Origin of the sequence: Klebsiella variicola, assembly GCF_000828055.2 — a bacterium.
GTDB classification, from domain to species: domain Bacteria; phylum Pseudomonadota; class Gammaproteobacteria; order Enterobacterales; family Enterobacteriaceae; genus Klebsiella; species Klebsiella variicola.
Window position 1 is genome coordinate 1 of the sequence record NZ_CP010523.2, and the last position, 56,308, is coordinate 56,308.

Sequence of the window (56,308 nt, forward strand, 5' to 3'; positions counted from 1 at the left end):
GTGTCACTTTCGCTTTGGCAGCAGTGTCTTGCCCGATTGCAGGATGAGTTACCAGCCACAGAATTCAGCATGTGGATCCGCCCATTGCAGGCGGAACTGAGCGATAACACGCTGGCACTGTATGCGCCAAACCGTTTTGTGCTCGACTGGGTAAGGGACAAATACCTCAATAATATCAATGGACTCCTCAATGACTTTTGCGGTGCTGATGCCCCGCAGCTGCGTTTTGAGGTGGGTGCTAAGCCAGCCAGCTCGCTGCAGAAAGGAGCGGTAAGCCCGGCTGCGGCGGCCATTCCGGCGGCGCAGGTGCAGACCGCGCGTGTGGCGCCGACGATCGTGCGCCCAGGCTGGGATAATGTCCCGGCGCCAGCGGAGCCGACCTACCGCTCTAACGTTAACGTGAAACACACGTTTGATAACTTCGTCGAAGGTAAATCTAACCAGCTGGCCCGCGCGGCGGCGCGTCAGGTGGCGGATAACCCGGGCGGGGCCTACAACCCACTGTTCCTTTATGGCGGCACCGGTCTGGGGAAAACCCACCTGTTGCACGCGGTGGGTAACGGCATTGTGGCGCGTAAGCCGAACGCCAAAGTGGTCTATATGCACTCCGAGCGTTTCGTCCAGGACATGGTCAAAGCGCTGCAAAACAACGCCATCGAAGAGTTTAAACGCTACTACCGATCCGTTGACGCCCTGCTGATCGATGACATTCAGTTCTTTGCTAATAAAGAGCGATCCCAGGAAGAGTTTTTCCACACCTTCAATGCCCTGCTGGAAGGTAATCAGCAGATCATCCTGACGTCGGATCGTTATCCAAAAGAGATCAACGGCGTAGAAGATCGTCTGAAATCCCGCTTCGGCTGGGGTCTGACGGTGGCGATCGAGCCGCCGGAGCTGGAAACCCGCGTCGCGATCCTGATGAAAAAAGCCGATGAAAACGACATTCGCCTGCCGGGCGAAGTGGCGTTCTTTATTGCCAAGCGACTGCGCTCAAACGTGCGTGAGCTGGAGGGGGCGCTGAACCGCGTTATCGCCAACGCCAACTTCACCGGCCGGGCGATCACCATCGATTTCGTGCGCGAAGCGCTGCGCGATCTGTTGGCGCTGCAGGAAAAACTGGTCACCATCGACAATATTCAAAAGACGGTGGCGGAGTACTACAAGATTAAGGTAGCGGATCTGCTGTCCAAGCGCCGCTCCCGTTCGGTGGCGCGTCCTCGCCAGATGGCGATGGCGCTGGCCAAAGAGCTGACCAACCACAGCCTGCCGGAAATCGGCGATGCGTTTGGCGGCCGCGACCATACCACCGTGCTGCACGCCTGCCGTAAGATTGAGCAGTTGCGTGAAGAAAGCCACGACATTAAAGAAGATTTTTCCAATTTAATCAGAACATTATCCTCGTGACGCTATGAAATTTACCGTAGAACGTGAACATTTATTAAAACCGCTGCAACAGGTGAGCGGTCCGTTAGGTGGTCGTCCGACGCTGCCCATTCTCGGTAACCTGCTGCTTCAGGTCGCGGACGGCGCACTGTCGCTGACCGGTACCGATCTTGAAATGGAGATGGTGGCGCGCGTGGCGCTGGTTCAGCCGCACGAAGCGGGCGCAACGACCGTTCCGGCGCGTAAATTCTTTGATATCTGCCGCGGCCTGCCGGAAGGCGCGGAGATCGCGGTTCAGCTGGAAGGCGATCGGATGCTGGTGCGTTCCGGCCGCAGCCGCTTCTCGCTGTCGACGCTGCCTGCTGCCGATTTCCCGAATCTGGATGACTGGCAGAGCGAAGTGGAATTTACCCTGCCGCAGGCGACCATGAAGCGTCTGATCGAAGCCACTCAGTTCTCGATGGCGCACCAGGATGTTCGTTACTACTTAAACGGCATGCTGTTTGAAACCGAAGGCAGCGAACTGCGCACGGTGGCCACCGATGGTCACCGCCTGGCGGTCTGTTCGATGCCGCTGGAAGCGTCGCTGCCGAACCATTCGGTGATCGTGCCGCGTAAAGGGGTGATTGAGTTGATGCGGATGCTCGACGGCGGCGATACCCCGCTGCGCGTGCAGATTGGCAGCAACAATATCCGCGCTCATGTGGGCGATTTTATCTTTACGTCGAAGCTGGTTGATGGCCGTTTCCCGGATTATCGCCGCGTATTGCCGAAAAATCCGGATAAACATCTCGATGCTGGCTGTGACATTCTCAAGCAGGCCTTCGCCCGCGCGGCAATCCTCTCGAACGAGAAATTCCGCGGCGTGCGGCTGTACGTCAGCGAAAATCAGCTGAAAATCACCGCTAACAACCCGGAGCAGGAAGAGGCGGAAGAGATCCTTGACGTGACCTACGCCGGAACGGAGATGGAGATTGGCTTCAACGTTAGCTACGTGCTGGATGTGCTCAATGCGCTGAAATGCGAGAATGTGCGCATTCTGCTGACGGATTCGGTGTCGAGCGTGCAGATTGAGGATGCGGCTTCACAATCCGCCGCCTATGTCGTCATGCCTATGAGATTGTAGTGGAAAATATCAGGCTATCTTACTTGCCATTTTCAACCTGGGCTGTGCTCGCCCCTGTCACGTACTTCGTGTACGCTCCAGGGTCTGCGCGCAGTCCGCGTTGAAACTGGCTGCGCCGATAACGCCCTGGCCCAAAGAACGCTGATATGTCACTGACGCGCTTGCTCATCAAAGACTTCCGCAATATTGAAAATGCGGATCTCGCTTTATCTCCCGGCTTTAACTTCCTGGTTGGCGCGAACGGCAGCGGCAAAACCAGCGTGCTGGAAGCTATCTATACGCTCGGTCATGGCCGGGCGTTTCGTAGTTTGCAAATTGGCCGGGTGATCCGCCACGAGCAGGAGGCTTTTGTCCTGCACGGCCGCCTGCAGGGCGAAGAGCGGGAAACCGCCATCGGCCTGACCAAAGACAAACAGGGTGACAGCAAGGTGCGCATCGACGGCACTGACGGCCACAAAGTGGCGGAGCTGGCGCACCTGATGCCGATGCAGCTGATCACGCCGGAGGGGTTTACTTTACTCAATGGCGGCCCCAAATACAGAAGAGCATTCCTCGATTGGGGATGTTTTCATAACGAAGCCGGATTCTTCACCGCCTGGAGCAACCTGAAGCGCCTGGTCAAGCAGCGCAACGCCGCGCTGCGTCAGGTCAGCCGCTATGCCCAGCTGCGACCGTGGGATCTGGAACTCATTCCGCTGGCGGAACAAATCAGCCGCTGGCGTGCCGAATACAGCGCCGCTATCGTCGAAGACATGGCGGATACTTGTCAGCAATTTTTACCGGAATTCACGCTCACCTTCTCTTTCCAGCGCGGTTGGGAAAAAGAGACCGACTACGCGGAGGTGCTGGAGCGGAATTTCGAGCGCGACAGAATGTTAACCTACACCGCCCACGGCCCGCATAAAGCGGATTTCCGTATTCGCGCCGACGGGGCGCCGGTGGAAGATACCTTGTCGCGCGGGCAGCTTAAGCTGCTGATGTGCGCCCTGCGTCTGGCGCAAGGAGAGTTCCTCACCCGCGTCAGCGGGCGGCGCTGCCTGTACCTGATAGATGATTTTGCCTCGGAACTTGATGATGCCCGCCGCGGTCTGTTATCCAGCCGCCTGAAAGCGACGCAGTCGCAGGTTTTCGTCAGCGCGATCAGCGCTGAACACGTTATGGACATGTCGGACAAAAATTCGAAGATGTTCCGCGTGGAAAAAGGTAAAATAACGGATTAACCCAAGATTAAATGAGCGAGAAACGTTGATGTCGAATTCTTATGACTCCTCCAGTATCAAAGTCCTGAAAGGGCTGGATGCGGTGCGTAAGCGCCCGGGTATGTATATCGGCGACACGGATGACGGCACCGGTCTGCACCACATGGTATTCGAGGTTGTGGATAACGCTATCGACGAAGCGCTCGCGGGTTACTGCAAAGATATCGTTGTCACCATCCACAGCGATAACTCCGTCTCCGTACAGGATGACGGTCGCGGCATCCCAACCGGCATTCACCCGGAAGAGGGCGTCTCCGCAGCGGAAGTTATCATGACCGTCCTGCACGCCGGCGGTAAATTTGATGATAACTCCTATAAAGTGTCCGGCGGTCTGCACGGCGTAGGCGTCTCGGTGGTTAACGCCCTGTCGCAGAAGCTGGAGCTGGTTATCCAGCGCGATAACAAAGTCCACAAACAGATTTATGTGCACGGTGTACCGCAGGCGCCGCTGGCGGTGACCGGCGAGACCGATAAAACCGGCACCATGGTGCGTTTCTGGCCGAGCCATGAAACCTTCACCAACGTTACTGAATTCGAATATGACATCCTGGCAAAACGTCTGCGCGAGCTGTCGTTCCTGAACTCAGGGGTCTCTATCCGCCTGCGCGATAAGCGCGACGGCAAAGAAGATCATTTCCACTACGAAGGCGGCATCAAGGCGTTCGTTGAGTATCTCAACAAGAACAAAACGCCGATCCATCCGAATATCTTCTATTTCTCCACCGAAAAAGACGGTATCGGCGTGGAAGTGGCGCTGCAGTGGAACGACGGTTTCCAGGAAAACATCTACTGCTTTACCAACAACATTCCGCAGCGTGATGGCGGTACTCACCTGGCGGGCTTCCGCGCGGCGATGACCCGTACCCTCAACGCCTACATGGATAAAGAAGGCTACAGCAAAAAAGCGAAAGTCAGCGCCACCGGCGACGACGCGCGTGAAGGTCTGATCGCCGTGGTATCGGTGAAAGTGCCGGATCCGAAATTCTCCTCACAGACCAAAGACAAGCTGGTCTCCTCTGAGGTGAAGTCTGCGGTAGAACAGCAGATGAACGAACTGCTGAGCGAATACCTGCTGGAAAACCCATCCGATGCGAAAATCGTAGTCGGCAAAATTATTGACGCCGCGCGCGCCCGTGAGGCCGCACGTCGCGCCCGTGAAATGACCCGCCGTAAAGGCGCGCTGGATCTGGCAGGCCTGCCGGGCAAACTGGCGGATTGCCAGGAACGCGACCCGGCGCTGTCTGAACTGTACCTCGTGGAAGGGGACTCCGCGGGCGGCTCTGCTAAACAGGGTCGTAACCGTAAGAACCAGGCGATCCTGCCGCTGAAGGGTAAAATCCTCAATGTTGAGAAAGCCCGCTTCGATAAAATGCTCTCTTCCCAGGAAGTGGCGACGCTGATCACCGCCCTTGGCTGCGGCATCGGCCGCGATGAGTACAACCCGGATAAACTGCGCTATCACAGCATCATCATCATGACCGATGCGGACGTCGACGGCTCGCACATTCGTACCCTGCTGTTGACCTTCTTCTACCGTCAGATGCCGGAAATCGTCGAACGCGGCCATGTCTACATTGCCCAGCCGCCGCTGTACAAAGTGAAGAAAGGCAAGCAGGAACAGTACATTAAAGACGACGAAGCGATGGATCAGTATCAGATCGCTATCGCTCTTGACGGTGCGACCCTGCATACCAACGCCAATGCGCCGGCGCTGGCGGGCGAACCGCTGGAAAAACTGGTTGCCGAGTTCAACGCCACCCAGAAAATGATTGGCCGCATGGAGCGCCGCTTCCCGAAAGCGATGCTGAAAGAGCTTATCTATCAGCCGACCCTGACCGAGGCCGATCTGGCTGACGAGCAGAAGGTAACCCGCTGGGTGAACACCCTGGTTTCCGAGCTGAATGAGAAAGAGCAGCACGGCAGCCAGTGGAAATTTGATGTCCGCGAGAACAGTGAATTGCAGCAGTTTGAGCCGATTATCCGCGTCCGTACCCACGGGGTGGATACCGACTATCCGCTGGATAACGAGTTCATCATGGGGCCGGAATATCGCCGTATCTGCACCCTGGGCGAGAAACTGCGCGGCCTGATGGAAGAAGATGCCTACATCGAGCGCGGCGAACGCCGTCAGCCGGTAGCCAGCTTCGAGCAGGCTCTCGACTGGCTGGTGAAGGAGTCCCGTCGCGGTCTCTCCATCCAGCGCTATAAAGGTCTGGGCGAGATGAACCCGGATCAGCTGTGGGAAACCACCATGGATCCGGACAGCCGCCGCATGCTGCGCGTAACCGTTAAGGATGCGATCGCTGCCGACCAGCTGTTCACCACCCTGATGGGCGATGCCGTTGAGCCGCGTCGCGCCTTTATCGAAGAGAACGCCCTGAAAGCGGCGAATATCGATATTTAAGCTGCGTATTTCCCGGTAACGCGTTTTACCGGGGCAACAGGATGTGTAAGCCCGGTCGCATTGCGTGACCGGGCTTTTTTTTGCTGCTAAAAGGGGATTCTTCGCTCCCGCTTCCATCCCCCTTTCCGGCCGACACTTTTACTGTTTTTTGAGCGGAATCGCGTTAGCATGAGGGAAGACTCATCTTACCCGGGGATCCTATGGCTATTAAACTGATTGCAATCGATATGGACGGCACGCTGCTGCTGCCAGACCATACCATCTCTCCTGCGGTGAAAGCCGCCATTGCCGCGGCGCGCGAGCGGGGTGTCAACGTGGTGCTGACCACCGGTCGCCCTTACGCTGGCGTCCACAGCTATCTGAAAGAGCTGCATATGGAGCAGCCGGGTGATTACTGCATTACCTACAATGGCGCGCTGGTGCAGAAGGCCGGTGACGGCAGTACCGTTGCGCAAACCGCGCTAAGCTATGACGACTATCGTTTCCTCGAGCAGCTCTCCCGCGAGGTTGGCTCTCACTTCCACGCGCTCGATCGCAACACGCTCTACACCGCGAACCGCGATATCAGCTACTACACCGTCCACGAATCCTACGTGGCGACCATCCCGCTGGTGTTCTGTGAAGCGGAAAAAATGGACCCTGAGATCCAGCTGCTGAAGGTGATGATGATCGATGAGCCGGCGATCCTGGATAAGGCCATCGCCCGTATCCCGGCGGAAGTGAAAGAGAAGTACACCGTGCTGAAAAGTGCGCCGTACTTCCTCGAAATTCTGGATAAACGCGTCAATAAAGGCACTGGCGTGAAGTCCCTGGCCGATGCGCTGGGTATCAAACCGGAAGAGATTATGGCGATTGGCGATCAGGAAAATGATATCGCGATGATTGAGTTTGCCGGCGTCGGCGTGGCGATGGATAACGCCATTCCCGCGGTCAAAGAAGCGGCGAACTTCATCACCAAATCTAACCTCGAAGATGGCGTCGCCTTCGCCATTGAAAAATACGTTTTAGCGTAAGCGTTCTTCAGGCCCGGCGTTGTCCGGGCCGATCTTCTCTTTTTTCATGAACAGATGTTAATCCGCATTTAAATCCCTTATTCCGTACAGGGGATTCTATAAGCTACCCGCCCTCTTTTTCGCCATGCTTCACTAACATCATAATTTTCATGAATATATACCACCGTTTGATGTTGGTTGCGCTGCCATTCGCCTCTGTACAGATTTGCGTGGCCGCGGAATCAACGGCGCCGCTTGAGCCGGTATACGCCTATCACGGCGCAGAACCGGCGGATCTGCCTGCGCCGGTCAAAACCGAGACCGCAGTAGCGGAACCAACCGCGATATTGCCTTTTTTAGGCGATGAGGCCAGAAAGCGCGGCTACGTCCTGCCGCTGCCGTTTGGCGTCAGCATGAACTATATGGATATGCGGCAGAATATTAATGTCGACAGCATTAACTTCACCGGGCTGTCGCTGGATGGCCGTAACATCGATTGCGGTAAGGATCCTGTCTGCAAACACGCCGTGAATAACATTTTCGCTAATGGGCCGGTCTCGCTGGATAACGCCTTCCAGATTGGCGTCGGTAATACGCGGGAAAGCAGCAAAACCGAGACGCTTAAGCTGGATGCCTGGCTGCTGCCATTTATGAACGTTTATGGCCTCGTCGGACACACCGAAGGGCATTCGATTTCGCAGATTGCCGTTGGTCTGAAGGGGCCAAACGGTAAAGTAGTGCCCCTGCCGGGGATGCAGGATCTCGACTTTCGTCTCGATTTTAAAGGCACCACCTACGGGATGGGCACCACCCTGGTGGGCGGCATCGGCAACTGGTTTACCGTGCTGGACGCCAACTACACGCAAACGCGCTTTGATATCCTCGACGGCAGTATCGACGCGTTTACCTTTTCGCCGCGCGTAGGCTATCGTTTTAATACGCCATCGGTCGATACGCTGCATCTCCCCGCCGGAAAGCTGAACCTGTGGGTCGGCAGCATGTATCAGGACGTACAGCAGGAGTTTAAGGGCAGTCTCAACGATCTCTCAATGCCGTCGCCGATGCTGCAAAATATGGTCAATCTGGCCAATCAGGACAATAACGGCCGCTTCGATGTGAAACAGCATTTACAGTCGCCGTGGAACGTACTGGTGGGCGCGCAGTACGAGCTGACGCAGCATTTCAATATTACTACCGAGTTTGGCTTTGCCGAACGTAACAGTTTTTTTATCGCCGGTGAGTATCGCTTTTGAGCCGACCGTTTATCCTTTTTCTGCTGCTGATGGCCTACCCGACAGGCAGCCAGGCCGAGACGCTCAGCCGCGAGAAAATCGACGGCTGGCTGCAGCATCTCGGCGCCAGCGATAAGTTCGACGCCAGCAAAGGCATCGACTGGGGCGTGATGCCCGGTCCGTTCTATACGCCGGAGCTGGGGCTGGGCATCGGCACCGCGGTCGTCGGCATGTATCGCCCCGATCCGCAGGATACCACCAGCCAGAATTCCACCCTGACGCTCAGCGGCTACGCCAGCTCCACCGGCGCGTTTGGCCTCAGCGTGAAAAACTACGCCTTTTTCGATAACGATCTGTGGCGCGTATTTGTTGAAGGGTCGATGGCCAATACCCCGACTTACTACTGGGGGCAGGGTTTTCACGCCGGAGATAAAGACAACGAGAAGGAAAAATATACCGCCCAGGTGCTGACCCTGCGCCCGACAATCTACCGGCAACTGATCGACAATGTTTATCTGGGCACGGGGTGGTCGCTGGCGGCGCAGAATGCCGATGAGATGGACCACGACGATTTACCGAAAATAGAAAGTACCCCACAGGGACCGTCGGTATTCAGCTCTGGCGCCAGCATCGATATCAACTGGGACGATCGCGACTTTGTCCCCAACCCGCGCCGGGGCCAGTATGCCAACTTCCGCTACACCCATTACGCGCCCGGGTTAGGCAGCGATACCCGTTTTGATGAATTTCAGCTGCACTATAGCCATTATCATGCCCTGAGCGAGAAAAGCGTGCTCGCCTGGGAGGCCGATGGCGCCTTCACCCAAGGGGATGTACCGTGGAGCATGATGCCTCTGCTGGGCGGCGATGAGCGGATGCGCGGCTACTATCAGGGGCGCTACCGGGATAAAAACGTCGTTAGCAGCCAACTGGAATACCGTCGGCAGCTCACCTGGCGGCACGGGATTGTGGCCTGGGTCGGGGCGGGAACCATGGGGCCGTCGCTGTCATCGCTGAACAATGGCCGCTGGCTGCCTACCGGCGGCGTTGGCTATCGTTTCGAGTTCAAGCCGCGGGTCAATATCCGTCTTGATTACGGCATCGGCAAAGGCAGCAGCGGGTTCTATTTCCAGGTTGGAGAAGCGTTTTAAGCACATTGTCGGGCATTCAACCCCGCGCGGATTGCGGTATGCTAAAGCCACTCTTATATCGGCCCGGTCAGCACGCCATGAAACAAGTTACCTTTGCCCCTCGCAACCACCAGCTCACTAACACCCGCACCTGGACCCCCGACAGCCAGTGGCTGGTGTTCGACGTCCGCCCGTCCGGCGCGTCGTTTACCGGCGAAACCATTGAGCGAGTGAACGTAAACAGCGGTACTGTGGAGACCGTCTATCATGCCACGCAAGGCGCGCGCGTTGGCGTGGTGACCGTGCATCCAACCCAGGAGCGCTATGTGTTTATTCATGGCCCCGAGCAGCCGGATGCGCAGTGGCAGTATGATTTTCATCATCGCCGCGGGGTGGTGGCCTTTCAGGGGGCCGTCGAGAATCTGGACGCCATGGACATTACCGCCCCTTACACGCCCGGCGCGCTGCGCGGCGGCAGCCACGTCCATGTCTATAGCCCCAACGGTCAGTTCGTCAGCTTTACCTATAACGACCACGTGCTGCACGAGCGCGACCCGGCGCTGGACTTGCGCAACGTCGGTGTGGCGGCGCCATATGGGCCGGTGACGCCGCAGGGAAAGCATCCGCGCGAATATAGCGGCAGCCACTGGTGCGTGCTGGTAAGCCGCACGACACCGACTCCCGTGCCGGGCAGCGATGAGATTAATCGGGCCTATGAAGAGGGGTGGGTCGGGAACCATGCGCTGGCGTTTATTGGCGATACCCTGGCGGAAAATGGCGATAAAGTGCCTGAGCTGTTTATTGTCGATCTGCCGCAGGATGAAGCCGGCTGGAAGCAGCCTGGCGGGGCGCCGCTGGCCGGTACCGCAACCACAATGCCGGCGCCGCCGGCGGGCGTCAGTCAGCGTCGTTTGACCTTCACCCACCATCGCCGCTACCCGGGACTGGTGAACGTCCCGCGCCACTGGGTGCGCGCCAATCCCCAGGCGACGGCGATAGCCTTTCTGATGCGCGATGACGCCGGCGTGGTGCAGCTGTGGCTTATTTCACCGCAGGGGGGCGAGCCGCGTCAGTTGACGTATCATGCGTCGGGTATCCAGTCGGCGTTTAACTGGCATCCATCAGGAGAGTGGCTGGGCTTTGTGCTGGAGGATCGGATTGCCTGCTGTCATGCCGGCACAGGCGATATCACCTTTTTAACCAAGGTGCATGCGCATGCGCCCTCGGCTGATGCGATCGTCTTTTCGCCAGACGGTAAACAGATTGCCTGGATGGAGGAGGTGGACGGTTATCGCCAGCTGTGGGTCACACAGACCGGACGATAACTTACTGGGCAGGCATCGGCGCTGGCGGTATCACCGAGTTGGTCGCCAGCGTGGCCTTCTCGCTTTTTTCGACCCGTGATTTGATTGAGCTGTCGGTGCGGAACATATCCCACGGCAGCAGCAGGGTATCCATGACGGCGGTGAACGGCATGTCCAGCGCCACCAGTGATTTCACACCCCAGTTGGTATCGCTGTCTCCCAGCGTTTGCGCACTGGATCGCGTGCCCGGATAGGTTCCCTCTTTGCCACCGGTATGTGACATTACGCTGGAGCAACCGCTCAGGCTTATTATCCCGCTGAACAGGACCAGCTTTAACAGTCGTCTGCTTTTCATTGTTCTTCCATCGTCGTTTCGGGCGTTGAGATAACCTTCAGCGGTTATATCGGGCCAACCCGTGAATGCATAGCGTTATTGCGCCGCACTGTGGCGGGCATCGCACTTTGCTTTTTGTGCTCCTCCCCCCAGTCTAAGCAATCATCGGCAAACTGCAAAAAAATTCGCCCTCAATCCCTTGAAAAGCACGGGGAGAAACCCATTTTATAGGTGTAACCCACTGAGAATACGCCTGAGGGGTATTCCGGATTACCGAGGCCTGTCCACGATGGAAGGTCATTTGATTCTCGCTGATTTTCAGGAGCTATTTACTATGCGTAACTTCGATCTCTCCCCGCTATATCGTTCAGCCATTGGTTTCGACCGCCTGTTCAACCTGCTGGAAAACAATCAAAGCCAGAGCAACGGCGGCTACCCTCCGTATAACGTCGAGCTGGTAGACGAAAACCACTATCGCATCGCTATCGCGGTGGCTGGCTTTGCTGAAAGCGAGCTGGAGATCACGGCCCAGGACAATCTGCTGATCGTCAAAGGCGCCCACGCCGCCGAGCAGAAAGAGCGGACCTACCTGTATCAGGGGATCGCCGAGCGTAACTTCGAGCGCAAATTCCAGCTGGCGGAAAATATTCACGTCCGCGGCGCCAACCTGGTGAACGGCCTGCTGTATATCGATCTGGAACGCGTGATCCCGGAAGCGAACAAGCCGCGCCGCATCGAAATCAACTAATTGTCCGTTTCAGGCCGCGTGGCGGCCTGATGTCACAACCTGCTCGCCGTCAGGGAGCAGATGCGAATTTACAGAATTCGCAGGTATTCACTCGCTTCTTAGAAGGAGAAAACACTATGCGTAACTACGATTTATCCCCCCTGCTGCGTCAATGGATCGGTTTTGACAAACTGGCCAACGCCCTGCAAACCGCCGGTGAAAGCCAGAGCTTCCCGCCCTATAACATCGAAAAAAGCGACGATAACCACTATCGCATTACCCTTGCGCTGGCCGGTTTCCGTCAGGAAGATTTGGATATTCAACTGGAAGGCACCCGTCTGGTGGTGAAAGGCACGCCGCAGCAGCCGGAAAAAGAGACCACATGGCTGCACCAGGGGCTGGTGAGCCAGGCCTTCAGCCTGAGCTTCACCCTCGCCGACAACATGGAGGTCTCTGGCGCGACCTTCACCAATGGCCTGCTGCATATCGATCTGACCCGCAATGAGCCTGAGCAGATTGCCCCGCAGCGTATCGCCATCAGCGAACGACCGGCGCTAAATAGCTAATAAAGTAACCTACTGATAAGGCCCCGTTTTTCGGGGCTTTTTTGTGCCGGTCTGTTTGCTGGTATTGTGCGCCAGGCGGCATACAACCCGTCTGGCAGCGGTCATAATCCCTGTAGTTAATGGTGTTATTCACAGGGACGATACCATGAGTGAGATAGCATTGACGGTCAGCGTGCTGGCGCTGGTGGCGGTAGTGGGGTTGTGGATCGGCAATGTCAAAATCCGCGGCGTCGGCTTTGGCATTGGCGGTGTCCTGTTTGGCGGGATTATTGTCGGCCACTTTGTCGATCAGGCGGGTGTCGCCCTCAGCAGCCCAATGCTGCATTTTATTCAGGAATTCGGCTTGATCCTGTTCGTCTACACCATCGGTATTCAGGTGGGGCCGGGCTTTTTCGCCTCACTGCGGGTCTCAGGCCTGCGGCTCAATCTGTTCGCTATCCTTATTGTTATCCTCGGCGGCCTGGTGACCGCGGTGCTGCATAAACTGTTCGATATTCCTCTCCCGGTGGTGCTCGGTATCTTCTCCGGTGCGGTGACCAACACGCCAGCGCTGGGGGCCGGGCAGCAAATTCTCCGCGATCTCGGCGTACCGTTCGAGGTGGTCGATCAGATGGGGATGAGTTACGCGATGGCGTATCCGTTCGGCATCTGCGGCATTCTGCTGACCATGTGGCTGGTGCGCCTGTTCTTCCGAATCAATGTGGAGAAAGAGGCCCAGCGGTTTGAGGAGAGCAGCGGCAACGGCCACGCTCATTTGCACACCATTAACGTGCGGGTGGAGAACCCCAACCTCAACCAGATGGCGATTCAGGATGTGCCGATGCTCAATAGCGACAACATCGTCTGTTCGCGGCTGAAGCGCGGTGAGCTGTTGATGGTACCTGCTCCGGGCACCCTTATTCAGGCGGGCGACCTGTTGCACCTGGTGGGGCGACCTGAGGATCTGCACAATGCGCAGCTGGTGATTGGCCAGGAGGTGGCCACCTCGCTGTCGACGCGCGGCACCGATCTGAAAGTCGAGCGGGTGGTGGTCACTAACGAAAAAGTGCTGGGGAAGAAAATACGCGATCTGCACGTCAAACAGCGCTATGACGTGGTGATCTCCCGGCTGAATCGCGCTGGCGTCGAGCTGGTGGCCAGCAGCAGCGCCAGCCTGCAGTTTGGTGACATCCTCAACCTGGTCGGTCGTCAGGAGGCGATTGACGCCGTGGCCGCCGAACTGGGTAACGCTCAGCAGAAGCTGCAGCAGGTCCAGATGCTGCCGGTGTTTATCGGCATCGGACTCGGGGTACTGCTGGGGTCTATCCCGTTGTTTATTCCAGGCTTTCCTGCCGCACTGAAGCTGGGGCTGGCCGGTGGGCCGCTGATTATGGCGCTGATCCTCGGGCGTATCGGCAGCATCGGCAAGCTGTACTGGTTTATGCCGCCGAGCGCCAACCTGGCGCTGCGCGAGCTGGGGATCGTGCTGTTTCTGGCGGTGGTCGGGCTAAAATCGGGGGGCGACTTTGTCGCCACTCTGACCCAGGGCGAGGGCCTGAGCTGGATCGCCTACGGCATTTTCATCACCGCCATTCCGCTGCTAACGGTAGGCATTCTCGCGCGCATGCTGGCGAAAATGAACTATCTGACGCTGTGCGGCATGCTGGCCGGCTCCATGACTGACCCACCGGCGCTGGCCTTCGCCAACAATCTGCACGCCACCAGCGGCGCGGCGGCGCTCTCTTACGCCACCGTCTATCCGCTGGTGATGTTCCTGCGGATTATCACCCCGCAGCTACTCGCCGTGCTGTTCTGGGGGCTGAGCTAGCGGGCTTTGCGCCTGGACGCGGCGCAGGTGGTAATCCACCTGATACTCGCTGGCGTTGCGGAACATGACGGAATAGTTAAGAAACTCGCCGCTGTCGCTGTAGGAAAGGGAGGTAATACGCAGCAGCGGCGTCTGCTCAGGGACATTCATTGAGCGCGCCAGCTGCTTGTCCGCCAGCACTGGCGTCAGCGTTTCATAATTCCCGCTGATGATGATCCCGCACTCCTTCTCAATATAATCAAATTTCGAACCCTCCAGATGGCTCAGCGACAGGTTGCGGAACAGCTTCACTGGCATATAGCTATCCTCCAGCATCAGCGGCTTACCATCGACGTAGCGCACCCGCCGTGAGAAGTAGATCCGTTCATCAATTTTAATCCGCAGCAGGCTGGCGATGGCCGGCGGGGCAGGCATCACCTCGAAGGCCAGCACCTGACTCACCACCTCTTTGCCCTGCTTGCGCAGCACTTCCGCCAGGCCGGTGAGATTGCTGGTTTCATGATGGACGTCCTTACGCGCCACGAACGTCCCCGAGCCGTGGCGACGCACAACCAATCCCCAGTCCACCAGCAGGTCGATGGCTTTGCGGATAGTCATGCGCGCCACCCCGAACTCCTCGGCCAGTTTTTTCTCTCCCGGTAGCGGGCTACCGATGGCGAAGTCGGCGGAATTCAGCCGCAGCCGCAGGCGGTCAGCAATGGATTTGTAGATCACCAGTAGTCCTCTTGTGCAGGAAAGTGGAATGTCGCTGTCTTCTCTTTTCGTTAAAAAAATAGATTTATTACAAGTAATTAATACTCATTCATTTCGTTAATTCCACTGTTTGACTTATCGATGTCTAATTTTGGTTATTGAAGTAGACAACTTTGGCCAAATTAAAACCATGAATGGGATCACGAATCGCAACGGCGCGACATGTTGTCGGACGGGCAAATTTCTATTCTCGAGTCAGGCCGGTAATCAAGAAAAAGAAGGCCACTCACCCTACGAGTTGTTACATGAGGATTTTCAAATGCTCAGTCAAATACAACGCTTTGGCGGCGCCATGTTTACTCCGGTTTTGTTGTTTCCTTTTGCCGGAATCGTGGTCGGTATCGCCATCATGCTGCGCAACCCGATGTTCGTCGGCGAAGCGCTGACCGCACCCGACAGCCTGTTTGCCCAGATCGTTCACATCATTGAAGAGGGCGGCTGGACCGTCTTTCGTAATATGCCGCTGATTTTCGCCGTCGGTCTGCCGATCGGCCTGGCGAAACAGGCCCAGGGCCGGGCCTGTCTGGCGGTGCTGGTGAGTTTTCTCACCTGGAACTACTTTATTAACGCCATGGGGATGACCTGGGGCCACTTCTTCGGCGTCGACTTTTCCGTTGAACCCACGGCAGGCAGCGGCCTGACGATGATTGCCGGGATCAAAACCCTCGACACCAGCATTATCGGCGCCATCGTCATCTCCGGTCTGGTGACGGCCCTGCACAATCGCTATTTCGATAAACCCCTGCCGGTGTTCCTCGGCATCTTTCAGGGATCATCGTTTGTGGTCATTGTCGCTTTCCTCGCGATGATCCCCTGTGCCTGGTTGACCCTGCTCGGCTGGCCAAAGGTTCAGCTGGGCATTGAATCGCTGCAGGCCTTCCTGCGCTCAGCCGGGGCGCTTGGGGTGTGGGTCTACATCTTCCTTGAGCGCATTCTGATCCCCACCGGCCTGCACCACTTCGTCTATGGCCCGTTCATCTTTGGCCCGGCGGTGGTGGAGGGCGGTCTGCAGGTCTACTGGGCGGAGCATCTGCAGGCGTTCAGTCAGAGTACGGAACCGCTGAAGACGTTGTTCCCGGAGGGCGGCTTTGCTCTGCACGGTAACTCGAAAGTGTTTGGTTCGGTGGGGATTGCGCTGGCGCTCTACTTCACTGCCGCGCCGGAAAATCGCGTCAAGGTCGCCGGCCTGCTGATCCCCGCCACCCTGACCGCGATGCTGGTCGGGATCACCGAACCGCTGGAGTTCACCTTCCTGTTCATCTCGCCGCTGCTGTTCGCCGTTCACGCGGTGCTGGCGGCGACCATGGCGACGGTGATGTACATCTGCGGCGTGGTGGGCAATTTCGGCGGCGGCCTGCTCGATCAATTCTTGCCGCAAAACTGGATCCCGATGTTCCATCACCACGCCTCGATGATGTTCATTCAGATAGGCATCGGCCTCTGTTTCACCGCCCTCTACTTCGTGGTCTTCCGCACCCTGATCCTGCGTCTGAACCTGAAGACGCCTGGCCGGGAAGAGAGCGAAATCAAGCTCTACAGCAAGGCCGATTACCAGGCGGCACGAGGTAAAACCACGGCTGCCGCCGCGCCAGAGACCCGGCTGGGTCAGGCCGCTGGCTTCCTGCAGGCCCTCGGCGGCGCCGACAACATTGAAAGCATCAACAACTGCGCCACCCGACTGCGCATCGCGCTGGTCGATATGGCGAAAACGCAAAGTGACGACGTCTTTAAAGCGCTGGGCGCCCACGGGGTAGTACGCCGCGGCAACGGGATTCAGGTCATCGTCGGCCTGCACGTTCCCCAGGTGCGCGACCAGCTGGAAAACCTGATGAAAGATTCTCTTTCGACCGAACATACCACCATGACGGAGGCAGTATCATGAAAAAATTCTCAGTTGTTATCGCAGGCGGCGGCAGCACCTTCACCCCGGGCATTGTTCTGATGCTGCTGGCAAACCAGGATCGTTTTCCGCTGCGGTCGCTGAAATTTTACGACAACGACGGCGCGCGTCAGGAGACCATCGCCGAGGCGTGCAAAGTGATCCTCAAAGAGCAGGCGCCGGAGATTGAATTCAGCTATACCACCGATCCGCAGGCGGCGTTTACCGATGTTGATTTCGTCATGGCACATATCCGCGTCGGTAAATATCCGATGCGTGAACAGGATGAGAAAATCCCGCTGCGCCACGGCGTGCTGGGCCAGGAGACCTGCGGTCCGGGGGGGATCGCCTACGGTATGCGCTCTATCGGCGGCGTGCTGGAGCTGGTGGATTATATGGAAAAATATTCGCCGAACGCCTGGATGCTTAACTACTCCAACCCGGCGGCGATTGTGGCGGAAGCCACCCGACGTCTGCGGCCGAACGCCAAAATCCTCAATATCTGCGATATGCCGATCGGCATTGAAGGGCGGATGGCACAGATTGTCGGCCTCAAAGATCGCAAACAGATGCGCGTGCGCTACTACGGCCTCAATCACTTCGGCTGGTGGACATCGATTGAGGACCTCGACGGCAACGATTTGATGCCGAAACTGCGTGAATATGTGGCGAAATATGGCTATGTGCCGCCCTCTAACGATCCGCACACCGAGGCCAGCTGGAACGATACCTTTGCTAAAGCGAAAGACGTGCAGGCGCTGGATCCGCAGACCATGCCGAACACCTACCTGAAATATTACCTGTTCCCGGACTACGTGGTGGCTCACTCCAACCCGGAGCGTACTCGCGCCAATGAGGTGATGGATCATCGGGAGAAAAACGTCTTCAGCGCCTGCCGGGCGATTATTGCCGCCGGGAAATCCACCGCTGGCGATCTGGAGATTGACGAGCATGCGTCGTATATCGTCGATCTGGCGACGGCCATCGCCTTTAACACGCAGGAAAGGATGCTGCTGATTGTGCCAAACAACGGCGCGATCCATAACTTTGACGCTGACGCGATGGTGGAGATCCCTTGTCTGGTGGGTCACAACGGACCGGAACCGCTGACGGTTGGCGACATCCCGCACTTCCAGAAAGGGATGATGAGCCAGCAGGTAGCAGTGGAAAAACTGGTGGTCGATGCCTGGGAGCAGCGCTCTTACCACAAGCTGTGGCAGGCGATTACCCTGTCGAAAACCGTACCGAGCGCCTCGGTGGCGAAAGCGATCCTCGACGACCTGATTGCGGCCAACAAAGATTACTGGCCTGAGCTGCATTAATCCCCGCTGTTTGACCGGCGCCCGCGGGGCGCCGGTTCTTCTCCCCGGTTCCTGATTTACGCTATGCTGAAGCCTGCAGCGCGATGAACAAGGAACTGTAATGAAAATCTCCCGCCTCGGCGAAGCGCCGGATTACCGCTTTTCGCTGGCTAACGAACGCACCTTTCTGGCGTGGATCCGCACGGCGCTCGGTTTTCTCGCCGCCGGCGTCGGCCTTGACCAGTTAGCGCCGGACTTTGCCACGCCGCTGATCCGTGAAATTCTTGCCCTGCTGCTGTGTCTCTTTGCCGGCGGCATGGCCATCTATGGCTATCTGCGCTGGCTGAATAACGAGAAAGCGATGCGTCTGAAACAGGACCTTCCCTATACCCGCACGCTGCTGGTGATTAGCATCCTGCTGTTGGCGGTGGTGGCCGCGGTGATGCTGCTGGTGGTGTATGGCGGATAAACGCCGGGCGCGGCGGGAAGGCGATCCGGGACTACAGCCAGAGCGCACCTCGCTGGCCTGGTTTCGCACTCTGTTGGGCTATGGCGCGCTGATGGCGCTGGCGATTAAACACAGCTGGCACCGCGCCGGCCTGCCGTTCTGGCTGTCGATCGGCGTGTTGGCGATAGTGGCGGTGATCCTCTGGGGCTATACCCGCCGTCGTCATCTGATGGACGTCGACGATAGCGATTTTTTACAGCCGCGGGCGGTTCGTGACAAATTTTTGATCGCACTCGCAGTACTTTCTCTGGCATTCCTGTTTGCTGTTACTCACCTTCAACCGATCGTTTTATTCATTAGGGATATGTCATGACAGGATGTCCGGCGAATTTGCCTCTTACTCATGCCCCCGGCCAGCAACATGACACACCCTTTCAGGCTGTCGTGGTGGAGGCGCATCATTGCCATCAGCCGCAGGCGTTCTATGCACAACTGCGTCAACAGGGGCTCACCGCTATCCATTTTATTCCGCAGCTGGCGGCCGGCGACGCCGCGCTCTGGGGGGAGTTTCTCTGTGCTGTCTTTCACCGCTGGGTGCGGGAAGATATTGGGCGCATCCATATTTTGCTGTTTAGTGAGACGCTGAGCGCCTGGTGCGGCGAGACGCTGACCCAGCCAGGCGCGCCAGCGGCCAACAGTACCTGCTACGGCTGCCCGTGGTTGCGCCTGTGCCGCTGCGGCGAACAGGAAGACCCGCTGTGCGCGGGTTACCGGCAGTTCTACGATCTTAGCGGGCCCTATATGCGAGTGATGCGGGACCTGCGCCGACAGCAGCGGCCGCCAGAGGCGCTGATGCCGCTGCTGCGCTGAAGATTAGCGCCCCTTCGCCAGATATTGCGCCATCTCCTCTTCCGGCACCATGCCGCCGCCGGTGGCCCACACCAGGTGGGTGGCCTGCTGCAGCTGTTGTTCACTCAGACCTTGTAGCTGATGGTACGCCTGGCTGGCGCAGACCCGCTGCGGCCCGGCCATTCCGGCCAGCGCGGACGGTTCAAGGCGAATGTTTTCCGCTGTCGCCAGCCAGCCCAGCATGTCGTACATCGTCTGATCATCAAGGGTATAGAACCCGTCGAGCAGGCGCTCCATTGCCCGGCCAACGAACCCGGACGCCCGGCCGACCGCCAGACCGTCGGCGGCGGTCAGGTTATCAATGCCTAAATCCTGCACCGCTATCTGGTCGTGGAGCCCGGTATAGACGCCGAGCAGCATGCAGGGCGAGTGGGTCGGTTCGGCGAACAGGCAGTGAACGTGGTCGCCGAAGGCCAGCTTCAGGCCGAATGCCACGCCGCCGGGGCCGCCGCCAACGCCGCACGGCAGGTAGACGAACAGCGGGTGATCGGCATCGACCACGCGCCCTGCTTTGGCAAACTGCGCCTTCAGGCGCTCGCCGGCTACGGCATAGCCGAGGAACAGCGTGCGCGAGTTTTCATCATCAATGAAAAAGCAGTTCGGGTCGGATTCCGCTGCCTTGCGCCCCTGTTCGACGGCGACGCCGTAGTCCTCTTCGTACTCAACGACCGTCACGCCGTGGCTGCGCAGTTTGGCTTTTTTCCACGCCCGGGCATCCGCCGACATATGTACCGTAACCTTAAAGCCGATGCGCGCGCTCATGATGCCGATCGACATCCCGAGGTTGCCGGTGGAGCCGACAGCGATGCTGTACTGGCTGAAGAACTGTTTAAATTCCGGTGTCAGCAATTTGCGATAATCATCTGCGGTGGTGAGCAGTCCGGCCTCCAGCGCCAGCTTTTCCGCATGGGTCAGCACTTCATAAATCCCGCCACGCGCCTTAATGGAACCCGAAATCGGCAGGTGGCTGTCTTTTTTCAGCAGCAGATCGCCGCTAATCGGCTGGCCGAACTTTTGCTCAAGGCTGCGTTTCATTGCCGGAATGGCAACCACTTCCGATTCGATAATCCCGCCGCTGGCGGCCGTTTCCGGGAAAGCTTCCGCCAGATAGGGCGCGAAGCGCTGAAGGCGGGCATGGGCGTCTTGCACATCGTCGGCGGTCAGACCGACGTAAGGTAACCCTTGCGCCAGGGTGGTGGTGGCCGGGTTAAACCAGGTGGTTTCTTTCAGGGCGATCAGATCCTGCACAAGCGGGAAGGTCGCGGTTAAGGTGGTCAGGTCAGCGTGTTTCATCATACGTCTCTTTGCGCTCAGATAATGAAAGAAAGCAGGAAGGTGGCGGCCAGTGCAAGTAGTGACGCGATAAATGTCGCTGTCGTGTAGTACTTGAACGTTTCGCTGAGGCTGGCGCCGCAGTACTGTTTTACCAGCCAGAACAGGGAATCGGTGACGATCGTGCAGCCAATGGCGCCGGAACCGATGGCAATGGCGATGATCTCCGGGCTTACGCCAGGATAAAGCGGCAGCATCGGCGCAACGATGGCGGTAGCGCCCATCATCGCCACGGTAGCGGAGCCGACGGCGGCGTGCAGGATAAGCGCCACCAGCCAGGCCAGCAGAATCGGATGCATATGCAGATTCGAGAGGATCACCGCCAGGCTATCGGCCAGGCCGCTGGATTTCAAAATCGCGTTGAACGCGCCGCCAGCGCCAATAATCAGCAGGATGTTGGCGATCGATCCGAAGCCGTTTTCAGTATGAGTCAGCAGGACGCCCATCCCCATCTGCCGACGAATGCCGAGAATGTAATAGGCGACAAAAACGGCAATAAACATCGCGGTGATGGGGTTGCCGATAAATTCCAGCACTGTATACAGCGTGCCGCCTTGCGCCATATTCAGTTCAGCGACGGTTTTCACCAGCATCAGCCCAATCGGTAACAACACGGTAAATAGCGTAGCGCCGAGCGAGGGCAGCGTCGATTCTTCGCGAACGTCGAGGTTGGAAAACTCGGCTGGCACCGATTTAAACGGCAGGCGGTTGCCGAGCAGCCTGAGGAACAGCGGGCCGCCGACCAGCGAGGCGATCAGACCGACCAGCAGGCCATAGACGATAACCGTCCCGATATCGGCGCCCAGTTTATTCGCCACGAACAGCGCGGCCGGATGCGGCGGTACCACGCAGTGCACCGCCATCAGCGCGGTACACAGCGGAATAGCCAGCTTCAGCAGCGAAGTATTGGTTTTTTTGGCGATGGAGAATGCCAGCGGGATCAGCAGCACCACCCCGACTTCGACAAACAGGGTAATGCCGCAGATCAGGCCGACCAGCACCATAATCACGTCCGCCGACAGCCAGCGGCAGCGCTGGAGCGTCAGGCCGATGCGCTCCGCCGCGCCGGAGACCTCCATCATCTTGCCGAGAATGGTGCCGAGACCGATCACCGCCGCCAGGAAGCCCAGCGTACCGCCGATCCCGCTCTCAATGGCGTTGACCATCTCCAGCGGGCCCATTCCCATCATCGCCCCGACGAAAAAGCTCGCCAGCAGCAGCGCCAGAAACGGATGAAACTTCAGTTTGACGATGGTTAATACAATTAACACGATGCTAATCAGCAATGTGCTCACAACCCAAATTTGCGATTCCATACCCCACCTCGCCGTAAGTAACGTGTGGTTATTGAACAGAAACTCGGCATGGGCTGACAAACGATATAAATGACCTTTCAGATGAGCCAAATTGAATCAAAAAGGTGATTTAGCTCTAAAAGTGACCTCTAAATATGCTATGGGTCAAATTAACTCATCCTTTAGCGGAAGTTCCGGCGTTATTTTTTTATCATCCAGACTCCCTTTTATCGCCAGGAGCGCAGAATGGATGTGCTAAAAACCTTAGGTACCCGGTTGCTGAACGGCTGGCAGCTCTCCAGGCTGTCGACGTTTGAGGTGGCGGCGCGGCACGAGTCGTTCGCCCTTGCCGCCGACGAGCTGGCGCTCACCCCAAGCGCCGTCAGTCACCGGATTAATCAGCTGGAAGAGGAGCTGGGGATCCAGCTCTTTGTCCGCTCGCACCGCAAAGTGGAGCTGACGCGTGAAGGGAAGCGCGTTTACTGGGCGCTGAAGGCGTCGCTGGATGGTCTCAATCAGGAGATTCTGGACATCAAAAACCAGGAGCTCTCCGGCAGTCTGACGGTCTACTCGCGGCCCTCTATCGCCCAGTGCTGGCTGGTGCCGGCGCTGGGGGATTTCAGTCGCCGCTACCCGGCCATCTCGCTGACCGTGCTGACCGGCAACGATAACGTCAACCTGCAGCGGGCGGGTATCGATCTGGCAATCTATTTTGATGACGCGCCGTCGTCGCAGCTAAGCCACCATTTTCTGATGGATGAGGCGATCGTGCCGGTATGTACGCCGTATTACGCCCGCCAGCTGCAGTTAACGTCAAATCCTGCCAGTCTGCGCCACTGTACGCTGCTTCACGATCGCCAGGCATGGAGCAATGATTCCGGCACCGATGAATGGTTCAGTTGGGCACAACAATTTGGGATTGAACTGCCGCAATCGTCGGGCATTGGCTTCGATCGTTCTGATTTAGCGGTGATTGCGGCGATGAATCATGTCGGGGTAGCGATGGGGCGTAAACGGCTGGTGCAGAAGCGGCTGGAGAGTGGGGAGTTGATCGCCCCGTTCGGCGATATGACGCTGAAATGCCATCAGCATTATTACGTGACGACCCTGCCGGGCCGTCAGTGGCCGAAAATCGACGCCTTTATCGAGTGGCTGCATAGCCTGACCTGAAAAGAGGTGAGCAACGGCTCGGTGCCTGATAATCGCCCGGCGGCGCTGCGCTTGCGCGGGCCTACAGTCCGGTAGCCCGGATAAGGCGTCAGCCGCCATCCGGGGAACGACCGCCGTGCTTATACCGGCTGCTGATGGTGGGTGAAGCGCGAGGCCAGTCCGGTAGCCCGGATAAGGCGTCAGCCGCCATCCGGGGAACGGCCGCCGCGCTTATACCGGCTGCTGATGGTGGGTAAAGCGCGAGGCCAGCGGCAGCCAGCACAGCAGAATCAACAGGCCCATCAGCATCATCAGCAGGCCGAGGCTGCCCTGACCGGTTTGCGGCATCATCGCCGACAGCCAGGCCAGCACGCCGGAGCCGATATTCTGCAAGCCGCCCACCAGCGCCCCGGCGGTTCCGGCGAGGAACGGGAACGGCTCCATCGCGCCGCTGGTGGCCAGCGGGAACAACATCCCGGCGCCGAAGAAGAACAGCGCCGCAGGCACCAGCAGGGTCCAGACGGTCATGATGCCCAGCAGCCCTGGGATCCACATCATCAGACCCGCCAGCAGGCAGCAGATCACCGACTGCCACATCAGGGTCGGGAAACGCTTGTTGGGGCGGCCGGCAAACCACGCCCCGAAGAACGCCGCCGGGATCGGCAGAATAAACAGAATACTCACCGCCATGCTGCTCAGGCCGAGCACCGCGCCCATCAGCACCCCGGAGCAGGCTTCGAATACCGCAATCCCCGCCAGGCCGCCGATCAGCATCAGCAGATAGCAGTTAAAGGCGCCGGTGCCGAACAGCGTTTTGTAGCTGGCCAGAAGTTTGGTGCGCGGCGCCCCTTCCGGGCGCGTTTCCGGCATCCACTTCGCCATGCTGAAGGTCACCCCGGCGCACAGGACCAGCAGGAAAGCGTAGCAGGCGCGCCAGCTCCACAGGGTGTCGAGGATGCCGCCGAGCAGCGGGGCAATCAGCGGGCTGACCAGAATACCCATATTTAGCAGGCTATTGGCATGACGCAGCTGAGCGCCTTCGTACAGGTCGCGGGGCAGGGTACGCGCCATCACGCCGCCGACCCCGGTGCCCATCCCCTGCATGGCGCTGGCGGCGATCAGCACCGGCAGGCTATGGGTGGTAATAGCTACCAGCGTCGCCAGCATAAAAATCGACATCCCGACGAGGATCACCGGGCGGCGACCGACGCGGTCAGAGAGCGGGCCGTAGAACAGCTGTGAAATACCGTAGGTCAGCAGATAGGCCGCCATCACGCTTTGTACCGCCCCTTCGCGGACGTTCAGCGCGACCGCCATGTCGGCGATGGCCGGAATATAAATGGTCTGCGCCATCTGGCCGACGGCCACCAGCAGTACCAGCATCAACAACAAATTGAAGTTCTTATGCCGTTTCATGTCGATGAATACTTTGTGAGTAAAGAGAAATGAAGAATATGTGACTACCACATCCCGTAAACGATGGAGGAATCTACCATATTAAAATGACAGAACAACTGCAAAGTGCCGATTGTTGAGGGAATTCCAGGCAGATTATGTAAACAGGAACGGCAACTAATGTTGCCATCTCAGGCTACGCCAGGCGCAGGAGGATCGCCCCGGCGGCAATCCCGCAGGCGGCCACGATGCGCAGCGGCATCAGTTGCTCTTTCAGGACGATAAAGGCGATCAGCGCGCCGAAGAGAATGGAGGTTTCACGCAGCGCGGCGACCACCGCCAGCGGGGCCTGGGTCATCGCCCATAGCGCCAGGCCGTAGGAGCCCATGGTGCCGATCCCGCCGAGGATGCCTTTTTTCCAGTGCTGACGTAAATAACGACTGGCCTCACGCCGTCGCGCCACCATCGCCCAGCACAGCAGGCAGAAGCCGTTCATAAAAAAGGTCCACAGGGTGTAGCCCAGCGCCGAGCCCGCCAGCCGGACGCCGGTGCCGTCCACCAGCGTATAACCGGCGATAAAGCAGGCGTTGATCAGCGCCAGCACGATGCCTTTGCGCGAGCTGGCGCGGCCGTTAAAGGCCATCGCCAGAATCGCCAGGCAGATGACGCCGATACCCAGCCAGGCCAGCGGCGACAGACGATCGCCGAGGAACAGCACGCTTATCGCCGCCACCAGCAGCGGCGCAGTGCCGCGCATCAGCGGATAGGTCTGGCTCATATCCGATACCTGGTAGGTCTTCGCCACCAGCACCGTATACACCACCTGTAACGCGCACGACGCCAGCAGATAGGGGGCGCTGGCAAGCGCGGGCTGCGGGGCAAAGGGGAGCATCACCAGGGCGATCAGCGCGGCCGAGCCGCTGACGCCGATCGCCGCGTACATTTTATCGCCGCTGGCTTTGACGATAGCGTTCCAGCTGGCGTGCAGCAGGGCGGCGAACAGCAAAATGCAGAATACGGTGAGGGTCATCGCAGACAGGTTCAACAGTGAAGGTCACCGGAATGTAACACGCGCCCGCGCTGCCTGCCAGCGGGGGTTAAAGCGAACAAAACAGGCGATGCGTCACCCGCGGTTCATCGTACACCGGGCGAAAACCAAGCCTTTCATAAAAGGGCCAGGCCTGCGCCGGGGCATGGGTGTTGAGAAAGTCGAACCAGGCGCTGGAGTGGGTGATAACCGAGACCAGCAGCTGCTGGCCGATGCCCCGGCGACGGTAGCGTTCGCTGATGTAGAGGTGGCGAATGCGCCCGGCCCGCGGCTGCGGACTGAAGGGATCGCTATTGATGCCGCATACCCCTACCAGCTGGTGGTTGACGAAGGCGCCCAGCAGCGTTTCGCCCGGCGCGTTAAAGCGGTTTTTGCCGCTCTGCCAGTTTTCCGCCAGGCGGCGCAGCATATTGAAATGCTGTTCAAGGCTTTCAATTCGTAGCGCCGCGAACCCCGGGGCATCCGGCGTCGTGGCGGCAATTAACAGGGGTGGCATAGCATCCTCCATCAAGTCATCCCGGGACGCCCGGCGGGCGCCTGCAGGGGGGCGGTTTCCCGCCCCCCTCAGGTGCGACTTGAACCTGAATCAGCGGAACTGTTTCAGGACTGCATCAAGTAGTTGCAACACAGCAACCATGAGTTTCAGGATCAAAATAATAATATCCATTCCGCCCATACGCGCGTCTCCTGTGGTTAAGGAGCACAATAAGCTGACGTACCTTTCCGCTGCCCGTTGCCAGCTTATCCCTGCCTGTCGCCGGCGGCGTCTGCCCTGGCCGATAGTTCGTCCTTTCCATGAACGGCTTCCCGGCCCGCCGCCTGCAACGACAGGGGTGCGCAGCGCTGAGCCACGCGTTGCCGCGCGGGCCAGTGACTGCACGTTGTTGACGTAACACAGTGTGCTCTCTCGGGGTTAAGGCACTGACGGCACCACCCGTTTCAGCCAGGACTTCGTTGCGCCGGTCAAACTTGCGGCCCCCGAATGGCACAAAGTGAACACACCCAGTATAGATAAATACTGTATGGATGAACAGTATTTTTTGGACAAATCCGCCCCTCTCATCCATACTCTATGACAGAGAAAAACCGACCTTAAATTGCGCGAACTGCAGCGATCGCGTATACTTTTGGCGTTGACGTAATACAGTGTGCTTGCGGCTACCACCTGTAACCATGCTGATAAAAACCTCGCTCCGGCGGGGTTTTTTGTTTTCTGTCCTTTTGCGCCGAACTGTGATCTTTCGCGCAAATTTTCGTGGATGAAAATAAATCCATTGTGAAAACGTAAAACCTGTGTTTGTATAAATTCAGCTTATTTTTCGACATAACAGGTCCCTAATGAACGCAACCCTGATCGCTTCGACCCTACTAAAAACCGCGCCAGCCGCGGTGGTCGTCGTGTCTGTGGTGGTCGTCGTCGGCAATGCGCCGTAGGGTCCGGAACAACACGAATTCCAAACCCCGCCGGCGCAAACCGAGCGGGGTTTTTTGTTGGCGAGCCCCCCGGTAAAGTCGGCCCAGAAGAAAAGGACTGGAGCATGGCAAGTTCGGGCACCACATCAAACACAATGCGCTTTACCGGCGCGCAGCTGGTTGTTCATTTACTGGAGCGCCAGGGTATCACTATGGTCAGCGGCATTCCGGGCGGCTCCATCCTGCCTATCTACGATGCCTTAAGCCAGAGCACGCAGATCCGCCACATCCTGGCGCGCCATGAGCAGGGCGCGGGCTTTATCGCCCAGGGGATGGCGCGTACCGAAGGCAAGCCGGCGGTCTGTATGGCCTGCAGCGGCCCGGGGGCGACGAACCTGGTGACGGCGATCGCCGATGCCCGCCTGGATTCGATTCCGCTGGTCTGCATCACCGGCCAGGTACCGGCCTCGATGATCGGTACCGACGCCTTCCAGGAAGTGGACACCTACGGCATCTCTATCCCCATCACCAAACATAACTATCTGGTGCGCGACATTGCCGAGCTGCCGCAGGTGATCAGCGACGCCTTCCGTATTGCCCAGTCCGGACGTCCCGGGCCGGTGTGGATAGACATTCCTAAGGACGTGCAGTCGGCGACCATTGAGCTGGAAGCGCTGCCTGAGCCTGGCGAGCGCGCCCCGGCACCGGCATTCGCGCCTGAAAGCGTGCGTGAAGCGGCGGCAATGATCAACGCGGCGAAACGCCCGGTACTGTATCTGGGCGGCGGGGTGATTAACGCGCCGCAGGCGATCCGTGAGCTGGCGGAAAAAGCCAACCTGCCGACCACCATGACCTTAATGGCGCTGGGCATGCTGCCGAAGGCGCACCCGCTGTCGCTGGGGATGCTGGGGATGCACGGCGCGCGCAGCACCAACTTCATTCTGCAGGAGGCGGATTTACTGATTGTTTTAGGCGCCCGTTTTGATGACCGGGCGATTGGCAAGACCGAGCAGTTCTGCCCGAACGCGAAGATTATCCACGTCGATATCGACCGCGCCGAACTGGGCAAAATTAAGCAACCGCACGTGGCGATTCAGGGCGATGTGGCGGAAGTCTTAGCCCAGCTGAACCCGCAGATTGAGGCGCAGCCGCGCGAGGAATGGCGCCAGCTGGTGGCCGACTTGCAGCGCGAATTCCCCTGCGCCATCCCGCAGGAAAGCGACCCGCTCTCCCATTACGGCCTGATTAACGCCGTGGCCGCCTGCGTGGATGATGAAGCGATCATCACTACCGACGTTGGCCAGCACCAGATGTGGACGGCGCAGGCCTACCCGCTCAATCGTCCGCGCCAGTGGCTGACCTCCGGCGGCCTCGGCACCATGGGCTTCGGCCTGCCGGCAGCCATCGGTGCGGCGCTGGCGAATCCGCAGCGCAAGGTTATCTGCTTCTCCGGCGACGGCAGCCTGATGATGAATATTCAGGAGATGGCCACCGCCGCCGAAAATCAGCTGGATGTAAAAATTATCCTGCTGAACAACGAAGCGCTGGGGCTGGTGCATCAGCAGCAGAGCCTGTTCTATCAGCAGGGCGTTTTTGCCGCCACCTATCCGGGGATGATTAACTTTATGCAGATTGCCGCCGGTTTTGGCCTGCAAACCTGTGATTTAAATAATGAAGTCGATCCGCAGGCGGCGCTGCAGGCGATCATCGACCGTCCGGGGCCGGCGCTGATCCACGTGCGCATCGACGCACAGCAGAAAGTGTATCCGATGGTACCGCCGGGTGCGGCCAATACTGAAATGGTGGGGGAATAAGCCATGCAAAAACAATGTGATAACGTCATTCTGGAACTCACCGTCCGCAACCATCCCGGCGTCATGACCCACGTGTGCGGGCTTTTTGCCCGTCGCGCGTTTAACGTCGAAGGCATTCTCTGTCTGCCAATTCAGGGCAGCGAACACAGCCGCATCTGGCTCCTGGTAAATGATGACCAGCGACTGGGGCAGATGATTAGCCAGATTGAAAAGCTGGAAGATGTCACCAAAGTGGCGCGTAACCAGTCCGATCCTACCATGTTTAACAAAATTGCGGTGTTCTTCGAATAGCGCTCAAGGCTTGAACAGCCACGCGCTTATCGCTAAGGTAAGCGCCTTTGCCGGATGACGCTGCGCTTATCCGGCCTACAGGCAGTGAATCCGTAGGCCGGATAAGGCGTTTACGCCGCCATCCGGCGTTTTCAGGCACCAGGACACACCATGACCACCATCGCCCTTATTGACGATCATTTGATTGTCCGCTCCGGCTTTTCTCAGCTGCTGGGGCTGGAAGCTGATTTTCAGGTTGTCGCCGAATTTGGTAGCGGCCGCGAGGCGCTGACGGGGCTACCGGGGCGCGGCGTGCAGGTCTGTATCTGCGATATCTCCATGCCGGATATTTCCGGGCTGGAGCTGCTCAGCCAGCTGCCGAAGGGGATGGCGACCATCATGCTGTCGGTACACGATAGCCCGGCGCTGATCGAGCAAGCGTTGAACGCCGGCGCGCGCGGCTTCCTGTCGAAACGCTGCAGCCCCGATGAACTTATCGCCGCGGTACGCACGGTGGCGGCGGGCGGTTGCTATCTCACGCCGGATATCGCCATGAAGCTGGCCGCCGGGCGCCAGGATCCGCTCACCAAACGCGAGCGTCAGGTGGCGGAAAAGCTGGCGCAGGGCATGGCGGTGAAAGAGATTGCCGCCGAGCTCGGTCTGTCGCCGAAAACCGTCCACGTACACCGCGCCAACCTGCTGGAAAAGCTGGGCGTCAGCAACGACGTTGAGCTGGCGCGCCGCATGTTCGATAGCTGGCAATGAAGGCCGTCGTCTCACGATTGCTGTCGGTCATCGGCTGCGCCTTTATCTTCGCGGCCGCCTGGTTCTGCCTGTGGAGCATCAGTCTGCATCTGGTGGAACGCGCGGATTTAGCGGTGCTGCTGTTTCCCTTTGGCCTGCGGCTGGGGTTAATGCTGCAATGCCCCCGCGGCTACTGGCCAGTGCTGCTGGGAACCGAGTGGCTGCTTATCCTCTGGCTGGCGCAGGAGGTGGCGCTGGCGCACCCGATAATTTTGATGACCGGAAGCCTGCTGACTCTGCTGCCGGTGGCGTTGATCTCGCGCTACCGGCAGCAGCGCGACTGGCTGACGCTGTTGCGTCAGGGCGGGGCGTTAATGGCCGCCGCGCTGCTGCAATCGCTGCCGTGGCTGGCGGAGGGGGACGAGGGGCTTAACGCCCTGCTGTTGACGCTGACCGGCGGCCTGACGCTGGCGCCGACCTGCCTGGTTTTCTGGCACTATCTTACCAGCACCGTCTGGCGGCCGCTGGGGCCGGCGCTGGTGGCGCAGCCGGTTAACTGGCGCGGGCGGCATCTGATCTGGTATCTGCTGTTATTCACCATTAGCCTGTGGCTGCAGCTTGGCCTGCCCGCCGAGCTCTCCCGCTTTACCCCGTTTTGTCTGGCGCTGCCGATTATCGCCCTCGCCTGGCACTACGGCTGGCAGGGCGCGCTGATCGCCACCCTGATGAACGCTATCGCCTTGATTGCCAGCCAGACCTGGCACGATCACCCGGTCGATTTATTGCTTTCCCTGCTGGCACAGAGCCTCACCGGGCTGCTGTTGGGGGCGGGGATCCAGCGGCTACGCGAGCTGAACCAGTCATTACAAAGCGAGCTGGCGCGTAATCGTCGGCTGGCGGAACGCCTGCTGGAGACCGAAGAGAGCGTGCGGCGAGACGTCGCCCGCGAGCTCCATGATGATATCGGCCAGACTATCACGGCAATTCGCACCCAGGCGGGGATCGTGCAACGGCTGGCGCCGAATAACGCCAGCGTGCGCCAGAGCGGCCAGCTGATAGAACAGCTGTCGCTGGGAGTTTACGACTCGGTGCGTAGACTGCTAGGCCGTCTGCGTCCGCGTCAGCTCGACGACCTGCCGCTGGAGCAGGCAGTACGTTCGTTGATGCGCGAGATGGAGCTGGAGGACCGCGGCATTGTCAGCCATCTCGACTGGCGGATTAACGAGGCGGGACTGAGCGAGAACCAGCGTGTGACGCTGTTTCGCGTTTGCCAGGAGGGGCTGAATAATATCGTCAAGCACGCCAGCGCCAGCGCTGTTACCCTGCAGGGCTGGCAGCAGGATGAGCGACTAATGCTGGTGCTGGAAGATGACGGTTGCGGCCTGCCGCCGGGGTCGAATCTGCAGGGGTTCGGCCTGACCGGCATGCGCGAACGTGTGACCGCGCTGGGCGGTACGTTAACTATCTCCTGCACACACGGTACCCGCGTGTGCGTCAATCTACCGCTGCGTTACGCCTGAGAGGAGCGCCGATGTTTGCCTTTTTAAAAGCGCCGCCGGACGCCGCGCCAGTTAGCGATAAACGCGAGCTGGACGAGCGTTATCGTTACTGGCGTCGACATATTCTGCTCACCATCTGGCTTGGCTACGCGCTGTTTTATTTCACCCGCAAAAGCTTTAATGCCGCGGTGCCTGAAATTCTTGCCAGCAATGTGCTGACTCGTAGCGATATTGGCCTGCTGGCCACGCTGTTCTATATCACGTACGGGCTGTCGAAATTTTTCTCCGGTATCGTCAGCGACCGCTCCGACGCCCGCTATTTTATGGGCCTGGGGCTTATCGCTACCGGGGTGGTGAATATTCTGTTCGGTTTTTCCACCTCGCTGTGGGCTTTTGCGCTGCTGTGGGCGTTGAATGCCTTCTTCCAGGGCTGGGGCTCTCCGGTCTGCGCCCGGCTGCTGACGGCCTGGTATTCGCGGACCGAACGCGGCGGCTGGTGGGCGCTATGGAATACCGCGCATAACGTCGGCGGCGCGCTGATCCCGATGGTGGTGGGGGCGGCGGCGCTGCACTACGGCTGGCGTGCAGGGATGACGATTGCCGGCTGTCTGGCGATCCTCGCCGGGCTGTATCTGTGCTGGCGGCTGCGCGATCGCCCGCAGGCGGTGGGGTTACCCGCCGTGGGCGACTGGCGTCACGATGCGCTGGAAATCGCCCAGCAGCAGGAGGGGGCCGGGCTGACGCGCAAAGCGATCCTGACCCGCTACGTGCTGGCCAATCCCTATATCTGGCTGCTGTCGCTGTGCTATGTGCTGGTGTACGTGGTGCGGGCGGCGATTAACGACTGGGGTAATCTGTATATGTCGGAGACGCTCGGCGTCGATCTGGTGACCGCTAACTCGGCGGTGACCATGTTTGAGCTGGGCGGTTTTATCGGCGCGCTGGTGGCGGGCTGGGGCTCGGATAAGCTGTTTAACGGCAACCGTGGGCCGATGAACCTGATCTTCGCCGCCGGAATTTTGCTGTCGGTTGGCGGCCTGTGGCTGATGCCCTTCGCCAGCTATGTCATGCAGGCGGCCTGCTTCTTCACCACCGGGTTCTTCGTCTTCGGCCCGCAAATGCTGATCGGCATGGCGGCGGCGGAATGTTCGCATAAAGAAGCCGCCGGGGCGGCAACCGGGTTTGTCGGCCTGTTCGCTTATCTTGGCGCCTCGCTTTCCGGCTGGCCGCTGGCGCAGGTGATGGATATCTGGCACTGGACCGGATTCTTCGCGGTGATTGCGATTGCCGCCGGCATTTCCGCGCTGCTGCTGCTGCCGTTTTTAAACGCGCAGGCGCCGCGTACCGCCAGCGAAGCGTGATGTAGCTCACCCTTTGGCCGCGAACGGAGCAAAACTAAGAAATTTTCCCGGTTTCACCTGGACGCCGTCTCAGGCCAGACGGCGCGCTGGTTTTTACAATGCCTGGTTATGACGCAGGCATAAAAAATCAGCTCAGGAGATACCCATGCTGGCCTTTCTGAATCAGGTGCGCAAGCCGACCCTGGATCTGCCGCTCGATGTGCGGCGCAAAATGTGGTTCAAACCTTTCATGCAGTCCTATCTGGTGGTCTTCATTGGCTACCTGACCATGTACCTGATCCGCAAGAACTTTAACATCGCGCAGAATGACATGATCTCCACCTATGGGTTGAGCATGACGCAGCTGGGGATGATTGGCCTGGGCTTCTCCATCACCTACGGCGTGGGCAAGACGCTCGTGTCTTATTATGCCGACGGTAAAAACACCAAGCAGTTCCTGCCGTTTATGCTGATCCTCTCCGCCATCTGTATGCTGGGCTTTAGCGCCAGCATGGGCGCGGGCTCCACCAGCTTGTTCCTGATGATCGCCTTCTATGCGCTGAGCGGCTTCTTCCAGAGCACCGGCGGCTCGTGCAGCTATTCCACCATCACCAAGTGGACGCCCAGACGCAAACGCGGCACCTTCCTCGGCTTCTGGAATATCTCCCACAACCTCGGCGGCGCGGGCGCGGCGGGCGTGGCGCTGTTTGGCGCCAACTATCTGTTCGACGGCCATGTGATCGGCATGTTTATCTTCCCGTCGATTATTGCGCTGATCGTCGGCTTTATTGGCCTGCGCTACGGTAGCGACTCGCCGGAATCCTATGGCCTCGGCACGGCGGAAGAGCTGTTTGGCGAAGCGATCAGCGAAGAGGACAAAGAGACCGAAGAAAATGCGATGACCAAGTGGCAGATCTTTGTTGAATACGTGCTGAAAAACAAAGTGATCTGGCTGCTGTGCTTCTCCAACATCTTCCTCTACGTGGTGCGTATCGGTATCGATCAGTGGTCCACCGTGTATGCCTTCCAGGAGCTGAAGCTGTCTAAAGAGGTGGCGATTCAGGGCTTTACCCTGTTTGAGGTCGGCGCGCTGGTCGGCACGCTGCTGTGGGGCTGGTTGTCGGATCTGGCCAACGGCCGCCGCGCGCTGGTGGCTTGCATCGCGCTGGCGCTGATTATCGCCACCCTCGGGGTTTACCAACACGCCAGCAACCAGTACGTCTATCTGGCCTCGCTGTTTGCGCTGGGCTTCCTGGTGTTTGGTCCGCAGTTGTTGATCGGCGTCGCCGCCGTCGGCTTTGTGCCGAAAAAAGCGATCGGCGCCGCCGATGGGATCAAGGGCACTTTCGCCTATCTGATTGGCGATAGCTTCGCCAAGCTGGGTCTCGGGATGATCGCCGACGGCACGCCGGTCTTCGGCCTGACCGGCTGGGCCGGCACCTTTGCGGCGCTGGACGCCGCCGCCATCGGCTGTATCTGCCTGATGGCCATCGTGGCTATCTTTGAAGAGCGTAAAATTCGCCGCGAGAAAAAGAACCGTATTTTGCAGACTGCCTGATTTACCAGGTATTTGGTAACCTTGCCCGGCCATTGCGCCGGGCTTTTTTATTGTTCTTGCTGGCTGGATTGCAGGAGTAGCTCCCGCAGCCACTGCTGCGCCGGGTCATGATGGTTACGCTCGTGCCAGGCCATGCTTTTGGTGAAACCCGGGATCGTCAGCGGCGGTGGGGCTATTTTCATGCCGCTGGCTCTTTTCGCCAGTCGGCGCGGTACCACGGCGATCATGTCGCTCACCGCCAGTATTTCCGGCAACACCAGGAAACTGCTCACCGACAATCCCACCCGCCGGGTTCGACCAAGCGCCGCCAGCGCGTCGTCGGTCACGCCGCGAAAGCTATCGCCCTGCCATGAAACCAGCACATGTTCCAGCGCACAGAAGCGGTCGAGCGTCAGCGGCTGGCTGGCCTGCGGATGGTCTTCGCGCATCAGACAGACATAGTCTTCCTGATACAGCGCCCGGCTGTGCAGCGCCGGCGGCGTATCGTGGGGCGTCAATAGCGCAATATCCACTTCACCACGTTCGGACTGTGCCAGCAGCGTGGCCGGTGATTCGGGAATGATGCGCACGCGGATACCCGGCGCCAGTGGCTTCAGCGCGGCGATAAATGGCACGATCACTGCTTTCAACGCATAATCCGTCGCGGCGATGGTCCAGGTAAAATTGGCTTCCAGCGGCTCGAAGATGGCGGGTTGCAGCAGGGTTTCAGCATCGATCAGCAGCTGCTTTACCGGAGCCGCCAGCGCCTGAGCGCGCAGCGTCGGCACCATACCGTGCGGGGCGCGGATAAACAGCGGGTCATTAAAGGCGTCGCGCAGGCGGGTGAGCATGCCGCTGACCGCCGGCTGGGTGAGCGCCAGCCGCGCTGCCGCCCGGGTGACGCTGCGCTCATCGAGCAGCGCATCCAGGGCTTTCAGCAGGTTGAGATCGAGGTTTCTGATATCAGATTTCATGATAGCTATCCGCAAACGCGATAAGTCACATTATGGTATGCCCGGTAGTCGACAGCAGGCAAATTCCCATTATGATAGTGAGGCTGCGATTGGATGAGAGGATGCATGATCTGGATAGGACTGGCCACCCTGGTAGTGGTATTTGTTGTGGGATTTCGGGTGCTTACCTCTGATTCACGCCGCGCGATTCGTCGCCTGAGCGAACGCCTTGGCATAACGCCTGTTCCGCTGGAATCGATGATCGATCAGTTGGGAAAAACCGCCGGTAATGAGTATTTGCGCTACCTGGAGCGGCCGAATGAAGCGCATCTGCAGAACGCCGCACAGGTACTGCTGATCTGGCAGACCGCTATCGTCGATGCCAGCGAAAAAAACCTGCATTACTGGTATCGCCTGATGCAAAAAGCGCGTTTAGCGGCGCCGATTACCGACGCGCAAATTCGTCTTGCGCAAGGGTTTCTGCGCGAGCTGGATCCGGATGCAAGCGATTTGCATAACCTACAGCAGCGTTATAACGCGCTGTTTCTGCCGGAAGACGGCGTGCACTGGCTGCACTGATATCATAATTGCTTATGTGTATTATCAAGGATGGTGATTCGATTTATATCACTCACCGACGCATGATTAACCTCGTTAAAACAATCGTTCACGAGGTTAATCATGAAACAGCCCCTGCTGCAAAGCGCCATCGTCTGGCCGGAAGAGTATCTGCCAGGCACGACCGACAATTTTGCCTCTAATGAAATTATCGTCAGCGGCCTGACGGCAGCTCAGATATGGGCGCAGCTCGATGACACCACGCTGTGGCCGGGCTATTACGGCAACGTTGCCGATATCCATTTCCATGACGGCAGCGGCCCGACCCTCAGCGCCAACGCCCGTTTCCGCTTCAGCACCTTCGGCTTCCCGATTGAGGCGCAGATTACAGAGTATGTACCTCCCGCTGCCGGGCAGGCGGCGCGCGTAGCCTGGCACGGCTGGGCGGAAGGGGATGCAACGACGCGTCTTGATGTGATCCACGCGTGGCTATTTGAAGATTTGCCCGGCGGGCGCGTACGTATCCTCACCCAGGAGTCGCAAAAAGGCGTTCCGGCGCAGGAGTTGGCGCGTACCTTGCCCAATCCGATGATTAACGGTCACCAGGAGTGGATCTGCGGGCTGGTAAAATCGGCTCGCGGCGAGTAAATCCGAGTGCCGGATGGCGGCTGCGCCTTATCCGGCCTACGGTTTACGCACTCGTCCCTTGTAGGCCGGATAAGCGTAAGCGCCATCCGGCAGAATAACTACAGTAGGATTTTCAGGCCGTGTTTTTGTACGACGCTAAGCAATTTTAATGACATTCCGCTCGGTCGTTTAGCGCCAGTCTCCCATTTTTGCACGGTAGACACACTGGTATTCAGATAACGAGCGAACACGGGTTGGCTAACATTGAGTTGTTCACGTAGCGCTTTAATTTCAATGGGTTGAAGTGCGGCTACGCTACCGAGACATGATTCATCAAAATGGCGCATTGTTTCCTGTGGGATTGCGCCAACGCTGAATAGCCCCGACGCAGCGCTATGGATCGCTTCGAAAGCCGGGCTTTTGTATTTATTTTTTGCTGTCATCGCAAATCTCCACCAGTTCTTTACTTTTAACTAAGGCCGTCGTTTTCTCTTCAGAGAGATTGGCATAGTGTTTTGCTAACTCACGAAACCCCATTAATTCGCGATGGTTGATATTGGCCATATCCTGTTTGGCATATAGAAAGGTATAAAACCAATACCCTGCGCTTTTGGTAAGGATGATTGCGCGATCGCGATTCTTGTTGAGTCGCTTTTTATAAACCCCCCTCCTAAATCAAACACCTTGCCCTGAAGCGCAGATTGAATTGCCTGATAGAGCTCGTTGTCGGAAATGCCATGAGAGCTAGCCTCTCTGGCAAACCATTTGGTTTTAAAGATACGCATTGCTGACATCCTGTCGTTAAAAGTATAGCACATGGTGCTATATTAAATTCTCCTGAGATTTGTAAAAGCGATAGCAAGCATCGTTTTTTTAAACATGCGAACAGCTACGCATCCTCTTATGAAAAGCGAGAAGAGTTGCGAAAACGTTAAATTCGTCACAAACAAAATGTTACACTGCGCGGCTTTCAGCCACTTTCTTCGCAGGTCACTCATGAGTCATTCAAATGAAGCCAAACCCCATGCACGCGAGCTGGCGCGACCAAACTGGTCGGCGGTTTTCGCGGTTGCTTTCTGCGTTGCCTGCCTGATTACCGTCGAATTTCTACCGGTCAGTCTGCTGACGCCGATGGCGCTGGATTTAGGCATCTCCGAAGGGATGGCCGGGCAGTCGGTGACGACGACGGCATTCGTAGCGATGTTCTCCAGCCTGTTTATCACCTCCATCATTGGCAAAACCGATCGCCGCTACGTGGTGATCCTGTTTTCGCTGCTGCTGACCCTTTCCTGCCTGCTGGTATCGTTTGCCGATAGCCTCACCCTGCTGCTGCTGGGACGAGCCTGTCTGGGCCTGGCGCTCGGCGGTTTCTGGGCGATGTCGGCCTCGCTGACCATGCGGCTGGTGCCGATGCGCGTGGTGCCGAAAGCGCTGTCGATTATCTTCGGCGCGGTATCAATCGCGCTGGTGATCGCCGCCCCATTGGGCAGTTTCCTTGGCGGGCTTATCGGCTGGCGCAACGTCTTTAACGGCGCGGCGGTGATGGGCGTGCTGTGTACGCTCTGGGTGCTGAAAGCGCTGCCGTCGCTGCCCGGTGAATCGGCTTCTCAGCAGCAAAATATGTTTGGTCTGCTGAAGCGTCCGGGGGTGATGGCCGGGATGTGCGCCATTTTCATGGCCTTTGCCGGACAGTTCGCCTTCTTTACCTATATTCGCCCGGTTTACATGACCCTCGCCGGTTTTGACGTCGACGGCCTGACGCTGGTGCTGTTGAGCTTTGGTATCGCCAGCTTTATCGGCACCTCGCTCTCCTCGGTGCTTCTCAAGCGTTCGGTAAAAGCGGCGCTGGCGATCTCGCCGCTGGTGCTGACCGCCTGCGCGGTGGCGCTGGTGCTGTGGGGAGAAAGCAAAATCGTCGCCTCGACGGTGGCGATTATCTGGGGCTTCGCGTTTGCGCTGATCCCGGTGGGGTGGTCAACGTGGATCACCCGTTCACTCTCCGATCAGGCGGAAAAAGCCGGGTCGATTCAGGTGGCGGTGATCCAGCTGGCCAACACCTGCGGCGCCGCGGTCGGCGGCGTGGCGCTCGACCACTTAGGCCTGCTGTCGCCGCTGGTGTTGTCAGGAATATTAATGCTGTTTACCGGCCTGCTGGTGGCGACCAAAGTGAAGGTGAATTAACCCGCTTACGGCCGTTCGCCTTTTGCCAGCCGGCACTACCGCGGGTACGGCGCCTGACCGCCCGGCGGCGCTGCGCTTGCCGGGCCTACGGGTGGTATCCCGCAGGCCTCCTCAGTCGTAGCCCGGCTAAGCGTAGCGCCAGCCGGGAACGCTCCTTCGGCAATGCTATCGCATCAGAACCATGCCTCAAACATCCCACCGACGTTCAGCGAATCCAGCTGCTGGTCCTGGGTGCCGTTAACCTTCGCGGTGTGCTCGTTGTCCACCTGGCCGCCGGTCACATAGAAGCGCAGCATCGGACGGAACTCCGGCCCCATGCCGATGGCGATGTTCTGCGACAGCGTCAGCTTCCAGCCGTGGTTATCCCCGCCCTGGTCGTAATCCACGCGCTGGTAGCCCGCTTCCAGCCAGGTGGAGTGCACGTCGTTCCAGAAATACATCGGCCGCACGATGGCACCGTAGTTCTTGCGGTTGTCGGTGTTGTCCTTGCCGTTGTCGTAGTCGTGGAAGGCCAGCAGGTATTCGATCTGCGCCTGCTGGGTGAACTTATGGCTGCCCTCGAAGCTGGCGTAGACCGTGGTCAGGTCGTCGGTTTTGTTGTAGACGCTGTTATCCGAGTTGTCGGAGTAGCGCAGGATCACCTTGTTCACCCCGCTGTCGTTGGTGTGGCTCAGCACCAGGCCGCCCTGCCAGGCTTCGAGGCGCGCGTCGCTGTCCACCGCCTTCGAGTCAAAGCCGTAGTTGGCGTACACCTCGACGTCGATCGGCCCGGCCTTGATGTTGTGGGTTTTGGTGGTCAGCGCGTAGTGGCCGTTGTCGCCGGTGTCGGAGCTGCCGGTACAGGTGATACGCGACGGGTTGGTCTCGTCTGCCATCACTTCCGGACTACAGGATTTCACCTGCGACACCGTCGCCACGTCAAACTGCACGCCGCCGATATCAAAGTTCTTCACCCCGGCGCCCTGGCCGTCGTGGTTCATCCAGAAGTAGTCGTTGATCCCCTGTTGCGGACGCTGGTGGAAGTCGCGGCCGGCCCAGATATAGGCGTTGGGGTTGGATTCCAGCACGTTGGTGACGCCGACGTAGGCCTTCTTCAGGTTAACTTCGTCGCTCCAGTGGTCGAACATCACGTTGAGATCCCAGATAGCCCCCTGCGCGCTTTTGAAGGCCTTGCTGATCTGGAATTCGCCGCCGTTGCTTTCGTTGCCGAGACGGCCGATCGCCGAGGCGCCGTTATAGGAGCCGTCGACGCCGACATATTTCTGGTCGCCGGTCTGGAAGTGGGCGCCATAGCGGGCATAGCCGCTGAACTTGAGGCCGAACGGAATGGCCATATCCGGCGAGGCGGCGGTGGTCTGCGGGTTGGTGATCACGTCGACCTTTTTGTTGGCCGCGGCGTCGATTTTCGCCTGGCGGTCGGCCAGCGCTTTATCAACGGCTTTGGCAACGATGGCGTCGATCTGTTCCTGCGTAAATTCTTGCGCCATGACAGAAATTGGGCACAGCGCGGCGACAACCGCCATGGCTAAAGGCAGTTTTTTCACAGTATTCATGGTTATCTCGCTTTAATAATTAATATATTTCAGATAATAACCATCCCATTCTGGCTAAAATAAATAACCAAAATAAGCTGATTTGTTTTTTAGGGTACAGCGACGCCGGAGAATAATATTCTCGCTGACGTTATTCCATATTAATTAACGCTGGTACAGATGGATTAATTCTTCTGAGAACTCACGGGCCAGCAGCGAATTCATCAGATGATCCTGGGCATGTACCATAATCAGCGTCATAGGCTGACGCGCTTCACCGGCATCCTGCCCGATGAGCTGGGTCTGCATCTGATGCGCCCGGCGGGCGTAGCCGTCGGCCTCATTTAAGAGTAAGCGCGCTTCGTCGATATTTCCGGTTCGGGCCGCATGCAACGCTTCAAAACATAATGAGCGTGACTGTCCCGCATTAACGATAATTTCCATTACCGCATCTTCTAATTCAATCATGTATATTCCTGAGGTATTTATTATTTAATAATGCAGGGAAAGTCCATTTTCTGCATTATTACGCTGTCATCTTATTATCTCTCCGGAAGGAGAGGGATTAGCTAACGGTTTCTGCCACCGGAACGCTATTTTTGGCTTTCTCAACTTCGGTTTTCATTAAGGAACGTTCATAGGCGCGCAGGAACGGCAGGTAAATAACCGCCGACATCACCATGCAGATAACGCACATCACCACCGGACTCAGGGTCCAGTTGGCCGCCCATGACGCGCCAATCGGGGCCGGCGTGGTCCACGGCGTCAGCGACACCACCTGGCTCAGCCAGCCAAGACGCGTCGCGCCGTAAGCCAGCACCGCGTTGACCATCGGCACGCAGACGAAGGGGATAAACATCATCGGGTTCATGATGATTGGCGCCCCGAACAGAATCGGCTCGTTGATATTAAAGAAGCTCGGCACAATGCCCATCTTGCCGATGGTGCGCAGATGCGTGGCCCGGCTACGCAGCAGCAGGAAAGCCAGCGGCAGGGTCGAACCGACGCCGCCAATCAGCAGATAGTGATCCCAGAAGCCCTGCAGATAGACGTGCGGCAGCACCGTACCCGCCGCCAGCGCCGCCTGGTTTGCCGACAGGTTGGCCATCCAGAACGGGTTCATAATGCCGGTAACAATCAGTGAGCCGTGGATCCCGGCGAACCAGAAAATCTGGCACATCAGAACGGAGAGCAAAATCGCCGGCAGCGAGTCGGAGGCGGAAACCAGCGGCTCCAGCAGATGCATGATCGCCTGCGGCAGGATCATCCCGGTCTGCGCTTCGATAAACAGGTTCAGCGGATGCAGAGTCGCAATGACCACCAGCACCGGGATCAGGATTTCAAACGAACGGGCGACGCCGGTGGGGACCTCTTTCGGCAGACGAATCGTAATGTTGTTTTGCTTCAGCCACGCATAAACGCGGGTGGAGTAGATGGCGGTGATCAGCGCGGTGAAAATGCCCTGACCGGACAGATACTGAGTGGAAATTTTGCCATCGGCATAGGGCGCGGCGACCAGCAGGAAGGCCATAAACGCCAGCAGACCGGACATTACCGGATCGAGCTGAAACTGACGACCGAGGCTGGCGCCAATGCCGACCGAGATAAAGAAGGTCATCACGCCCATGCTGAGGTTAAACGGCAGCATCAGCTGTTCGCGGTAGTGCTGGGAGAAATCAAGCCAGCCGCGGGCAAAGCCGTTGGTGGTATCGGGTGAAAACGGCGGAAAGATAAATACCAGCATGAAAGAGCCGATGATCATAAACGGCAAGGCGGCAGTGAAGCCATCGCGGATAGCGATAACGTATTTCTGCTGCCCAAGGCGTCCTGCCAGCGGAGTAATAGATTGCTCGATCACGGCAATCATGGACTGATACAGAGAACTCATTTCAACACCTCTCAGTGCGCCGCTGGGATCAGCGACAGAGCATAATTCAGGACGTTGTCTCCCCGCTGCATACCGTAGTCCATCGTATCGATGGGCTGAACGGGAATGTTCAGGGAAGCCGCTTTGTCAGACAGGGTTTTCAACATGTATTTCACCTGGGGGCCAAGCAACACCACCTGATACTGCGGAAACTGCATGTCAAATTCGGAAACGCCATAGGCATCAATCTGCACCGGCAGGTCACGTTCATTCGCCGCCTCCACCATCTTTCTGACCAGCAGACTGGTGGACATCCCGGCAGAGCAGCACAGCATAATCTTGTACATCGACGACCATCCTCAAAATGTAAAAAGTTATTGCGTGGATGATTTGATATCAGACGGAAACCGGTTTCCATTCATAAAAAGCAGAACTGTGATAGTGGTCAAGATCTCCTGCTTATGGGGCGGATTTATTGGATTTCGCTCACATTATTCTGTCGATTTGGCGATGTTTTGCGCTGAAATGGAAAATCGGTTTCCAAACAAATGGTGAAATGGATATACTGCGCTGGTCACAATTGAAGCGATTCAGGTTTACAGGATTTTGGCGGGACGCGGCGCCCGCGCAGGGGAAAATGATGTCGACAATCAATGATGTTTCACGACTTGCCGGGGTTTCCAAAGCCACGGTGTCGCGAGTGTTGAGCGGCTCACGTGGCGTGAAGGAAGCCAGTCGTCAGGCGGTGCTGCAGGCGGCGGAAGCGCTCAATTATCGGCCAAACATGATAGCCCAGTCGTTGCTCAGCCAGTCCACCGGCTGTATCGGCGTCATCTGCGCCCAGGACAACATCAATCAAACCACCAGCTATCTCTACGCCCTGGAAAAACAGCTCAGCCAGCACCAGAAGCACCTGCTGCTGCGCTTCGCCAACACCAGCAACGGCGTGATGAGCTCGCTGGAGGAGTTGACCTGCGGGTTGTGCGATAACGTGCTGATCATCGGCGCGCGTTTTCCCCTGAATATTAACCGCCCGGACGTGGTGCTGGTGGACTGCCTCGACAGCGAGGGCGACAACAGCATTCAGTTCGATCATGCCTTCGCTGCCGAAACCGCCTGCCACTATCTGATTAGTCAGGGGAGACGGCAGATTGCGCTGATTCATCCGCAGAGCAGCGGCTTTGCCGACCAGGTGCTGCTGGGCTACAAGCACGCGCTGGAAAAAAACTTTTTGCCGTTTAATCGCAACCTGGTGTTTCTGGATAACACCTCGCCGTCGGTGGCGGTCCAGGAGCTGGTCAATAACGCCACGACGCTGAACTTTAACGCGCTGCTGGTGAGCGATGAACAGCAGGCGCAGCGCGTGGTGCCGCAGCTGCAGGCGTTTAACCGCGCCGTTCCGCAAAATGTGATGGTGTTTAGCCTCGCCGGATCGTTACAGCTGCCCGGTATCCCCACCATTCCGGCCATTGAATATTCCATGGACGCGATGGCGTCGCGGATCGTCAACTGGCTGACCGAGAAAACGGACAACCCGGGCGGCAGCCCGCTGCGCGGCGATTTAATTATTCCGAAGCACTGAACACCGCTCTTGCCCTGACCCGCCGCCGTTGGCTGCGGGTTTTTTGCTGGCTGGTTTTTGTCGTATCCCTCACATTATAAATAAAACTCATATCTGACGCCGGGTTTTCGAACCGGACAGCCTGCGTGACCTGCCTTAAGTTGAGTACGAAAGTTCCACTCAAAAAACACTAACCAGAACATTCGTACCGCCTGCTTAAGGAAGTGACCCTATGAATCACATGAACGTTGTCGATGTGAAAGCGTGGATAGATGCCCGTCCGGTCTCGCGCTTTCAATGGAACGTGCTGCTGCTCTGTTTCATCATCATTATGCTGGATGGGTATGACGCCGCGGTGATGGGCTTTGTCGCCCCGGCGCTCATTGAGGACTGGGGCATCAGCCGGGCTGAAATGGGGCCGATTCTTGGGGCGGCCATGTTCGGCGTCGCCATTGGCGCCCTGGTGGCGGGCCCGCTTTCTGACCGCTACGGCCGAAAACGCATTTTACTCTGGTCGGTGGCGCTGTTTGCGCTGTTCAGCCTGGCCGGCGCCGTGGCGCAAAGCCCATCGCAACTGGCGCTGATGCGTTTTCTTACTGGCCTTGGCCTTGGCGCGGTGATGCCCAACTGCGTCACGCTGGTGGCAGAATATATGCCGGAGCGGCGTAAAGGGGTGATGATCACCCTGATGTACAGCGGTTTTAACGTGGGTTCCGGCCTCGGCGGCTTTATCGCCGCCGGTTTGTTATCGCATTACAGCTGGCACTCGGCGCTGATTTTTGGCGGCGTGCTGCCGCTCGTGGTGCTCCCCTTTATGATCGTGATGTTGCCGGAGTCGGCGATGAACATGGTGGCGCGCCGGCTACCGGGCGAGCAGATCGCCAGGGCGCTTAACCGGCTTGGGGGCCAGTTTACGGCGGAAACCGTTTTTCAGTTGAATGCGCCGCCCATCACGCGGAGCAGCAAAGTGGCGCAGCTGTTTCGGCATGGCTATGCCCGCGGCACGATAGCGCTGTGGCTGACCTATTTTATGGGGCTGTTCGTGATATATCTGCTGAACGGCTGGCTGCCAACCATTCTCCGCTCCGGCGGGCTGTCGCTGCAGCAGGCGGCGATGATGACCGGCTTGTTCCAGCTCGGCGGCCCGCTGGGCGGGATCCTTGTCGGTATGCTGATGGATCGCGCTTCGGCGAAAGCCGTGATTGCGGCAACCTATTTCCTCGGCTGCCTGTGCCTGTTGTCCCAGGGGTTGATGGATTTCGGATCGGCGGCGCTGTCGGTGCTGATTTTTATCAGCGGGATGTGCATTAACGGCGCGCAGAACGGTCTGCAGGCCTATTCGCCAGCCTATTATCAAACCGAGATCCGTGCTACCGGCGTCAGCTGGATGCATGGTATCGGCCGTACCGGGGCTATTCTCAGCTCCACGCTGGGCGGGATGCTGATGCTGGCCGTACCGGGACACTCGTCGATCTTTTTGGTGCTTGCGCTGCCGGCCTGCCTGGCGGGGATCTGTATTTTGTTGCACCGTATGAATCACGCTAAGCCTCGACTCACAGAGGCAGAACTGGACGCTTTGTCATCCCCCCTGGAACACCGATAAGTGGAGTTATCTGATGGCTAACATTCTCGGCGGTATCGCCGTCTCTCATACCCCGACTATCGGCTTCGCGGTCGATCATCATAAACAGCAGGACCCGGCGTGGTCGCCGATCTTCCAGAGCTTCGAACCGCTGCAGCGCTGGCTGGAGGAGAAAAAACCGGATGCGCTGGTGTACATCTTTAATGATCATGTGACCGCCTTTTTCTTCGATCACTATTCGACTTTTACGCTGGGAATCGACAGTCAATATGACGTTGCCGATGAAGGCGGCGGACCACGCTGTCTGCCGCCGGTCCAGGGCAATGCGGCGCTCTCAAGGCACATTGGCGCCAGCCTGATGGCCGATGAGTTTGATATGTCGTTCTTTATGGATAAAAAGCTCGACCACGGCCTTTTCTCGCCGCTTTCGGCGCTGCTGCCCTGGGATGAAGCGCAGGGGTGGCCGACGGCGGTGATCCCGTTACAGATCGGCGTGCTGCAATTTCCGGTACCGAGCGCGCGCCGTTGTTACAAACTCGGCCAGGCGCTGCGCCGGGCAATTGAAAGCTTCCCGGAAGATATCAATGTGGCGATTGTCGCGACCGGCGGGCTCTCGCATCAGGTTCATGGCGAGCGCTGCGGATTTAATAATCCCGACTGGGATGCCCAGTTTGTTGACATGCTGGTTAATGACCCGGAAAAGCTCACCGAAATGACCCTTGGCGAATATGCTGAGCTGGGGGGGATGGAGGGGTCCGAAGTGATCATGTGGCTGGTGATGCGCGGCGCGCTATCAGCCAATGTCACCGAAACCTGGCGCGACTATTACCTGCCGTCGATGACCGGTATCGCCACGCTGATCCTTGAGAACAATGCGCGCCTGCCCCCCGTCGATACCCTGACGCGCCATCGCCAGCATATGGCGCAGCAGCTGGCCGGGGTGGAGAAACTGCCGGGAACCTATCCTTTTACCCACGAGCGCAGCCTGAATGGCTTGCGGCTTAACCGTTTCCTGCATCGGCTGATTGAGCCTGCCTGGCGCGAACGTTTTCTGCAGTCGCCTCAGTCGCTTTATGCCGAAGCCGGACTGAGTGAGGAGGAACAGCAGTTGCTCAACGCACGTGACTGGCGGGGATTGATTCAGTATGGCGCCAGTTTCTTCCTGCTGGAGAAAATGGGCGCGGTGGTCGGTGTATCCAACCTGCATATTTACGCCGCGATGCGCGGGCAGACGCTGGAGGCGTTTCAGCAAACGCGCAACCAACAGGTAACCTATTCGGTGGCGGGTAAACGTTAAACGGTCCCGTCCTGAACCTGCTGATAGATAAAACGCAACAGCGCCTGCGTCGCCGGGGAGGGCAGGCTGCCGGCGCGAAACGTCAGCCCGATACGCCGGGTGGTATCGGGCAGGGGGACCGGCAACACGCTGAGCAGCCCATTGTCAGTTTCAAAACGCATCTGGCTGGCGGAGACCGCCGCCAGCATGTCGGAGTCCTGCAGCAATCCTCTCACCATCGCCGCATCCCCGGTCTCCACCGTCGGCTGGGGCAGCGGCAGCCCCAGGGTGATAAACGCCTTATCCAGTAAATGGCGCGCCGGCGCGTTGGCGCGCGGCAGCACCCATTGCGCGGTCGCCAGCTGGCTGCGCGGATCCGGATGGCGCAGCAGCGGGTGGTTATTACGCAGTAAAATCAACATATCCTCTTCAAATAACGCCTCGCTACAGAGGTCCGGAAGATCTTCATCCTGACGCAGGGCGCCGATAATAAAATCGATATTACCTGCCCGCATATCGGCGACCAGCGACTCATACGGGCTTTCATTGGTCATGAGGGTAATGCCCGGGTGCTGAGCCAGAAAGGCGGCGATGGCGGAGGGCAGTAGCCGGGTCCGGCTCAGCGGCAGGGCGCCAATGCGCACGGTGCCCTCCAGCACCCCGCGACGGGCGGCGATATCGCTCCAGATGTTTTCCAGCTCGTTGAGCGCTCTGCTTACCGGGGGATAGAGTAGCTCCGCAGCAGGCGTGGGGCGCACCCCTTCTGGCGTCCGGCGAAATAGCGCCGAATCCGCTCCTTTTTCCAGGACCTTCAGCGCGGCGCTGACCGCCGGCTGGGTGATCCCCAACTGTTGCGCGACGGTTTGGGTATGGTTGACGTGATAGAGCTGAATAAATATGGCTAACCGGCGGGTATTGAACAGCCAGCCGGCGTCCGCCAGCGGGCCGCTGGTGCGGGTATGGTGTTTCTGCAACAGCGCCGGGATGGCCTGCAGGTCGTCAATCGCCCGCCGGGCGCGCGGCAGGATGCACTTGCCATACTCGGTGGGCACCATGCCGCTGTAATGGCGTTCGAACAGCGTAACGTTCAACGCGGCTTCAAGGTCGCGGATGGCCCGGGTTATCGCTGACTGCGTGCGGAATAAGTCATCGGCCGCACGCGAGACACTTCCGCGCAGCGCGACCTGACAGAAAAAGCGCAGCTGCATGATATTTATGATTTTATCGTGCTTTTTCTTCAGCATGGTTCGTCAGGCCTGAAACAGTGAGTGAGTCGACAACATAAATAAAAATCATAGCCTTCGCAAGTTAACGAATTACCTCCCTGCGACGGGACATGACAAGCTGAAAAAAACAACAGAGGAAGCCATCATGTCTCATCCGGTTAGCGAAAAAAGTGCCCTTGTCGTCAGCGCCCACTCGGCCGATTTCGTCTGGCGCGCGGGCGGTGCGATAGCGCTGCATGCCCTGCAGGGCTATCAGGTCCATGTGGTCTGTTTATCCTTTGGCGAGCGCGGCGAGTCCGCCAAACTGTGGCGCAAAGGCAACATGACCGAGGAGGCGGTGAAGCAGGTGCGTCGCGAAGAGGCGCAGGCCGCCGCTGAGATCCTGGGCGCCAGCGTCGAATTCTTTGATATCGGCGACTATCCGCTGCGCGCCGATAAAGAGACGCTGTTTCGTCTGGCGGATGTGTATCGCCGTATCCAGCCCCACTTTGTCCTGACGCACTCCCTGCACGATCCCTATAACTACGATCATCCGCTGGCCTCCCACCTGGCGCAGGAGGCTCGGATTATCGCTCAGGCAGAAGGCTATCGCCCCGGCGAGAAAATTGTCGCTGCTCCCCCGGTTTACTGTTTCGAACCGCACCAGCCGGAGCAGTGCAACTGGAAACCCGATGTGTTACTGGACATCACCGCCGTCTGGGAGAAAAAGTATCAGGCCATTCAGTGCATGCAGGGTCAGGAGCATCTGTGGGAATACTACACCCGCGTGGCGCTGCAGCGCGGGGTGCAGGCCAAGCGCAATATCGGCATCACGGCCACGCGCGATATCGTTCACGGCGAAGCCTTCCAGAGCATCTTCCCCCGCGTAACGGAGAACCTGGCATGAACCTGTTAAATAAAAAAGGCCTTGTGATCCGCCACCTGCCGCGCCATGACGAGGCGGTTTTGCGCCGCTGTGAGGCGGCCGGGGTGGCGACGCTCCATGAAGCCTGGGATCGTCAGGGGCTGATGGGGCCGGCAATCCGTCCGATTCAGCAGGGCGTCAGCCGGGCGGGCAACGCGGTAACCGTGCTGGTGACGCCAGGCGACAACTGGATGTTTCATGTGGCGGTCGAGCAGTGCCGCGCCGGCGATATTCTGGTGGTGGCCCCGACGTCGCCGTGCGGCGATGGCTTCTTCGGCGATCTGCTGGCGACGTCTCTCCAATCGCGCGGCGTGGTCGGTCTGGTGGGCGATATCGGCATTCGTGATTCGCAGACTTTGCGGGAGATGGGATTCGCCGTCTGGTCCCGTCAGGTTTATGCCCAGGGAACGGTGAAAGAGAGCCTCGGTTCGGTTAACGTCCCGGTGATTTGCGCAGGCCAGCTTGTGCAGCCGGGCGATGTCGTGGTGGCCGACGACGATGGCGTCGTGGTGCTGCCTCACGCGCAGGTCCGTGATGTGCTCGATAAAGCGGAAGCCCGTATGAGCAATGAGCTTGCGAAGCGTGAGCGGATGCGCCATGGCGAGCTGGGGCTGGATATTTACGCGATGCGCCCGCGTCTGGCGGAAAAGGGGCTGCGGTATTACGACCGCGCAGACGAGGTGGAGGAATAAATGGCGCAACGCGGAATCCCCTGTCTATGGATGCGCGGCGGCACCTCGAAGGCAGCCTGTTTTCTGGCTGACGATCTGCCTGCCGATCCGGTGCAACGTGATGCGGTGCTGCTGGCGGTGATGGGCTCGCCTGATCCCCGGCAAATTGACGGGATCGGCGGCGCCGATCCGCTGACCAGTAAAGTGGCGATTATCCGCCGCTCCGCACGGCCTGACGCCGATGTGGACTATCTGTTTGCCCAGGTGAACGTGGCGGCGGCCACCGTGGATTACGGCCAAAACTGCGGCAATATTCTCGCCGCCGTTGGCCCTTTCGCCATCGAGCGTGGTCTGGTTCGCCACGATGCGCCGCTCACTCGGGTGCGTATTTATATGGAGAACACGGGGCAACTGGCGGTGGCAGAGATCCCCTGCGATGCCGACGGGGTCGACTACGCCGGCGAGAGTCGTATCGATGGCGTGCCGGGCAGCGCCAGCCCGATCCTGCTCCATTTTCTTGATGTGGCGGGCTCCAGCTGCGGGGCGCTGCTGCCGACCGGCCGGGTTCGTGACCGTTTTGACGGCGTTGAGGTGACCTGCATCGATAACGGTATGCCGGTGATCCTGCTGCGCGCTTCCGACCTCGGTTGCACCGGCTATGAGACGCGCGAACAGCTGGATAATGACGATGCGCTTAAACGTCGCCTGGAGTCGATTCGCCTGCAGGCCGGGCCGCTGATGCAGCTTGGCGACGTCAGCCAGCGCACGGTGCCCAAGATGACCCTGATCGCCGAACCGCGACACGGCGGCGCCATCAGCAGCCGCACCTTTATCCCCCACCGCTGCCACGCGTCAATCGGCGTGTTTGGCGCGGTGAGCGTGGCCAGCGCTTGTCTGCTCCCCGGCTCTGTCGCGCAGGGCCTGGCGCAGGTAGCGCCAGGCGATACGCCGCTGCTCAGCGTTGAGCATCCGACAGGCGAATTTAGCGTAACGCTTCAGCTTGATGCTGACGGCGCCCTGGCTGGCTGCGGCCTGTTACGCACGGCGCGACTGCTGTTTGCTGGCGAGGTTTTTATTCCGGCCCGCGTCTGGCCGCGTGAGGAGTAATGATGACGATCGCGTTTATTGGTTTTGGCGAGGCGGGTGGCATTCTGGCGGCGGATCTGGCCCGTGAGCATGCGGTGACCATTTGGGATTGCAAGCTCAATGGCCCGGCGCGAGAGGCGATGGGCAAAAAAGCCCGTGATTCGCGCGTTCAGGTGGGGAATTCGCTGGCGCAGGCGCTGGAGAGCGCCACGCTGGTTTTTTCTACTGTGACCGCGGGTGAGGCGCTAAAGGTGGCGCAGCAGGCCGCCGCGCTGCTGCAGCCGGGGCAATACTTCCTCGATCTCAACTCCGTGGCGCCGGAGACGAAACGGCAGGCGGCTGAACATTTTCTGCCCGGCGCCTACATCGATGTCGCGGTGATGGCGCCGGTACCGCCGGCCCGATTGCAGACACCGTTATTGATCGGCGGGCCGCAGGCGGAGGCGATCGCGCCGCGTCTGCAGGGGCTGGGGCTGAATGCCCGCTATGGCGCCAGTACGGTGGGCCAGGTGTCAGCGATAAAAATGTGCCGTAGCGTGATGATCAAAGGTCTTGAAGCGCTCACCACAGAATGCCTGTTCGCGGCCCGTGAATATGGCGTCGAGGAGGAGGTGCTTAGTTCCTTGCATCATAGTTTCCCCTCTCTGGGCTGGACAGGAGCGTTCCCCGACTATCTGATCAGCCGGGTGGCGGAACATGGCATTCGGCGCAGCGAAGAGATGGAAGAGGTGGTGAAAACCCTGCGTGACGTGGGGAGCGCCGGGATAATGAGCGAGGCGATCGCGAAAAGCCAGCGCCAGCTGCCGGAGCAGATGGCCGCCCGTAGCCTGAGCTACAGGCAGCTGACGCCGTTTGACTGGAAAACGCTGGTCGCCAGGCTGAAATAACCGCTATTTGGCCGGACAGACGATTTTGTCGATTGCGGCCTGGTAGCTTTTTTGGTTATTGCGCTCTTTCGCCAGCGTTGCTTCGCGGACCGCGTTCTTGTTACCGTCGGTCGCCAGCACTTTATTGGCAAAATCGTTATCGCTGAGGTGGCTTGCTGGCGCACATTTTTCCTTCACCGCTTTGAGCACCAGCTGTTTTTGCTGTTCGAACTGCAGGCTTTGCAGCGGTGATTCGGCCCACGCCGACGTGGCGCTCAGGGCGGTGACCAGGCATACCATCCAACATGCTTTCATCAGGCTTCTCCTTCCGTAATCGCTTCCGTCAACTATATGCGCAGGCGTGAAAACACGCAAATAGTGGTCAGTTTAACTTGTTGAAAATGCGCTTTTTATCGCCTTCTCAGGCGGCTCTCACCCGCCGCCGCGAGTCGATGGCGATCAGCACCACCGACGCGAGGATCAGCAGAGTGCCCAGCCAGTCCGGCAGCGTGAAGGTGATCCCCAGCAGCAGGAGCGACAGCAGGGCGCTGCTCAGCGGTTCGGCGCAGCTGAGGATCCCGGCCTTCGCGCCGCCAATCTTCTGCGCGCCGTTGAGATAGAGGCTGAAGGTCAGCGAAGTACCGATCACCACCAGGTAGAAAAAGGCTAACAGCAGGCTACCGTTCACCACAAAATCGGTGCCCTGGCCGCCGTAAAACGGCAGCAGCATCGCGCCGCCGAACAGCATGCTCCAGCCGACGATGGGCAGCGTCCCGTAGCGGGCAATCAACGTCGAGGGATAGGTGGTATAAAACGCGGCGGCAAACGCCGAGGCGATCCCCCAGAACAGCGCCGCCGGCGAAATCGACAGCGTCGTTGGGTTGCCGTGGGTCACCAGCAGAAAGGTGCCCGCCAGCGAGGTGCATATAGCCCCCAGCACCAGCGGAGTGGGACGCGCTTTGCGGGCGAGGGCGAACCAGGCGACGATGATCGTTGGGGACAGGAACTGCAGCACCGTGGCCGTGGCGGCATTGGATTTTTCAATGGTCATCAGAAAGGTGAACTGCACGGTTAACGCGCCAAACAGCGAGAAAAACAGCAGGCTGAGGGCGTCGCGGCGGTTTTGCAGCACGCGGAAAATGCGGTCGCCGTGAACAAAGCCGAGCATCAACAGGATCAGCCCGGCGAACAGCAGACGCGTCATGGTCAGAAACGGCGACGACATCTGGCTTTCCTGCATAATAAACTGTGCGCACACCCCGGAACTGCCCCACAGCACGGCGGCAATCAGTACGTTCAGCATCCCTTTTTTGCTGGAGCCCATCTTTTCCTCAAGCGAAATATGACAAAGGGGAATCATAGCATGCGCCAGCCCGGGCGGCGGGGCAGGAAATGGTAGTCGGGCGCGGCGGCGTAACGATGTTGCAGGCCCGGTAAGGCGAAGCCGCCGCCGGGCATTAACCGATAGTCGCGTTCTAGCTTAAATCGACATTTTTACTGCCGAACAGCCAGGTGAGGACAAAGCCACACAGGTAGGAGACCGCCAGCCCGCCGGCGTAGACCGCCATCCCGGCGTAAATTCCGCTGCCGGAGGTCATCAGCGGCAGCGCCACCAGCCCGGACGGGCCGAACACCGTGTTCAGGCCGACCGGCAGCCCCAGCCAGGCGATCAGTCCGACGAAGAACCCGCCGCAGGCGCCGCCGAGGCAGGCGGTGACAAACGGCTTCATCCGCGGCAGGGTGATGCCGTAGATCAGCGGCTCGCCAATCCCGAGGAAGCCCGGAATAATCGCCCCTTTAATCTGGGTTCGCAGCAGCGAATCGCGCTTCGCCCGGCAGAACAGCGCCAGCGCCGCCCCCACCTGCCCGGCCCCGGCCATCGCCAGGATCGGGAACAGCGAGTTAAAGCCCTGGGCGTCCACCAGCGCAAAATAGACCGGGACAAACCCCTGATGGACGCCGAACATCACCGCCAGCAGGAACAGGCCGGCCAGCACCGCCGAGCCAAACGGGTTGCCGTTAAGATGCAGGAACAGCCACGACATGCCGGTAAACAACCAGCCGCCAATCGGCATGATCACCGTAAAGGTCACCGCGCCCATGATCAGCAGCGTCACCGCCGAAGTGAGGATCATATCGAGGTTGGCCGGCATTACCCGCCGCACCTGGCGTTCAACCCACGCCCCAAGGATAGCGGCGATCAATACGCCGATGATATTGCCGCGCGGATCGATGCCGTGGCCGAAGAAGGTGGAAATGCCAGCGTAGAAGCCGCTGGTTGCCTCCGGGTTGTAGCCCAGCACGAACAGCGAGGCGATAATCGCGCCGTTCACGCCGGAACCGCCGAACGCCTTCTGCGCGTTATAGCCAATCAGGATACTCAGGAAGGTGAACATCCCTTTGCTGAAGACCTTCATGTAGCCAATCAGCGCTACCAGGCTGGCGTTCGGATGGGCGTTCTCCAGCACGAAAACCTGTTCCGCCAGGGTGGCGAAGCCCAGCAGCAGCCCGACGGCGATAAAGCCGGGGATCAGCGGCGTAAAGATGGTGGCGAATTTGGCGAGAAACTTCTGCACCGCGCTGGTCTGCTTGCCCTTCAGCGCCTGCTTTTTCTCTGCCGCGACGTCGGCCAGCGACGGCGCGGCGGGCGCCTCCTCCAGCAGGCCGTTCATCATCTCGGCGGCGGTTTGCGCCTTGCCGGGGCCGAGCACCACCTGGAACTGCTCGTCGCTGACGATCACCCCCATTACGCCGTCAATCTGGCGGATGGCGGCGCTGTCGGCCAGACTTTCATCGCGCAGGGTCAAGCGCAGGCGCGTCATGCAGTTGCCCGCCTGCGCGACGTTTGCGGCGCCGCCTACGTGGGCGAGGATCCGCGCTATCATTTCTTTCGTTATTTTTGCCATTGCCCGTTACCTGTCTGTCGGTGCTCAGGTGTTGCTGAGCGCCTTGCGGATATAGCCGTTGTTTTTTGCCAGCAGCGACTGCGCGTCTTCGGCACTTAAGTCCGCCAGCACCATCACGATCGCCGTTTTACAGTGGCGGCCGCAGGCCTCCAGCGCCTTCCGGGCAGTGGGACGATCGCAGTCGGTCGCCTCCATCACGATAGAGACCTGGCGCTCAATCAGCTTGGCGTTGGTCGCTTCGACGTCGACCATCAGGTTGCTGTACACCTTGCCGACGCGGATCATCGCCCCGGTGGAGATCATGTTCAGCACCAGCTTCTGCGCGGTACCGGCTTTCAGACGGGTAGAGCCAGTGACCACTTCCGGGCCGACCACCGGGGTGATCGCCACATCCGCCAGCTGGGCCATTTCGCCATGCGGGTTACAGCTGACGATGGCGACAAAGGCATTCTGACTATGGGCGTATTCCATGGCGCCAATGACGTACGGCGTGCGTCCGCTGGCCGCCAGTCCCACCAGCACATCGCGGTGGCTGAAGTTCAGGTTCTGCAGATCCATCGCCCCCTGCGCTTTGTTGTCTTCCACGTTTTCCACGGCGCTGAGAATCGCTTTATGTCCGCCGGCGATGATCCCCACCACCTGCTCCGGGCGGGTGCCGAAGGTTGGCGGGCATTCGCTGGCATCGAGGATCCCCAGACGCCCTGAGGTACCCGCGCCGATATAAATCAAGCGGCCACCGGCCTGCAGCGCCGTCGCGACCTTATCCACCACCTCGGCAATCTGCGGCAGATAGGGCGTAATCGCCTGGGCTACCTGCTGGTCTTCCTGGTTTATCACCGTCAGCATGTCGAGGGTGGAGAGGGTGTCAATGTTGGCGCTGTTGGCGTTGCGTCGCTCGGTCAGCAGTTTGCTCAGGTCGATACTCATAGAAACCTCGTTATTCTCAGTGGCGCGCAGTATAAGGAATTATTTATTCCTTGCCTGTGAAGAGTATCACGATTAGTACGCGGAGAATAATAGGAGAATGGTAGGTATGGCGGGAAATAGTGCGGTAATAAATCTGGAATATTTTATTACCGCAGCAGGAGATTAGCGCGCGCTGCGCGGTTTGCTGAGGCCCAGCAGCAGCGCCAGCAGGTAGCAGATGGCCATCGCGAGGCTCATTTTCAGCATCGTTTCACCACCGAGGCCTGCCAGCGGCGCGGCGATGCCGCCGAAGACAAACATCAGGGTGCCCATCAGCGCGGACGCGGTCCCGGACTGCGCGGCATCGACGGCGCTCATCGCCTCCGCGCCAGCGACGGTGCTGATGCCGCTCATCAGCGACACGGTAAAGAACAGGCCGACCAGCGCCAGCACCGGCAGCTGCAGCCAGGCAAACAGCAGCATGATCGCCGCACAGCTCACCGCCAGCGTCAGGCCGCCGCGCAGCAAGCTTTCGGCGCTAAAGCGGCGCGCCAGGCGGGAAAAGATCATCGCCGCGATAATCAGCCCGATACCGTTCAGACCGAACAGCAGGCTGAACTGCATGGCGCTCATGCCGTATTCGCTTTGCATCACGAAGGAAGAGGAGCCGATGTAAGAGAACAGCCCGGCCATCATAAAGGCCTGAATCAGGCAGAAGCGCAGAAAGCGGCGATTTTTCAGCACCGGCTGGCCGCGTTGCTGGCGGGCGGCATGCGTTGCTGTGGCCGGGCGCGTTTCCCGCAGGATCGTCAGGCTCATCACCAGCAGCACGCCGCCGATGGCGGCCATCGTCCAGAAGAGAATTCGCCAGTCGAAGGCGGTGATAACGTAGCCGCCCAGCACCGGGGACAGCACCGGCGCAATGCCGTTCACGGTCATCAGCAGGGCGAAAAATTGGGTCAGCAGGGTGCCCTGGTATTTATCGCGGGCGATGGATCGCGACAGCACCGAGCCGCCGGCGCCGGCGAAGCCCTGTAAAAAGCGCCAGACAATCAGCATGTTGATATCCCGGGTCAGGGCGCACATCGCCGAAGCAAAGATAAACAGCAGCAGAGACAGCGCCAGCGGTTTCAGGCGGCCAATGCGATCGCTCAGCGGGCCGAAAAACAGCTGACCCAGGCCGAGGCCAATCAGCGCGGCGGTCAGCGACAGCTGG

The 56,308-nt window shown here is 58.8% G+C and carries 56 protein-coding genes, 1 pseudogene and 1 other annotated feature (1 of these 58 cut by a window edge); of the genes and pseudogenes, 35 read left to right on the plus strand and 22 right to left on the minus strand.

Annotation, left to right across the window (positions count from 1 at the left end; translation table 11 throughout):
* The 8 genes from dnaA (at position 1) to SP68_RS00040 (ending at position 10,851) form a co-directional block, all read left to right on the plus strand.
* Positions 1–1,404: a chromosomal replication initiator protein DnaA gene (gene dnaA / locus SP68_RS00005; protein ID WP_012540254.1), complete on the plus strand. Its 1,404-nt coding sequence runs from the start codon at positions 1–3 to the stop codon at positions 1,402–1,404.
* Between the two features lie 4 nt (positions 1,405–1,408).
* The gene (gene dnaN, locus SP68_RS00010; protein WP_008806743.1) at positions 1,409–2,509 is read left to right on the plus strand and encodes a DNA polymerase III subunit beta; all 1,101 of its coding nucleotides are present in this window, start codon (positions 1,409–1,411) and stop codon (positions 2,507–2,509) included.
* A gap of 146 nt (positions 2,510–2,655) precedes the next feature.
* Positions 2,656–3,729 (plus strand): DNA replication/repair protein RecF, encoded by a 1,074-nt coding sequence (recF, locus tag SP68_RS00015; protein WP_012967007.1) that lies wholly within the window; start codon positions 2,656–2,658, stop codon positions 3,727–3,729.
* A 28-nt stretch (positions 3,730–3,757) separates the two neighbouring features.
* Positions 3,758–6,172, plus strand: a complete 2,415-nt coding sequence (gyrB, locus tag SP68_RS00020; protein ID WP_012540255.1) for a DNA topoisomerase (ATP-hydrolyzing) subunit B — start codon at positions 3,758–3,760, stop codon at positions 6,170–6,172.
* Positions 6,173–6,372: 200 nt separating this feature from the next.
* The gene (gene yidA, locus SP68_RS00025; RefSeq protein WP_008806746.1) at positions 6,373–7,185 is read left to right on the plus strand and encodes a sugar-phosphatase; all 813 of its coding nucleotides are present in this window, start codon (positions 6,373–6,375) and stop codon (positions 7,183–7,185) included.
* A gap of 149 nt (positions 7,186–7,334) precedes the next feature.
* Positions 7,335–8,417: a hypothetical protein gene (locus tag SP68_RS00030; protein WP_072194065.1), complete on the plus strand. Its 1,083-nt coding sequence runs from the start codon at positions 7,335–7,337 to the stop codon at positions 8,415–8,417.
* Positions 8,414–9,547, plus strand: a complete 1,134-nt coding sequence (locus SP68_RS00035; protein ID WP_022064567.1) for a BamA/TamA family outer membrane protein — start codon at positions 8,414–8,416, stop codon at positions 9,545–9,547. The genes SP68_RS00030 and SP68_RS00035 overlap by 4 nt, the downstream gene beginning before the upstream one ends.
* 77 nt (positions 9,548–9,624) lie before the next feature.
* Positions 9,625–10,851, plus strand: coding sequence for a DUF3748 domain-containing protein (locus SP68_RS00040; RefSeq protein ID WP_008806749.1), 1,227 nt, complete (start codon positions 9,625–9,627; stop codon positions 10,849–10,851).
* A 1-nt stretch (position 10,852) separates the two neighbouring features.
* On the opposite strand, the gene SP68_RS00045 is transcribed toward SP68_RS00040, so the two are convergent.
* Entirely contained in the window at positions 10,853–11,185 is a 333-nt protein-coding gene (locus tag SP68_RS00045; protein WP_004151524.1) for a YceK/YidQ family lipoprotein, read from the minus strand.
* A 244-nt stretch (positions 11,186–11,429) separates the two neighbouring features.
* Positions 11,430–11,505, plus strand: a sequence feature (ROSE (Repression Of Heat Shock gene Expression) occurs in the 5'-region of heat shock genes and acts as an RNA thermometer to modulate expression.).
* Between SP68_RS00045 and ibpA the strand changes: the two genes are divergently transcribed.
* The 3 genes from ibpA to SP68_RS00060 all read left to right on the plus strand — a co-directional run bounded on the left by ibpA (position 11,499) and on the right by SP68_RS00060 (position 14,264).
* Positions 11,499–11,912, plus strand: a complete 414-nt coding sequence (gene ibpA / locus SP68_RS00050; protein WP_004151523.1) for a small heat shock chaperone IbpA — start codon at positions 11,499–11,501, stop codon at positions 11,910–11,912. (Overlaps the previous feature by 7 nt.)
* Before the next feature lie 116 nt (positions 11,913–12,028).
* On the plus strand, positions 12,029–12,457 hold the full coding sequence (gene ibpB / locus SP68_RS00055) for a small heat shock chaperone IbpB (protein ID WP_008806750.1): 429 nt from the start codon (positions 12,029–12,031) through the stop codon (positions 12,455–12,457).
* A 145-nt stretch (positions 12,458–12,602) separates the two neighbouring features.
* Positions 12,603–14,264, plus strand: a complete 1,662-nt coding sequence (locus SP68_RS00060) for a putative transporter (RefSeq protein WP_012540259.1) — start codon at positions 12,603–12,605, stop codon at positions 14,262–14,264.
* On the opposite strand, the gene SP68_RS00065 is transcribed toward SP68_RS00060, so the two are convergent.
* A complete protein-coding gene (locus SP68_RS00065; protein ID WP_008806752.1) occupies positions 14,232–14,978 on the minus strand; it encodes a GntR family transcriptional regulator in 747 nt (248 codons plus the stop codon). The two genes, SP68_RS00060 and SP68_RS00065, sit on opposite strands and share 33 nt — an antisense overlap.
* A gap of 298 nt (positions 14,979–15,276) precedes the next feature.
* On the opposite strand from SP68_RS00065, the gene SP68_RS00070 reads away from it, so the two are divergent.
* The 5 genes from SP68_RS00070 to SP68_RS00090 all read left to right on the plus strand — a co-directional run bounded on the left by SP68_RS00070 (position 15,277) and on the right by SP68_RS00090 (position 19,515).
* A complete protein-coding gene (locus SP68_RS00070) occupies positions 15,277–16,899 on the plus strand; it encodes an alpha-glucoside-specific PTS transporter subunit IIBC (RefSeq protein ID WP_008806753.1) in 1,623 nt (540 codons plus the stop codon).
* Positions 16,896–18,218 (plus strand): 6-phospho-alpha-glucosidase, encoded by a 1,323-nt coding sequence (locus tag SP68_RS00075; RefSeq protein WP_008806754.1) that lies wholly within the window; start codon positions 16,896–16,898, stop codon positions 18,216–18,218. The genes SP68_RS00070 and SP68_RS00075 overlap by 4 nt, the downstream gene beginning before the upstream one ends.
* Before the next feature lie 100 nt (positions 18,219–18,318).
* A complete protein-coding gene (locus tag SP68_RS00080; RefSeq protein ID WP_002923305.1) occupies positions 18,319–18,666 on the plus strand; it encodes a YidH family protein in 348 nt (115 codons plus the stop codon).
* Positions 18,656–19,018 (plus strand): DUF202 domain-containing protein, encoded by a 363-nt coding sequence (locus SP68_RS00085; protein WP_008806755.1) that lies wholly within the window; start codon positions 18,656–18,658, stop codon positions 19,016–19,018. Before SP68_RS00080 ends, SP68_RS00085 begins: the two co-directional genes overlap by 11 nt.
* A 74-nt stretch (positions 19,019–19,092) precedes the next feature.
* Entirely contained in the window at positions 19,093–19,515 is a 423-nt protein-coding gene (locus tag SP68_RS00090) for a radical SAM protein (protein ID WP_032741475.1), read from the plus strand.
* 3 nt (positions 19,516–19,518) lie between these two features.
* Here the strand turns inward: SP68_RS00090 and dsdA are convergent, their stop codons facing one another.
* Together dsdA and dsdX are read right to left on the minus strand one after the other, a co-directional pair.
* On the minus strand, positions 19,519–20,847 hold the full coding sequence (gene dsdA / locus SP68_RS00095) for a D-serine ammonia-lyase (protein ID WP_022064565.1): 1,329 nt from the start codon (positions 20,845–20,847) through the stop codon (positions 19,519–19,521).
* Between the two features lie 17 nt (positions 20,848–20,864).
* Positions 20,865–22,202, minus strand: coding sequence for a D-serine transporter DsdX (gene dsdX, locus SP68_RS00100; protein WP_012967014.1), 1,338 nt, complete (start codon positions 22,200–22,202; stop codon positions 20,865–20,867).
* Between the two features lie 91 nt (positions 22,203–22,293).
* Here dsdX and SP68_RS28025 point away from each other — a divergent pair, with 91 nt between their 5' ends.
* On the plus strand, positions 22,294–22,440 hold the full coding sequence (locus tag SP68_RS28025) for a hypothetical protein (RefSeq protein WP_032414305.1): 147 nt from the start codon (positions 22,294–22,296) through the stop codon (positions 22,438–22,440).
* Complete coding sequence (gene dsdC / locus SP68_RS00105; protein ID WP_004150274.1) at positions 22,428–23,351, plus strand: DNA-binding transcriptional regulator DsdC; 924 nt, start codon at positions 22,428–22,430, stop codon at positions 23,349–23,351. Before SP68_RS28025 ends, dsdC begins: the two co-directional genes overlap by 13 nt.
* Before the next feature lie 210 nt (positions 23,352–23,561).
* Here the strand turns inward: dsdC and emrD are convergent, their stop codons facing one another.
* The 5 genes from emrD to SP68_RS28030 form a co-directional block, all read right to left on the minus strand.
* Positions 23,562–24,746, minus strand: coding sequence for a multidrug efflux MFS transporter EmrD (gene emrD, locus SP68_RS00110; protein WP_004181587.1), 1,185 nt, complete (start codon positions 24,744–24,746; stop codon positions 23,562–23,564).
* A gap of 175 nt (positions 24,747–24,921) precedes the next feature.
* Positions 24,922–25,755, minus strand: a complete 834-nt coding sequence (locus SP68_RS00115; protein WP_019705396.1) for a DMT family transporter — start codon at positions 25,753–25,755, stop codon at positions 24,922–24,924.
* Between the two features lie 67 nt (positions 25,756–25,822).
* Positions 25,823–26,269, minus strand: a complete 447-nt coding sequence (locus tag SP68_RS00120) for a GNAT family N-acetyltransferase (protein ID WP_002923294.1) — start codon at positions 26,267–26,269, stop codon at positions 25,823–25,825.
* Between the two features lie 90 nt (positions 26,270–26,359).
* On the minus strand, positions 26,360–26,479 hold the full coding sequence (gene tisB / locus SP68_RS00125) for a type I toxin-antitoxin system toxin TisB (RefSeq protein ID WP_004145059.1): 120 nt from the start codon (positions 26,477–26,479) through the stop codon (positions 26,360–26,362).
* 452 nt (positions 26,480–26,931) lie between these two features.
* Positions 26,932–27,099 (minus strand): hypothetical protein, encoded by a 168-nt coding sequence (locus SP68_RS28030; RefSeq protein WP_004150272.1) that lies wholly within the window; start codon positions 27,097–27,099, stop codon positions 26,932–26,934.
* Between the two features lie 12 nt (positions 27,100–27,111).
* Between SP68_RS28030 and ivbL the strand changes: the two genes are divergently transcribed.
* From ivbL to uhpT, 7 genes are all read left to right on the plus strand, one after another.
* Positions 27,112–27,207, plus strand: a complete 96-nt coding sequence (ivbL, locus tag SP68_RS25785) for an ilvB operon leader peptide IvbL (protein ID WP_002923286.1) — start codon at positions 27,112–27,114, stop codon at positions 27,205–27,207.
* Positions 27,208–27,311: 104 nt separating this feature from the next.
* A complete protein-coding gene (gene ilvB, locus SP68_RS00130) occupies positions 27,312–29,000 on the plus strand; it encodes an acetolactate synthase large subunit (protein WP_004173858.1) in 1,689 nt (562 codons plus the stop codon).
* A gap of 3 nt (positions 29,001–29,003) precedes the next feature.
* A complete protein-coding gene (gene ilvN / locus SP68_RS00135; protein ID WP_002923283.1) occupies positions 29,004–29,291 on the plus strand; it encodes an acetolactate synthase small subunit in 288 nt (95 codons plus the stop codon).
* A 150-nt stretch (positions 29,292–29,441) separates the two neighbouring features.
* Positions 29,442–30,035, plus strand: coding sequence for a transcriptional regulator UhpA (gene uhpA / locus SP68_RS00140; RefSeq protein ID WP_040969886.1), 594 nt, complete (start codon positions 29,442–29,444; stop codon positions 30,033–30,035).
* Positions 30,036–30,052: 17 nt separating this feature from the next.
* On the plus strand, positions 30,053–31,534 hold the full coding sequence (gene uhpB, locus SP68_RS00145) for a signal transduction histidine-protein kinase/phosphatase UhpB (protein ID WP_162500022.1): 1,482 nt from the start codon (positions 30,053–30,055) through the stop codon (positions 31,532–31,534).
* A gap of 11 nt (positions 31,535–31,545) precedes the next feature.
* Positions 31,546–32,874: an MFS transporter gene (uhpC, locus tag SP68_RS00150; protein WP_022064560.1), complete on the plus strand. Its 1,329-nt coding sequence runs from the start codon at positions 31,546–31,548 to the stop codon at positions 32,872–32,874.
* Positions 32,875–33,019: 145 nt separating this feature from the next.
* The gene (gene uhpT / locus SP68_RS00155) at positions 33,020–34,411 is read left to right on the plus strand and encodes a hexose-6-phosphate:phosphate antiporter (protein WP_004202242.1); all 1,392 of its coding nucleotides are present in this window, start codon (positions 33,020–33,022) and stop codon (positions 34,409–34,411) included.
* A 47-nt stretch (positions 34,412–34,458) separates the two neighbouring features.
* Here uhpT and SP68_RS00160 read toward each other — a convergent pair whose 3' ends face one another.
* A complete protein-coding gene (locus SP68_RS00160; RefSeq protein WP_022064559.1) occupies positions 34,459–35,364 on the minus strand; it encodes a LysR family transcriptional regulator in 906 nt (301 codons plus the stop codon).
* A gap of 105 nt (positions 35,365–35,469) precedes the next feature.
* Here SP68_RS00160 and SP68_RS00165 point away from each other — a divergent pair, with 105 nt between their 5' ends.
* Positions 35,470–35,922, plus strand: coding sequence for a DUF1198 domain-containing protein (locus SP68_RS00165; RefSeq protein WP_032691299.1), 453 nt, complete (start codon positions 35,470–35,472; stop codon positions 35,920–35,922).
* 102 nt (positions 35,923–36,024) lie between these two features.
* Positions 36,025–36,549, plus strand: coding sequence for an SRPBCC family protein (locus SP68_RS00170; RefSeq protein ID WP_040969881.1), 525 nt, complete (start codon positions 36,025–36,027; stop codon positions 36,547–36,549).
* A gap of 98 nt (positions 36,550–36,647) precedes the next feature.
* Here SP68_RS00170 and SP68_RS25790 read toward each other — a convergent pair whose 3' ends face one another.
* Together SP68_RS25790 and SP68_RS00175 are read right to left on the minus strand one after the other, a co-directional pair.
* Positions 36,648–36,971 (minus strand): helix-turn-helix domain-containing protein, encoded by a 324-nt coding sequence (locus tag SP68_RS25790; protein WP_004173862.1) that lies wholly within the window; start codon positions 36,969–36,971, stop codon positions 36,648–36,650.
* Positions 36,955–37,313: pseudogene (locus tag SP68_RS00175) on the minus strand (type II toxin-antitoxin system RelE/ParE family toxin). The gene SP68_RS25790 and the pseudogene SP68_RS00175 overlap by 17 nt, the downstream one beginning before the upstream one ends.
* Before the next feature lie 211 nt (positions 37,314–37,524).
* Between SP68_RS00175 and nepI the strand changes: the two are divergent.
* A complete protein-coding gene (gene nepI, locus SP68_RS00180) occupies positions 37,525–38,709 on the plus strand; it encodes a purine ribonucleoside efflux pump NepI (protein WP_040969877.1) in 1,185 nt (394 codons plus the stop codon).
* Between the two features lie 173 nt (positions 38,710–38,882).
* On the opposite strand, the gene SP68_RS00185 is transcribed toward nepI, so the two are convergent.
* The 4 genes from SP68_RS00185 to SP68_RS00200 all read right to left on the minus strand — a co-directional run bounded on the left by SP68_RS00185 (position 38,883) and on the right by SP68_RS00200 (position 42,455).
* Positions 38,883–40,262 carry a carbohydrate porin gene (locus tag SP68_RS00185; protein WP_012540271.1) on the minus strand — a complete coding sequence of 460 codons (1,380 nt, stop codon included), beginning with the start codon at positions 40,260–40,262 and terminating at the stop codon, positions 38,883–38,885.
* A gap of 144 nt (positions 40,263–40,406) precedes the next feature.
* On the minus strand, positions 40,407–40,709 hold the full coding sequence (locus SP68_RS00190) for a PTS lactose/cellobiose transporter subunit IIA (protein ID WP_002923158.1): 303 nt from the start codon (positions 40,707–40,709) through the stop codon (positions 40,407–40,409).
* A 97-nt stretch (positions 40,710–40,806) separates the two neighbouring features.
* Positions 40,807–42,129 carry a PTS cellobiose transporter subunit IIC gene (locus tag SP68_RS00195; RefSeq protein ID WP_008806769.1) on the minus strand — a complete coding sequence of 441 codons (1,323 nt, stop codon included), beginning with the start codon at positions 42,127–42,129 and terminating at the stop codon, positions 40,807–40,809.
* Between the two features lie 11 nt (positions 42,130–42,140).
* The gene (locus SP68_RS00200) at positions 42,141–42,455 is read right to left on the minus strand and encodes a PTS sugar transporter subunit IIB (RefSeq protein WP_004145041.1); all 315 of its coding nucleotides are present in this window, start codon (positions 42,453–42,455) and stop codon (positions 42,141–42,143) included.
* A 293-nt stretch (positions 42,456–42,748) separates the two neighbouring features.
* Here SP68_RS00200 and SP68_RS00205 point away from each other — a divergent pair, with 293 nt between their 5' ends.
* From SP68_RS00205 to SP68_RS00215, 3 genes are all read left to right on the plus strand, one after another.
* The gene (locus tag SP68_RS00205; RefSeq protein ID WP_032691298.1) at positions 42,749–43,690 is read left to right on the plus strand and encodes a LacI family DNA-binding transcriptional regulator; all 942 of its coding nucleotides are present in this window, start codon (positions 42,749–42,751) and stop codon (positions 43,688–43,690) included.
* A gap of 211 nt (positions 43,691–43,901) precedes the next feature.
* A complete protein-coding gene (locus SP68_RS00210) occupies positions 43,902–45,272 on the plus strand; it encodes an MFS transporter (RefSeq protein ID WP_012540273.1) in 1,371 nt (456 codons plus the stop codon).
* 13 nt (positions 45,273–45,285) lie between these two features.
* Positions 45,286–46,548, plus strand: a complete 1,263-nt coding sequence (locus SP68_RS00215; protein ID WP_008806772.1) for a gallate dioxygenase — start codon at positions 45,286–45,288, stop codon at positions 46,546–46,548.
* On the opposite strand, the gene SP68_RS00220 is transcribed toward SP68_RS00215, so the two are convergent.
* The gene (locus SP68_RS00220) at positions 46,545–47,771 is read right to left on the minus strand and encodes a LysR family transcriptional regulator (protein ID WP_032731517.1); all 1,227 of its coding nucleotides are present in this window, start codon (positions 47,769–47,771) and stop codon (positions 46,545–46,547) included. The two genes, SP68_RS00215 and SP68_RS00220, sit on opposite strands and share 4 nt — an antisense overlap.
* A gap of 127 nt (positions 47,772–47,898) precedes the next feature.
* Here SP68_RS00220 and galB point away from each other — a divergent pair, with 127 nt between their 5' ends.
* From galB to SP68_RS00240, 4 genes are read left to right on the plus strand one after another with little or no spacing between them, the layout of a single operon-like run.
* Positions 47,899–48,639, plus strand: a complete 741-nt coding sequence (gene galB, locus SP68_RS00225; protein ID WP_022065828.1) for a 4-oxalmesaconate hydratase — start codon at positions 47,899–47,901, stop codon at positions 48,637–48,639.
* Entirely contained in the window at positions 48,636–49,349 is a 714-nt protein-coding gene (locus SP68_RS00230) for a 4-carboxy-4-hydroxy-2-oxoadipate aldolase/oxaloacetate decarboxylase (protein ID WP_008806775.1), read from the plus strand. Before galB ends, SP68_RS00230 begins: the two co-directional genes overlap by 4 nt.
* Positions 49,350–50,435 (plus strand): 4-oxalomesaconate tautomerase, encoded by a 1,086-nt coding sequence (locus SP68_RS00235; protein WP_016162004.1) that lies wholly within the window; start codon positions 49,350–49,352, stop codon positions 50,433–50,435.
* 2 nt (positions 50,436–50,437) lie between these two features.
* Complete coding sequence (locus SP68_RS00240; RefSeq protein ID WP_022065829.1) at positions 50,438–51,301, plus strand: NAD(P)-dependent oxidoreductase; 864 nt, start codon at positions 50,438–50,440, stop codon at positions 51,299–51,301.
* A gap of 3 nt (positions 51,302–51,304) precedes the next feature.
* On the opposite strand, the gene SP68_RS00245 is transcribed toward SP68_RS00240, so the two are convergent.
* The 5 genes from SP68_RS00245 to SP68_RS00265 form a co-directional block, all read right to left on the minus strand.
* Complete coding sequence (locus SP68_RS00245) at positions 51,305–51,595, minus strand: YicS family protein (RefSeq protein WP_023298372.1); 291 nt, start codon at positions 51,593–51,595, stop codon at positions 51,305–51,307.
* A 106-nt stretch (positions 51,596–51,701) separates the two neighbouring features.
* Positions 51,702–52,604: a DMT family transporter gene (locus SP68_RS00250; RefSeq protein ID WP_002923118.1), complete on the minus strand. Its 903-nt coding sequence runs from the start codon at positions 52,602–52,604 to the stop codon at positions 51,702–51,704.
* 151 nt (positions 52,605–52,755) lie between these two features.
* Positions 52,756–54,186: a PTS N-acetylmuramic acid transporter subunit IIBC gene (gene murP / locus SP68_RS00255; RefSeq protein ID WP_040969871.1), complete on the minus strand. Its 1,431-nt coding sequence runs from the start codon at positions 54,184–54,186 to the stop codon at positions 52,756–52,758.
* Positions 54,187–54,210: 24 nt separating this feature from the next.
* On the minus strand, positions 54,211–55,113 hold the full coding sequence (murQ, locus tag SP68_RS00260) for an N-acetylmuramic acid 6-phosphate etherase (protein ID WP_012967024.1): 903 nt from the start codon (positions 55,111–55,113) through the stop codon (positions 54,211–54,213).
* A gap of 162 nt (positions 55,114–55,275) precedes the next feature.
* Positions 55,276–56,308, minus strand: the 3' portion of a protein-coding gene (locus SP68_RS00265) for a multidrug effflux MFS transporter (protein WP_016162000.1). Its footprint extends 131 nt past the window's final position; the window shows 1,033 of its 1,164 coding nt (coding positions 132–1,164); the start codon falls outside the window, past its right edge; it ends in the stop codon at positions 55,276–55,278.

Bases quoted from the DNA above. Each gene is read 5' to 3' on its own strand.
- SP68_RS00060 (WP_012540259.1), top strand. From the start codon at position 12,603: ATGAGTGAGATAGCATTGACGGTCAGCGTGCTGGCGCTGGTGGCGGTA.
- uhpA (WP_040969886.1), top strand. From the start codon at position 29,442: ATGACCACCATCGCCCTTATTGACGATCATTTGATTGTCCGCTCCGGC.
- SP68_RS00195 (WP_008806769.1), bottom strand. From the start codon at position 42,129: ATGAGTTCTCTGTATCAGTCCATGATTGCCGTGATCGAGCAATCTATT.
- ivbL (WP_002923286.1), top strand. From the start codon at position 27,112: ATGAACGCAACCCTGATCGCTTCGACCCTACTAAAAACCGCGCCAGCC.
- uhpC (WP_022064560.1), top strand. From the start codon at position 31,546: ATGTTTGCCTTTTTAAAAGCGCCGCCGGACGCCGCGCCAGTTAGCGAT.
- yidA (WP_008806746.1), top strand. From the start codon at position 6,373: ATGGCTATTAAACTGATTGCAATCGATATGGACGGCACGCTGCTGCTG.
- SP68_RS00115 (WP_019705396.1), bottom strand. From the start codon at position 25,755: ATGACCCTCACCGTATTCTGCATTTTGCTGTTCGCCGCCCTGCTGCAC.
- SP68_RS00230 (WP_008806775.1), top strand. From the start codon at position 48,636: ATGAACCTGTTAAATAAAAAAGGCCTTGTGATCCGCCACCTGCCGCGC.
- dsdX (WP_012967014.1), bottom strand. From the start codon at position 22,202: ATGGAATCGCAAATTTGGGTTGTGAGCACATTGCTGATTAGCATCGTG.
- ibpA (WP_004151523.1), top strand. From the start codon at position 11,499: ATGCGTAACTTCGATCTCTCCCCGCTATATCGTTCAGCCATTGGTTTC.
- SP68_RS28030 (WP_004150272.1), bottom strand. From the start codon at position 27,099: ATGTCGAAAAATAAGCTGAATTTATACAAACACAGGTTTTACGTTTTC.
- dnaN (WP_008806743.1), top strand. From the start codon at position 1,409: ATGAAATTTACCGTAGAACGTGAACATTTATTAAAACCGCTGCAACAG.
- SP68_RS00200 (WP_004145041.1), bottom strand. From the start codon at position 42,455: ATGTACAAGATTATGCTGTGCTGCTCTGCCGGGATGTCCACCAGTCTG.
- uhpT (WP_004202242.1), top strand. From the start codon at position 33,020: ATGCTGGCCTTTCTGAATCAGGTGCGCAAGCCGACCCTGGATCTGCCG.
- emrD (WP_004181587.1), bottom strand. From the start codon at position 24,746: ATGAAACGGCATAAGAACTTCAATTTGTTGTTGATGCTGGTACTGCTG.
- SP68_RS00120 (WP_002923294.1), bottom strand. From the start codon at position 26,269: ATGCCACCCCTGTTAATTGCCGCCACGACGCCGGATGCCCCGGGGTTC.
- murP (WP_040969871.1), bottom strand. From the start codon at position 54,186: ATGGCAAAAATAACGAAAGAAATGATAGCGCGGATCCTCGCCCACGTA.
- dsdC (WP_004150274.1), top strand. From the start codon at position 22,428: ATGGATGTGCTAAAAACCTTAGGTACCCGGTTGCTGAACGGCTGGCAG.
- dsdA (WP_022064565.1), bottom strand. From the start codon at position 20,847: ATGAAACACGCTGACCTGACCACCTTAACCGCGACCTTCCCGCTTGTG.
- SP68_RS00185 (WP_012540271.1), bottom strand. From the start codon at position 40,262: ATGAATACTGTGAAAAAACTGCCTTTAGCCATGGCGGTTGTCGCCGCG.
- ilvB (WP_004173858.1), top strand. From the start codon at position 27,312: ATGGCAAGTTCGGGCACCACATCAAACACAATGCGCTTTACCGGCGCG.
- ilvN (WP_002923283.1), top strand. From the start codon at position 29,004: ATGCAAAAACAATGTGATAACGTCATTCTGGAACTCACCGTCCGCAAC.
- SP68_RS00070 (WP_008806753.1), top strand. From the start codon at position 15,277: ATGCTCAGTCAAATACAACGCTTTGGCGGCGCCATGTTTACTCCGGTT.
- SP68_RS00075 (WP_008806754.1), top strand. From the start codon at position 16,896: ATGAAAAAATTCTCAGTTGTTATCGCAGGCGGCGGCAGCACCTTCACC.
- SP68_RS00190 (WP_002923158.1), bottom strand. From the start codon at position 40,709: ATGATTGAATTAGAAGATGCGGTAATGGAAATTATCGTTAATGCGGGA.
- SP68_RS00160 (WP_022064559.1), bottom strand. From the start codon at position 35,364: ATGAAATCTGATATCAGAAACCTCGATCTCAACCTGCTGAAAGCCCTG.
- SP68_RS00250 (WP_002923118.1), bottom strand. From the start codon at position 52,604: ATGGGCTCCAGCAAAAAAGGGATGCTGAACGTACTGATTGCCGCCGTG.
- SP68_RS00045 (WP_004151524.1), bottom strand. From the start codon at position 11,185: ATGAAAAGCAGACGACTGTTAAAGCTGGTCCTGTTCAGCGGGATAATA.
- SP68_RS00205 (WP_032691298.1), top strand. From the start codon at position 42,749: ATGTCGACAATCAATGATGTTTCACGACTTGCCGGGGTTTCCAAAGCC.
- SP68_RS00030 (WP_072194065.1), top strand. From the start codon at position 7,335: ATGAATATATACCACCGTTTGATGTTGGTTGCGCTGCCATTCGCCTCT.
- gyrB (WP_012540255.1), top strand. From the start codon at position 3,758: ATGTCGAATTCTTATGACTCCTCCAGTATCAAAGTCCTGAAAGGGCTG.
- SP68_RS00080 (WP_002923305.1), top strand. From the start codon at position 18,319: ATGAAAATCTCCCGCCTCGGCGAAGCGCCGGATTACCGCTTTTCGCTG.
- SP68_RS00170 (WP_040969881.1), top strand. From the start codon at position 36,025: ATGAAACAGCCCCTGCTGCAAAGCGCCATCGTCTGGCCGGAAGAGTAT.
- SP68_RS00245 (WP_023298372.1), bottom strand. From the start codon at position 51,595: ATGAAAGCATGTTGGATGGTATGCCTGGTCACCGCCCTGAGCGCCACG.
- ibpB (WP_008806750.1), top strand. From the start codon at position 12,029: ATGCGTAACTACGATTTATCCCCCCTGCTGCGTCAATGGATCGGTTTT.
- SP68_RS00165 (WP_032691299.1), top strand. From the start codon at position 35,470: ATGATCTGGATAGGACTGGCCACCCTGGTAGTGGTATTTGTTGTGGGA.
- SP68_RS00240 (WP_022065829.1), top strand. From the start codon at position 50,438: ATGACGATCGCGTTTATTGGTTTTGGCGAGGCGGGTGGCATTCTGGCG.
- SP68_RS00215 (WP_008806772.1), top strand. From the start codon at position 45,286: ATGGCTAACATTCTCGGCGGTATCGCCGTCTCTCATACCCCGACTATC.
- SP68_RS00235 (WP_016162004.1), top strand. From the start codon at position 49,350: ATGGCGCAACGCGGAATCCCCTGTCTATGGATGCGCGGCGGCACCTCG.
- galB (WP_022065828.1), top strand. From the start codon at position 47,899: ATGTCTCATCCGGTTAGCGAAAAAAGTGCCCTTGTCGTCAGCGCCCAC.
- SP68_RS00220 (WP_032731517.1), bottom strand. From the start codon at position 47,771: ATGCTGAAGAAAAAGCACGATAAAATCATAAATATCATGCAGCTGCGC.
- nepI (WP_040969877.1), top strand. From the start codon at position 37,525: ATGAGTCATTCAAATGAAGCCAAACCCCATGCACGCGAGCTGGCGCGA.
- SP68_RS00085 (WP_008806755.1), top strand. From the start codon at position 18,656: ATGGCGGATAAACGCCGGGCGCGGCGGGAAGGCGATCCGGGACTACAG.
- SP68_RS00210 (WP_012540273.1), top strand. From the start codon at position 43,902: ATGAATCACATGAACGTTGTCGATGTGAAAGCGTGGATAGATGCCCGT.
- SP68_RS00040 (WP_008806749.1), top strand. From the start codon at position 9,625: ATGAAACAAGTTACCTTTGCCCCTCGCAACCACCAGCTCACTAACACC.
- recF (WP_012967007.1), top strand. From the start codon at position 2,656: ATGTCACTGACGCGCTTGCTCATCAAAGACTTCCGCAATATTGAAAAT.
- SP68_RS25790 (WP_004173862.1), bottom strand. From the start codon at position 36,971: ATGACAGCAAAAAATAAATACAAAAGCCCGGCTTTCGAAGCGATCCAT.
- murQ (WP_012967024.1), bottom strand. From the start codon at position 55,113: ATGAGTATCGACCTGAGCAAACTGCTGACCGAGCGACGCAACGCCAAC.